36 protein-coding genes (2 of these 36 only partly in view) are annotated in these 57,671 nt (G+C 75.1%); 17 read left to right on the top strand and 19 right to left on the bottom strand.

Annotated elements, in window-relative coordinates; translation table 11 throughout:
- Positions 1-282 carry the final stretch of a helix-turn-helix domain-containing protein gene (locus H1D33_RS14910; RefSeq protein WP_181567494.1) on the top strand. 429 nt of this gene lie to the left of the window's left edge, so only the last 282 of its 711 coding nucleotides appear in the window; its start codon lies off the left edge, out of view; its stop codon occupies positions 280-282.
- Here the strand turns inward: H1D33_RS14910 and H1D33_RS14905 are convergent.
- Positions 264-842 (bottom strand): dihydrofolate reductase family protein, encoded by a 579-nt coding sequence (locus H1D33_RS14905; RefSeq protein ID WP_181567495.1) that lies wholly within the window; start codon positions 840-842, stop codon positions 264-266. The two genes, H1D33_RS14910 and H1D33_RS14905, sit on opposite strands and share 19 nt — an antisense overlap.
- Before the next feature lie 72 nt (positions 843-914).
- Between H1D33_RS14905 and H1D33_RS14900 the strand changes: the two genes are divergently transcribed.
- Positions 915-1,277: a hypothetical protein gene (locus tag H1D33_RS14900; RefSeq protein WP_181567496.1), complete on the top strand. Its 363-nt coding sequence runs from the start codon at positions 915-917 to the stop codon at positions 1,275-1,277.
- 12 nt (positions 1,278-1,289) lie between these two features.
- Here the strand turns inward: H1D33_RS14900 and H1D33_RS14895 are convergent, their stop codons facing one another.
- The 3 genes from H1D33_RS14895 to H1D33_RS14885 are packed head-to-tail and all read right to left on the bottom strand — an operon-like array spanning position 1,290 to position 2,414.
- The gene (locus tag H1D33_RS14895; protein WP_181567497.1) at positions 1,290-1,646 is read right to left on the bottom strand and encodes a nuclear transport factor 2 family protein; all 357 of its coding nucleotides are present in this window, start codon (positions 1,644-1,646) and stop codon (positions 1,290-1,292) included.
- Positions 1,624-2,094, bottom strand: coding sequence for an SRPBCC family protein (locus H1D33_RS14890; RefSeq protein WP_181567498.1), 471 nt, complete (start codon positions 2,092-2,094; stop codon positions 1,624-1,626). Before H1D33_RS14890 ends, H1D33_RS14895 begins: the two co-directional genes overlap by 23 nt.
- The gene (locus H1D33_RS14885) at positions 2,091-2,414 is read right to left on the bottom strand and encodes an ArsR/SmtB family transcription factor (protein ID WP_181567499.1); all 324 of its coding nucleotides are present in this window, start codon (positions 2,412-2,414) and stop codon (positions 2,091-2,093) included. Before H1D33_RS14885 ends, H1D33_RS14890 begins: the two co-directional genes overlap by 4 nt.
- 74 nt (positions 2,415-2,488) lie before the next feature.
- Here H1D33_RS14885 and H1D33_RS14880 point away from each other — a divergent pair, with 74 nt between their 5' ends.
- Positions 2,489-3,229: a hypothetical protein gene (locus tag H1D33_RS14880; protein WP_246411341.1), complete on the top strand. Its 741-nt coding sequence runs from the start codon at positions 2,489-2,491 to the stop codon at positions 3,227-3,229.
- A 15-nt stretch (positions 3,230-3,244) separates the two neighbouring features.
- Here the strand turns inward: H1D33_RS14880 and H1D33_RS14875 are convergent, their stop codons facing one another.
- Positions 3,245-3,670, bottom strand: a complete 426-nt coding sequence (locus H1D33_RS14875) for an iron chaperone (RefSeq protein WP_181567500.1) — start codon at positions 3,668-3,670, stop codon at positions 3,245-3,247.
- A 197-nt stretch (positions 3,671-3,867) separates the two neighbouring features.
- On the opposite strand from H1D33_RS14875, the gene H1D33_RS14870 reads away from it, so the two are divergent.
- Together H1D33_RS14870 and H1D33_RS14865 are read left to right on the top strand one after the other, a co-directional pair.
- Positions 3,868-4,482, top strand: coding sequence for a dihydrofolate reductase family protein (locus H1D33_RS14870; protein ID WP_181567501.1), 615 nt, complete (start codon positions 3,868-3,870; stop codon positions 4,480-4,482).
- A gap of 43 nt (positions 4,483-4,525) precedes the next feature.
- On the top strand, positions 4,526-5,386 hold the full coding sequence (locus tag H1D33_RS14865) for a hypothetical protein (protein WP_181567502.1): 861 nt from the start codon (positions 4,526-4,528) through the stop codon (positions 5,384-5,386).
- Positions 5,387-5,389: 3 nt separating this feature from the next.
- On the opposite strand, the gene H1D33_RS14860 is transcribed toward H1D33_RS14865, so the two are convergent.
- Positions 5,390-6,286: a LysR family transcriptional regulator gene (locus H1D33_RS14860; RefSeq protein WP_246411346.1), complete on the bottom strand. Its 897-nt coding sequence runs from the start codon at positions 6,284-6,286 to the stop codon at positions 5,390-5,392.
- On the opposite strand from H1D33_RS14860, the gene H1D33_RS14855 reads away from it, so the two are divergent.
- The 3 genes from H1D33_RS14855 to H1D33_RS14845 all read left to right on the top strand — a co-directional run bounded on the left by H1D33_RS14855 (position 6,274) and on the right by H1D33_RS14845 (position 8,535).
- A complete protein-coding gene (locus tag H1D33_RS14855) occupies positions 6,274-7,344 on the top strand; it encodes an FAD-dependent oxidoreductase (RefSeq protein WP_349255132.1) in 1,071 nt (356 codons plus the stop codon). The genes H1D33_RS14860 and H1D33_RS14855 overlap by 13 nt on opposite strands.
- A 160-nt stretch (positions 7,345-7,504) precedes the next feature.
- The gene (gene coaD / locus H1D33_RS14850) at positions 7,505-7,927 is read left to right on the top strand and encodes a pantetheine-phosphate adenylyltransferase (protein ID WP_181567504.1); all 423 of its coding nucleotides are present in this window, start codon (positions 7,505-7,507) and stop codon (positions 7,925-7,927) included.
- Positions 7,928-7,992: 65 nt separating this feature from the next.
- Complete coding sequence (locus H1D33_RS14845; protein WP_181567505.1) at positions 7,993-8,535, top strand: 2'-5' RNA ligase family protein; 543 nt, start codon at positions 7,993-7,995, stop codon at positions 8,533-8,535.
- 8 nt (positions 8,536-8,543) lie between these two features.
- Here the strand turns inward: H1D33_RS14845 and H1D33_RS14840 are convergent, their stop codons facing one another.
- The 6 genes from H1D33_RS14840 to H1D33_RS14815 form a co-directional block, all read right to left on the bottom strand.
- The gene (locus H1D33_RS14840) at positions 8,544-9,200 is read right to left on the bottom strand and encodes an HAD family hydrolase (protein ID WP_181567506.1); all 657 of its coding nucleotides are present in this window, start codon (positions 9,198-9,200) and stop codon (positions 8,544-8,546) included.
- Positions 9,201-9,215: 15 nt separating this feature from the next.
- Positions 9,216-9,758 (bottom strand): DUF5565 family protein, encoded by a 543-nt coding sequence (locus H1D33_RS14835; RefSeq protein WP_181567507.1) that lies wholly within the window; start codon positions 9,756-9,758, stop codon positions 9,216-9,218.
- Positions 9,759-9,862: 104 nt separating this feature from the next.
- Positions 9,863-10,090, bottom strand: a complete 228-nt coding sequence (locus H1D33_RS14830; RefSeq protein ID WP_181567508.1) for a hypothetical protein — start codon at positions 10,088-10,090, stop codon at positions 9,863-9,865.
- Positions 10,087-13,200: a hypothetical protein gene (locus H1D33_RS14825; protein WP_307755191.1), complete on the bottom strand. Its 3,114-nt coding sequence runs from the start codon at positions 13,198-13,200 to the stop codon at positions 10,087-10,089. Before H1D33_RS14825 ends, H1D33_RS14830 begins: the two co-directional genes overlap by 4 nt.
- Before the next feature lie 603 nt (positions 13,201-13,803).
- Complete coding sequence (locus tag H1D33_RS14820) at positions 13,804-14,688, bottom strand: aminoglycoside phosphotransferase family protein (RefSeq protein WP_181567509.1); 885 nt, start codon at positions 14,686-14,688, stop codon at positions 13,804-13,806.
- 42 nt (positions 14,689-14,730) lie between these two features.
- Positions 14,731-15,549, bottom strand: a complete 819-nt coding sequence (locus tag H1D33_RS14815; RefSeq protein ID WP_181567510.1) for an alpha/beta fold hydrolase — start codon at positions 15,547-15,549, stop codon at positions 14,731-14,733.
- 127 nt (positions 15,550-15,676) lie between these two features.
- On the opposite strand from H1D33_RS14815, the gene H1D33_RS14810 reads away from it, so the two are divergent.
- From H1D33_RS14810 to H1D33_RS14800, 3 genes are all read left to right on the top strand, one after another.
- Complete coding sequence (locus H1D33_RS14810; protein WP_181567511.1) at positions 15,677-16,687, top strand: sigma-70 family RNA polymerase sigma factor; 1,011 nt, start codon at positions 15,677-15,679, stop codon at positions 16,685-16,687.
- A gap of 286 nt (positions 16,688-16,973) precedes the next feature.
- The gene (locus H1D33_RS14805; RefSeq protein ID WP_181567512.1) at positions 16,974-17,915 is read left to right on the top strand and encodes a hypothetical protein; all 942 of its coding nucleotides are present in this window, start codon (positions 16,974-16,976) and stop codon (positions 17,913-17,915) included.
- 255 nt (positions 17,916-18,170) lie between these two features.
- The gene (locus tag H1D33_RS14800) at positions 18,171-18,710 is read left to right on the top strand and encodes a winged helix-turn-helix domain-containing protein (RefSeq protein ID WP_307755190.1); all 540 of its coding nucleotides are present in this window, start codon (positions 18,171-18,173) and stop codon (positions 18,708-18,710) included.
- Between the two features lie 763 nt (positions 18,711-19,473).
- On the opposite strand, the gene H1D33_RS14795 is transcribed toward H1D33_RS14800, so the two are convergent.
- Positions 19,474-23,865, bottom strand: coding sequence for a S8 family serine peptidase (locus H1D33_RS14795; protein ID WP_307755189.1), 4,392 nt, complete (start codon positions 23,863-23,865; stop codon positions 19,474-19,476).
- A 257-nt stretch (positions 23,866-24,122) separates the two neighbouring features.
- On the opposite strand from H1D33_RS14795, the gene H1D33_RS14790 reads away from it, so the two are divergent.
- On the top strand, positions 24,123-24,695 hold the full coding sequence (locus H1D33_RS14790) for a winged helix-turn-helix domain-containing protein (RefSeq protein WP_181567513.1): 573 nt from the start codon (positions 24,123-24,125) through the stop codon (positions 24,693-24,695).
- A 28-nt stretch (positions 24,696-24,723) separates the two neighbouring features.
- Positions 24,724-25,998 carry a cryptochrome/photolyase family protein gene (locus tag H1D33_RS14785; protein WP_246411355.1) on the top strand — a complete coding sequence of 425 codons (1,275 nt, stop codon included), beginning with the start codon at positions 24,724-24,726 and terminating at the stop codon, positions 25,996-25,998.
- Between the two features lie 122 nt (positions 25,999-26,120).
- Here H1D33_RS14785 and H1D33_RS14780 read toward each other — a convergent pair whose 3' ends face one another.
- The 6 genes from H1D33_RS14780 to H1D33_RS14755 are packed head-to-tail and all read right to left on the bottom strand — an operon-like array spanning position 26,121 to position 49,797.
- Positions 26,121-27,293: a trans-sulfuration enzyme family protein gene (locus tag H1D33_RS14780; RefSeq protein ID WP_181567514.1), complete on the bottom strand. Its 1,173-nt coding sequence runs from the start codon at positions 27,291-27,293 to the stop codon at positions 26,121-26,123.
- Positions 27,290-32,623 (bottom strand): non-ribosomal peptide synthetase, encoded by a 5,334-nt coding sequence (locus H1D33_RS14775; protein WP_181567515.1) that lies wholly within the window; start codon positions 32,621-32,623, stop codon positions 27,290-27,292. The genes H1D33_RS14780 and H1D33_RS14775 overlap by 4 nt, the downstream gene beginning before the upstream one ends.
- A complete protein-coding gene (locus H1D33_RS14770; protein ID WP_181567516.1) occupies positions 32,620-33,639 on the bottom strand; it encodes a TauD/TfdA family dioxygenase in 1,020 nt (339 codons plus the stop codon). Before H1D33_RS14770 ends, H1D33_RS14775 begins: the two co-directional genes overlap by 4 nt.
- Positions 33,636-34,679 carry a TauD/TfdA family dioxygenase gene (locus tag H1D33_RS14765; protein ID WP_181567517.1) on the bottom strand — a complete coding sequence of 348 codons (1,044 nt, stop codon included), beginning with the start codon at positions 34,677-34,679 and terminating at the stop codon, positions 33,636-33,638. Before H1D33_RS14765 ends, H1D33_RS14770 begins: the two co-directional genes overlap by 4 nt.
- Positions 34,676-37,828 carry a non-ribosomal peptide synthetase gene (locus H1D33_RS14760; protein WP_181567518.1) on the bottom strand — a complete coding sequence of 1,051 codons (3,153 nt, stop codon included), beginning with the start codon at positions 37,826-37,828 and terminating at the stop codon, positions 34,676-34,678. The genes H1D33_RS14765 and H1D33_RS14760 overlap by 4 nt, the downstream gene beginning before the upstream one ends.
- Entirely contained in the window at positions 37,825-49,797 is an 11,973-nt protein-coding gene (locus H1D33_RS14755) for a non-ribosomal peptide synthetase/type I polyketide synthase (protein ID WP_181567519.1), read from the bottom strand. Before H1D33_RS14755 ends, H1D33_RS14760 begins: the two co-directional genes overlap by 4 nt.
- A gap of 908 nt (positions 49,798-50,705) precedes the next feature.
- Between H1D33_RS14755 and H1D33_RS14750 the strand changes: the two genes are divergently transcribed.
- The 4 genes from H1D33_RS14750 to H1D33_RS14735 form a co-directional block, all read left to right on the top strand.
- Entirely contained in the window at positions 50,706-53,921 is a 3,216-nt protein-coding gene (locus tag H1D33_RS14750) for a phage tail protein (protein ID WP_181567520.1), read from the top strand.
- A 315-nt stretch (positions 53,922-54,236) separates the two neighbouring features.
- Positions 54,237-55,493, top strand: a complete 1,257-nt coding sequence (locus H1D33_RS14745) for a cytochrome P450 (RefSeq protein ID WP_181567521.1) — start codon at positions 54,237-54,239, stop codon at positions 55,491-55,493.
- 166 nt (positions 55,494-55,659) lie between these two features.
- Positions 55,660-56,112, top strand: a complete 453-nt coding sequence (locus tag H1D33_RS14740) for a helix-turn-helix transcriptional regulator (RefSeq protein ID WP_181567522.1) — start codon at positions 55,660-55,662, stop codon at positions 56,110-56,112.
- A 256-nt stretch (positions 56,113-56,368) separates the two neighbouring features.
- On the top strand, positions 56,369-57,671 hold the 5' portion of the coding sequence (locus tag H1D33_RS14735) for a nitrate- and nitrite sensing domain-containing protein (protein WP_181567523.1). 1,091 nt of this gene lie beyond the right edge of the window; only the first 1,303 of its 2,394 coding nucleotides appear in the window; the start codon lies at positions 56,369-56,371; its stop codon lies off the right edge, out of view.

The following is a 57,671-nucleotide window of genomic DNA, read 5'->3' as shown; positions in this document are numbered from 1 at the left end:
GGCCACCGCCCGCACGCGGCGGCCCGCACCGTCCAGCGCCGGTTCCGCACCACGACCGGGCTCACCCAGGGCGCCGTGCGGCAGATCGAACGCGTACGCGAGGCCGCCGCGCTGCTGGCCGCCGGTGACCCGGTCGCCGACGTGGTCGCCCGGCTCGCGTACGTCGACGAGCCGCACCTGGCCCGCGCGCTGCGCCGGTACGTCGGACGCACGGCCGGACAACTGCGCGCGGGCGCGCACGGGGCGATCGCCCTGGACCTGGGTCAGCGGACCACGTCGTAGATCACCTTCAGCACCCCGTTGGGATAGGACTCGGACTCGCGCAGCCGCAGCGACTGCTTGTCCCGGTCCGCGGCGCTGAACAGGCTCTTCCCCGCGCCCAGCAGCACCGGGAAGACGAGCAGGTGGTAGCGGTCGATCAGGCCGGCGTCCGACAGCCGCCGGGCGAGTTCCGCGCTGCCGTGCACGAAGATCGCGCCACCCTCGCCCCGCTTGAGCGCGGCCACGTCGTCGGTCGAGCGCAGCACCGTCGTCGGGCCCCAGCCGTCCACGAGGTCGTCCTCGGCCAGGCCGGTCGAGACCACGTACTTCGGCAGCTCCCGATAGGCGGCATGGTCGTCGGAGTCCCGCCAGGCCGGCGCGAACGCCTGGTAGCTGCGCCGGCCGAACAGCAACGCCGACGTCTCCGCCAGTTCCTCGCCCTTGAGCGAGAACGCCTCCGGGAGGAACTCGATGTCCTTGACCACCCAGCCGCCGCTGCGGTGCTCCTCGCCCGGCCCGCCACCGGGGGAGTCGACCACGCCGTCGAGCGACATGAAACCCGTGTACACAAGATCACGCATGAGGGCCATGCTAGGAACTGGCCCGACCGCTGTCTTGTACGGAAACGACACCTCGTGTGCCAGGATCCCGACGTGACGCGTGACGGTCCACCCGCCGGGAGGTCCACCCGGTTCGGCGGATTCTGGGCGCTGGGCGGCGGGGCGGTCGTCATCGTGGTGGCGCTGCTGATCCTGCGCCCGATCGTCGACAGTCGGGAGTGTCCCAACCACGGCGGGAACGGAAACGCGAGTTCCTTCGGCGACGCACGCCTGGACCTCGTGTTCGTGCTGCTGCTTCTCGGCTGGCTGGCCGCGGTCGTGGTGGAGCAGGCCCTGCCGGTGGCCTGGCGTCACCGGCAACCGGTGGAGATCACGCTGCGGGCGGCGGCAGCCGTGCTGCTGGCGCTCACGGCGTCCTGCTGCCTCGCGGTCGAGGTGCTCGTCACCTGTCACTGATCGCCGGCCGGTTCACGGCAGCGGGACCACGTAGGAGTCGACGCGGGCGATCAACCCGTCGCGGAACGTGAACAGGTCGTTGAAGGCGAAGCGGAACGGCCCGTGCGCGACGCTGGTCCCGCCGCCCTCGCCGGTGACCACCACCACCGGGCCGGCCTCGTGCACCCGCTCGACGTCGAGCCGGGGGCTGCCGGAGAAGTCGGGGTTCTCGATCTCGCCGTCGAACTCGGCCCGGCCCCGGGTGGTCCGGTGGCCGTGGATCACCCACTCGACGTCCTCGGTCAGGGTGGCCAGGATGCGCGGGTGGTCGCCGGTCCGGAAGCCGGCGAAGTATTCGTCGACCAGGTCACGCTGGGTCGCTCGGGGCATGGCTGTCTCCTTCGTGGTCGAGGTGGTCGGCCAGGGCGTCGAGGATCGAGGCGAGGCCGCCGGCCGCCCTGGCGGTCCGGAGCGCGGGCGGAAGTCGTCGCTGGTGGACGGTCAGGTCCGTGCCGTCGGCGGTGGGGCGCAGTGTCACGGTCGTGCGCACGCCGGTGACCGGCTCGTCGAACACCAGCTCGCGGGGTGGGTCGACGTGGACGTAGACGAAGCGCAGCCGGCGGGTCGCGCCGTCCGGCGCACGGGTGTCGAGCGCGAACTCGCCGCCGGCGCGCAGGTCGACGGTCACCGACCCGGGCGGCACGGTCGCGTGCGAGCCGCCCCAGAACGCGGCGACCCCCGCCGGTGTGGTGAAGGCGGCCCAGACCCGCGCGGGCGTGGCGGGCAGGTGGCGTCGGGCGACCAGTTCGTCGCCGTGCAGCTCGGCGCGGGCGCTCACCGGGCCGGGTCCTCGTCGGTAAGGTGCTCATCGAGCGCGTCGAGCCGGTCGTGCCAGGCCCGGCGTTGCTCGTCGATCCAGGTGCCGAGCAGCGCGAGCTGGTCGGCCCGGAGCCGGCAGGGTCGGCGGGTGCCCTCGCGGCGCTGCTCGACCAGCCCGCAGCGCCGCAGCACGCCGACGTGATGGGAGATCGCCTGCGGGGTGAGGTCGAACGGCTCGGCCAGCTCGCCGACGGTGGCCTCGCCCCGGGCGAGGCGGGTCACCAGGGCGCGGCGGACCGGGTCGCCGAGCGCGGCGAAGGCGAGGTCGAGATCGGGCATGACGCCATCTTAATGAAAGCGCACCTTTGCACAAGCAGTTGTTTGCAGATGCGGATCACCGGACGGAGATCGACGTGAACGGACCGACCCGACGCCACCGCAGGCTGCTGGGCCTGCCGTTGCTCACCACCGCGCTGCTGGCCGGCGCGTGCACCCACGGCGGGACCGACCAGGGCCAGGGCGCGACCGCCACGCCGGGCGCGGCGTCCACGAGCGCCGGCACGCCGTCGGCGTCACCGTCGACCGGCGGGCCGGTGACCATCCCGAAGTCCGCCTTCGTCGACCTGCCCGCCGAGCTGCGCAAGAGCGCCCCGCAGTCGATGCAGGTCGCCGACGCCCTGCCGAAGCTGTGCGCCGAGGAGTTCGCCACCGGCGGACGGTCCACCGCCGCCGCCGCGATGGCCAGCATCTACAAGACGCCGAAGGACCCGCCGGAGAACGTCCCCTTCGGCACGCTCCACCAGACCGTCTTCGCGTTCGCCGGCGCCGGCGCCGGGGACTACCTGCGCCGGGTCCGCGCCGCGCTGGAGCCCTGCCGCTCCTTCTCCGACGCGGGCAACACGGTCACCGTCCGCTCGCAGCCGCTCGCCGGCACCGGCGACGACGCCCTGCTGGTCACCCTGACCCGACCGGCGACCGGCCTGGACGGCACCCCGGTCGGCGGCAAGGCCACCAGCCAGATCACCGTGGTCAAGGTGGCCGGCGCGGTCACCGTCGTGCACGACCAGGGCTGGGAGGGCACCAGCAACAACCCCGACCTCGCCGACGACTTCGCCCGGGCCGCCGTCCGCGGCCTCGACTCCTGGCAGCGGTGAGCCGGGCACCGGGACTCAGGACACCGCCGCGCGCACCAGCTCCGCGAGCTTCTTCTCCACCTCGGGACTCCACCGCAGCAGCGCGTACGACGCCGCCCACATGTCGCCGTCGTCGAGGTTGGCCGCGTCCTGGAAACCCACAGTCGAGTAGCGGTAGTTGAACTTCCCCGAGTCCTGGAAGAAGACCACGATCTTGCCGGCCGCGTTCGCGTAGGCGGGCATGCCGTACCACGTCTTCGGCGACAGCTCCGGCGCGTTGCCGGTGATCGTGACGTGTACGCGCTCGGCCAGCTCGCGGTCGTCCGGCGCCATCTGCGCGATCCGGTCCAGGACCGCCTGGAGGTCGTCGGCCTTCTTCGCGCCCTTCTTCCCCTCGTTGCGCAGCTCGGCCGCGCGCTCCTTCATCGCGGCGCGTTCCTCGGCGCTGAAGCCCTCGCTCATCTCGGTTCCCCCTCGTCACCGGCGGCCGGCGTGGTGCCGCCCGCTCAGGATGAACGCTATGGCCGGACCAGCGCCGACCGCTTCTCGATTCCTGACCAGGTCGCCGTCGTCGGCGGGTCACCCCCTCGCCGGGCGATGAGTTTGGCATGCTGCGGCGGTCTACCCGCCGACATCACCTGACGTGAAGGAGCACCGCGATGGCGAAGGTCATCTCCACGCTGTTCATCTCGGCCGACGGCGTCGCCGAGATCGACCCGGACTGGCACTTCCCCTACTTCGACGACAACATGGGCCGCGCGGTGACCGAGGACTACGACGCCGCCGACGTGCTGCTGATCGGCCGGGAGACGTACGACAGCTTCGCCGGCGCGTGGCCCGACCGGGAGGCCGCCGGTGGTGAGGACGCGCCGTTCGCCAAGCAGCTCGGCGACATGCGCAAGGTCGTCGCGTCGCGGCGGTCGCCGGAGTTCACCTGGCGCAACTCCGAGCTGATCCAGGGCGACCTCGTCGATGCGGTCGCGGCCCTCAGGGCCGACCCGGGCGTCAAGGGCATCCTCATCCCCGGGTCGATCTCGGTGGTGCAGCAGTTGCTCGCCGCCGGCCTCGTCGACGAGCTGCGGTTGCTGGTGCACCCGGTGGCCGCGCGCAAGGGCCGCAAGCTGTTCGACGAGGGTGACGCGCCGTACCACCTGCGGGTCGCCGCGACGGAGGCGTACCCGACCGGCGTGATCCGGGTGATCTACACGCCGGCCGAGGCACCGGGCGCGGTCGGCTACGACGACGTCAAGGACCAGGTGCCGGCCGGAAACTGACGGGGGCAACCGCGGGCGCGCGTCCCGTGACAGGATGCGCGGCGTGCCTCGTCGCCCGTTGCTCCTGATCGCCGCGACGGTGTGCGCCGCGCTGCACGCCGCCGGGGTCCTGGTGGCCCACCCGGTGTGGCGGGGCGCGGAGGTGCTGAGCCTGGCGTTGCTTCTCGCGTACGCGCTGGCCGGTGGGCTGCCGTGGCCGCGCTGGCCGGTGCCGGCGGCGCTGGCCGTGCTGCTGGTCGACGCGATCCGCACCATGCCGGCGGCCCCGGGCGGCGAGGGCTCCGGCTGGCGGTTCCTCGACGGGACCGAGCCGATCGACGTCACGGCCGGCGTCGAGGCGAGCCTCAGCGCCGGCGGGGCGATGCTGGTCGCGACCGTTCTCCTGCTGGTCGGGTTCCGGGGTCGCGCCCGGCGCCGACCGGCGGTGCTCGCCGCGCTGGCGGCGTTGCCGGTCGTCGGGTACGCCGTCGTCCGGGTCGTCGACATCCGGCGCGACCTGGTCGCCGAGGACCGCCCGTACCCGAGCGGCCCCGACCTGACGGACGTGACGAGCGCGATGGTTCTCGCGGTGCTGCCGGCGCTCGCCCTCGCGGTGGCCGCGCTCGCCCTCGCCGCGCTGCTGGCCGGGCGGGGCCGGCGGCTCGCCGCGGCCGGCGCGGCGGCACTGGCGCTGGTCGCGCTGCGGCTGATCGACGCGGGCATCGAAGCGGTGCCGCTGTCGTGGTCCGTCGGCGACGGGACGGCGCTGTTCGCCTGGTACGCCATCACGCCTACGACGGCGATGCCGCAGCCGGTGCCGGCGCTCACCGTGGCGGTGGAGCTGACCGCGTACCTGCTGCTCTTCGCGGGGCTCACCGGGGCCGACCGCGCCGAGCCGGCGGTGCCCGCCCCGGTGGCCGGATAGCGCTCAGTCGAGTAGGGCCAGCAGCGCGTGCAGCGCCGGGTTGGTGCTGTCGACCGGCCAGGCCAGCCCGACGTCCACGGTGGGCGTCGGCGCGGTGAACCGGCGCAGCCGTACGCCCGGCAGCCGCAACGCCCGGGCCCGACCCGCCGGCACGGCCGCGACCACGTCGCCCTGCGCCACCGCGCGCAGCAACTGCTCGTCGTCCGGCTCCTGCCGGACCAGCCGGAACCCGCCGCGCGGCCACACCTGGGCGATGGTCCGGTCGAACATGCCCGGCCCGTTCTCCCGGGGCCACATCACCGCCGGCAGGTCGACCACCTCGGCCCGGCCGATCCGGCGCCGGCCGGCGGCGAGCGGATGACCCGCCGGCAGTGCCAGCAGCAGCTCCTCGGTGTCGACCGTGCGGCAGGCCAGCGCCGGCTCGTCCACCGGCGGCCGGACGAACGCCGCGTCCAGCCGGCCGGCGAGCAGCCCGGCCACGTTCGGCGCGGTCCAGGCCGTCTCGGAGACCACCTCGACGCCGGGGTGGGCGGCCCGGAACCGGCCGATCAGCGCGTCCACCCGCCCGCCGCGCGCCGAGCGGGTGTACGCCAGCCGCAGCCGGCCGCCCCGCCCCCGCACCAGGTCCCGGATCCGCGCGGTCGCGGCGTCCACCTCGGCGAGCAGCCGCGCCGCCTCCTCGGCGACCCGAGCCCCGACCTCGGTCAGCGTGCAGCCCCGGCTGGTGCGGTGCACGAGCGGCGCGCCGAGCTGGCGTTCCAGCGCCCGGATCTGCTGACTGAGCGCGGGCTGGGCGATGTGCAGGCGGGCGGCCGCGCGGGTGAAGTGCAGCTCCTCGGCGAGCACCGCGAAGGAGCGCAGCCGGCGCAGGTCCGACCAGGCGCCCGGTGCCTCCACCATGCCGCCATCATAAGCGCCGCTTATCGCCGACTCGCCGATCCGTCTTGGACGGCGCCACCGCCGGGCGGTCACCATCGGCAGCACATCGACGGTACGAGTGGCGGGAGCGGGCCATGACGACAGCGGACGTGGTGGTGGTCGGCGGGGGAGTGATCGGCATGACGACGGCGGTCACCCTCCAGCGGCGCGGCGCGCGGGTCACCGTGCTGACCGCCGACGACCCGGCGGACATCGTGTCCACGGTGGCCGCCGCGGTCTGGTACCCGAGCCACACCGACGCCGACCCGCGGGTGCTGCGCTGGGCCCGGGACACGCACGCCGAGCTGCGTCGCCAGGCCGCGGACGGCGTGCCCGGGGTGGTCGACCGGCCCACCCGGATGTGGCTGCGCCGCCCGTACACCGGGCCGCCGTGGTGGGCCGACGCGTGCGGCGACCTGGTGGCCGAGCCGGCCGACGCGCCCCGGTCGGCGCTGCTGCGGTTCACCGCGCCGACCGTGGAGATGAACCGCTACCTGACCTGGCTGCACCGGCAGGTGGAGGCCGGTGGCGGGCAGGTCGTCCGCCGCCGGCTGCGCACGCTCGCCGAGGCGTACGCGATCGCGCCGACCGTGGTCAACGCCACCGGCCTGGCCGCCGGCCACCTGGCCGCGGACCCGGCCGTGTACCCGGCGCGCGGGCACGTCCTGCTGGTGGCGAACCCCGGCCTCACCGTGTCGGTGCGCGACGAGGACGACCCGGCCGGCATCACCTACGTGCACCCGCGCCGCCACGACGTGGTGCTCGGCGGCACCTACCAGCCGGGCGTGGCGCACACCCGCCCCGACCCGCAGACGGCGGCGGCGATCCACCGCCGGTGCGTCGCCCTGGTGCCACGGTTGGCCGGCGCGCCGGTGCTGGGGGAGCGGATCGGGCTGCGGCCGGCCCGGCACGGCGGGCCCCGGGTCGAGAGGGACCCCGGCGGCGGGCGACTGGTGCACGCCTACGGCCACGGCGGGGCAGGGGTGACGCTGTCCTGGGGCTGCGCGGCCGAGGTCGCGAATCTGGCCCTGGCCGGCTAACACCTCGGCGGCGGCTGCCGGGGCGCAGGGCGCGACTCGCGAGCCGTCCAAGCGACGAACCGCTGGAGCGGAGCTGGCCTCCGGCCGACGGGCCTCCGCAGTGCCTTTCGACCTGATGGCACAGACGACTCACCCCGGGGCCGGCGCCTACAGTCGGGCAATGGGCATCGACGATCGCGTGCGGGCCGTCTATCCCGGCAGCTTCGACCCGGTCACGCCCGGGCACCTGGACGTGGTGGACCGGGCACGCGCCCTGTTCGACGAGGTGGTCGTGCTCGTCGCGGTGAACGGCGACAAGCAGCCGGACGCCGACGAGGAGAAGCGGGCGACCGCCGTCCGTGCCGTCCTGCCGGCCGGCTGGACCACCGTCACGGTCACGGCCTGGCGTGGGCTCACCGCCGACTACTGCCGTCGCCATGACGTCGCGGTGATCGTCCGGGGCGTGCGGAACACCACCGACCTCCAGGCCGAACACCGGCTCGCCGCGATGAACCAGTCGCTGGGCGTCGCCACGGTGTTCCTGCCCACGCGGCCCGAACTGGCCGTCGTGTCGTCGACGGTGGCGCGCGCGTCGGGTGGATGACCGCCGGGCCTCTCGCGCTCACGAAACCGGTGGACGGCCGGGCACGATGATCGGATGCTGTGACGATGGAGCCGACGGAGAGCGCGCTGATCGTCGCCGTCCCCGAGACCGAACCGGCCGTGAGGCGCCTCCGGTCCGAGCTGGACACCGCCGCCGGTTGGGGAGTGCCCGCGCACCTGACCGTGCTCTACCCGTTCCTGCCCCCGGAGCGGATCGACGACCGTGTGCTCACCACCCTGGGTGAGATCTTTGCCGCCGCACCGCGGTTCGACGTCACCTTCGCCGAGGTGAAGTGGTTCGGCGACACCGTTCTCTGGCTCTCGCCGCAGCCGGACGACGGGTTCCGCCTCCTCACCGAGGCGGTGTGGCGGCGGTTTCCCGAGGCTCCGCCGTACGCGGGCGCCCATGCCGACGTCGTACCCCACCTGACCGTCGGCCATGACGCGCCGAAGCACGTCCTGGCCCGAGCCGCCGAGGACGTCGCCGGCCATCTGCCGATCCGCGCCGCGGTCGACGCGGTCCGGCTCATCGTCGGTGCGCCGGAGCCCCACTCCTGGCACACCCTGAGCGAGTTTCGCCTCGGAGTCGAAGGCACGCCTGAGCACTGAGCGGGCGCTCAGCGTCCGATCGCGTTGTGCGCCGCGACCAGGGCCGGGAGTTCGTCAAGCGAGCCGATGCGGAACAGGCACCGCTCGGCCACGGCCGGCATGTCGAGGATGTGTCCCCACGGGCCGCGCCGGATCAGGCACGCGGCCATGCCGGCCGTCATGGCCGCATGGGCGTCGTTGTCCGGTCGGTCGCCCACGTAGAGGATCGTGGCCGGATCACCGCCGCCCGCCTGGACGACCCGGTCGAAGAAGCCCGGCGCCGGCTTCGCCACGCCCCACCCGTGCGACGTGCCGATCACGTCGACCGGCAGGTCGAGGGCGCGCAGGCTCGCCTCGGCGTGCGCCGGCTGGTTGCCGGCCAGGCCGACGAGCAGGCCCTGCTCCTTCAGGGCGGCCAGGCACGCCCGCGCGTCGGAATGGAGGTCCTCCTCGCCGAACGCCTCCGGCCGTCCGGCGGCCGCCCTGCGCTCCAGCTCGGTCGCGAGGTCGAAGTCGGGCCGGAACGTCCGGAACGCCTCCTGCCAGTCCTGTCCCCGGGCGATCACCGCGCCGAAGACCGCCGAGAACGTGTGCCGGGGCACGCCCAACCAGTCCGCCCAGTCGGCGAACTCGCGGGACTCGTCGAGGATCGTCCCGCCGACGTCGAAGAAGACCGCCTCGATCATGTGAGTTCCTCCCGATCAGGCGACGTCGCGGCGCTTCAGCTTGGCTCGGCTGCCGTCCGGGTGGTGCCAGACCACCCCTTCGTACGCGGCATGGGCCAGCAGCCACTCGCGCAGGCCGTCGTGGTCGCGGGGCACGTCCAGCCGCTCGGCGTCGGCGTGCGCGACCAGCTCGTGTCCCGGTACCCCCTCGGGGTTGCCGTTGACCTTGGGGTCGATCAGCTCGTAGGTGCCGGGCCGCGGCTCGCCCCGGTGCGCGGCCAGGGCCTCGGCGTGGAACGTCGCGAACGACGACTGGGCGACCGGCTCCCAGCCCACGGTCTTGCCGGTGGCCTCGTCGGTCATCACCGGCCGGTAGCCCGGCGGGTGGGTCCTGCCCGGCTTCACCTCGCGCCGCGCCCACCAGTCGCCGTCCTCGTCGAGCAGCAGGCAGGTGCCGTCGTACTTGCGGGTGGCGACGCCCTCGCCGTCGAGCACCCACCGGCACTCGGGGGTGGCCTCGGGCAGGACGCGGCGGCGGTCGTCGGGGTCACGGCGGAACAACGTCGGGATCTTACGCACGTCGACATGGTGGCATCGCCGGCCCGGCGGGCGCGACGGGATTGCGCCGCGCCCGCCCGCTGGCCACCGAGACCGGGCCGGAGGGGCCTGCCCGGCCCGTCACGTCACGCGTCGGCGGCGCGCTCGCGGTCGGCGTCGGCATCGGCGGCCCCGACCGGGGTGCCGTCGTCGTCGCGGTTGGCGTCGGACAGGTCCACGTCGGCGCCGGCCCGGGCGGCGTCGGCCGCCGCGTCGTCCGCGCCGACGACCTCACCACCGCCGGTCCCGCCGTCGTCGGGGACCAGCCGCCCGGCGGCGGCCAGCCCGATCGGTGCGTACCTGGGGTCGGTCATCTCGTCCTCCTCGCCGGTTCCTGTCCCATCGGTACCCCGGTGACGCGGCGGCCAACCGACAACAACGCCCCGGCGGCGACCAGCGCCACCCCGACGCCGGCCGCGTAGCCGGGCAGCCCCGCCGGGATGCCCAGGTAGACGGTGATGCCGAGGATGCGGGACAACCCCCACGGCAGCAGCGCCATCTGGTCGTTCCACACCGTCAACGCGCGTTCGAGGCCGATCCACGCGACCAGCCCGGCGAGGACCGCCAGCGGCACCCCGGCGGCGGCGAGCACCAGCCCGGCGGCGCGGCGCCGGGTCACGCCGTAGCGGTCCCGCAGCACCAGCGCGGTCGCCACGAACAACCAGCAGAACGCCGCCACCGCCACGGTCAGGTAGACCGCCCGGCGGGCCGGCGCGGTCCAGAACACGAACCAGTAGCCGCCCGGACCGCGCCCGGCCAGCACCGCCAGCAGCAGCACGCTGCGCAGCAGCGCCACCCCGCCGACGACCGCCCACAGCGCGAACGGGTCGCGCCGGCCCACCGCCAGGCGCGCCACCAGCGCGAACAACGCCCACCCGCCGAGCGTGACCAGCAGGTGCGCGGGCGCGGCGAACCAGGTGAACACGAGCCGGCTCGCCACCAGCACCGCCAGCGGCGCCAGCCGGACCAGCATCCGGTCCACCCGCGACGCCGGCTCCGGCAGCCCGGCCAGCCGCCACGGGCGCAGCGCGCCGAGCAGCAGCGCCCGCGCCGCCGCGCCGCCCGGCCCGCGCCCGCGCAGGCCCAGCGCCACCAGCACGCCCACCAGCACCAGCAGCGCCCGCGCCGCCCAGGCCATCGCCGGGTCGCGGTCCGCCCGCAGCGCGCCCAGGTCGGCCGCCGTGAAACGGTACGCCGGCAGGTCGAGGTCCCCGCCGAAGCGCTGCCGGTGCCGGTCGCGCGCCTCCCGGTAGGCCCCGGCGGCCGACCGCCACCCGGCGTACGCGTCGGCGGAACCGGTGTCCAGCCACTGCGCGTGCCGCAGCACCATGCTCCGGTAGGCGGCCAGCGTCTCGAACAGGTCCACCTGGTAGTCGAGCGTGTCGACGAAGCGCTGCCGCAGCTCGGCGTCCCGCCACGTGGCCGGGTCGGTGCCGGCCACCAGCGCCCGCATCCGCCGGGCTGTCCCGACCGCCGCGCCGCCCTCGGCGACCGCCTCGTCGACCCGGTCGCCGGTCACCGCGTAGATGCTGTCCAGCGCCGCCGAGTCACCGGTCGGGATGTCCCACTCGAAGATCCACATCATCGGCGGCGGTTCCAGCCCGAGCGCCCGCACCGACGTGTCCGCGTACGGGCCGACGTAGAGGCCGGTGGTGACCGCCGCCCGGGACAGCGCCATGGCCTGCCCGATCGCCGCCACCGTCGCCGGGTCACCGGAGAACGTCCGGTACGCCCAGTCCGCCGTGATCCGCGCCGGGTCGGCGTCCGGGTCCCAGGCCAGCCGCGCCACCGCGTACGTGTTCAGGTCGTAGAGCTGCCAGAAGCCGGCGCGCAGGTAGAGCGACATCGGGCCGGCGCGCAGCGGCCCGCCGTCCTGGGTCCAGTTCCACACGCCCTCCACCCGCGGGTTCGCGGCGAGGAACGCGCGCAGCGCCGCGGAGTGCAGCGGACCGAGGTCGTTGGGCAGCGCGCCGAACCCCTCGAACTCGCGCCGCGCCTGGAACTCCACGATCCGCCGCTGCGCGCCGCCGAACAGCGTGGTGTTGAACGGCAGGTGGCTGTAGAAGTCACCGAGCGTGTACTTGGTGGACACGATGAGGTGCGGGTCGTCGAACCCGCCGAGCACCCGCCCGTACGCCTCCGGGTTGGTGTGCAGGTCGCCGACCTCGCCCACGCCGACCGTCCAGGACCGGAAGATGACCTCCTTGCCGGCCGGTCCCGCCGTGTCGAGCAGCGCCCGCAGCATGGCGCGCACGCCCTCGGCGGTGGTGACCGCCAGCTTCGAGGTGTAGTCCCAGCCGCTGCCCGCGTACACCTCGCCGCCCTCGCCGACGCGGACCATCAGGCCGGCGACGAACGGCATCCGCGCGAACAGCTCGGCCAGCCCGGCCCGGTAGACCGCCCAGAGCCTCGGGTCGGCCGTGTCGAGGCCGCCGACCGTGCGACGCAGGTGCGCCTCCAGCGGCGGCGACATCGCCAGCATGTCGGTGAGCAGGAAGACCTTCAGGCCCATCTGGTCGGCGTACCGGAAGACCGGCCCGAACGCCGCCACCAGGGCCCGCGCCCGGTCCACGTGCGGGTCGCCGGCCGGATAGACCGCGTGCCCGTCGCCGACACCGTCGAACGTGAGGTACTCCAGGAAGCCGGGCAGCACGACGCCGTTGTAGCCCTGCGCCGCCGCGTGGTCGACGAACTGCCGGAACTGCGCGTCGATGCCGGCCACCGCCGCGGCGTCCACCCAGGGCGCGTCGGGCAGCAGCGCCGGGGTGACCACGTCGGTGTTGAGGCGGTAGTCGTCGCCGAACGTCTTCGGGTCCGCCTCGCGGCCGACCGAGCCCGCGTCGGTCAGCCGCAGCCCCAGCCGGGGCGCGACCGGCCGGCCGACCTCCGCCGCCGGCAGCACCTCGGCGCCCGAGCGGATCCGGTCGGCCAGCCGGTAGAACCCGGCCGCGACACCGGCCAGGTCACCGGTGACGTGCAGCTCCGCCCGGCGCACGTCGATCCGGTACGCGTCCGAGGCCCCGCCCGGCCGCAGTGCGGCCCGCAGCGTGGTCACCGCCGACAGGTTCCCAGCGTCCGCGTTCCGCCCGTTCCCGTTCGGCCCGGTCCCGTTCGGCCCGGTTGTGGCGGTGCCCGGGTTCGGGCCGGTTGTGGCGGTGCCCGGGTTCGGGCCGGTTGTGGCGGTGTCCGGGTTCGCGTTCGGGGTGGCGACCCGGGTGATCGTGGGCCGGGGGCGCCCCCGGGCGGCGAGCGCGTCGGCGACGACCCCGGCGGCCTTGACCGCGCGAAGCTGGTCCGGCACCACGATCGAGGCCAGCGGCGGCACCGGGGCCGGCGCCCGAGGCGGCGCGGCGACGGCCGTCTCGGCCGGCACGTCCGCCGGCGCGTGGCTCAGCCCCAACGCGTCGCCGACCCCCCAGGCCACCCCGCCCCGAGCACCAGCACCACCACAACGGCGGCCACCAGCCGATGCGAGCGCCCAACCCGAGCCACGCTCACATCCTAGTGTCAACCGCCCTGCCCCGCCCCCACCCCGCTTCTCGTCGATCTTGGAGTTGTGGCGCCTCGGATGTCCCCGTGGGCGAGCTTTGCGAGGTGCCACAAGTCCATGATCGACGGAAAGGGCCGGGCGCCGCGTCCGGCAGCACGATCCGGCCGGGCCCGCTGGTGTGCGTCCGCTCCACCGCCGGGGGGCCCGGTTGGTTGGCACGGTGCCTGCGGGTCGATCGTTCCGCGGGTGCGCAGGGCAGGGGTACGCGGCGGTAGTCGCAGTGCGACCGAGGCGGGGTCGATGGCGTCGATGGCCTCCACGGAGCGCCGGCCGGGTCCGCCGACGCCCTGGAAGAGCCCGGCGGGCGCGGGCGGCACGGCGCTGGCGTCGACCGCGCGGTGCGCCCCGCAGATCGGCGACGGCCCGGTCGACGGCACGCCCGACGGCGCGTTGCTCCCGCGGGCTCACCTGACCGGCGGCGGCGAGCTGGTCAAGAACGGCCGTTCCGCGCCCGGCGGCGGGCAGTGGCGCCGCGGGTCAGTCGTGGCGGTGACGCACGATGTGGTCGATGTGGCGGAGCGTGTCGTCGCGGTCGGTCGGAGAGATCGAGTCCCACAGGTCCGCCAACCAGTAGAGCGAGCCCGACAGCATCCAGGCCCACCCGCGTACCCAGGTCGCCTCGTCGAATCCCAGCGCCTCCCGGTACGCGGCCCGCGCGCGGGCATCGAACAGGCTCCAGCCCGGCCGCACCTCGACCGCCGGATCGCCCCGGCCGAGAGCGCCGAAGTCGATCACCCCGGTGAGCCTGCCCCGGTCGACCAGGAGGTTGCCGGCCAGGAGGTCGCCGTGCAGCCAGACCGGCGGTCCGGACCACTCGTCCACCGCCGTCGCCTCGTCCCACGCTGCGGTCACCGCCCGCCGGTCGATCCGGTCACCCAGGGCCGCGATCGACCGGCGGGTCAGCTCGTCCCGCTGCGCCAGAGGTACGCCGCGCTGAATCCCCTCCTTCACCGGACCGCCCATCGGATCGATTCCGATCATCGCGTGGACGAAGCCGGCGAGGTCGACGGCGAGGTCGGCGAGGTCCTGCCCGGTCTCCGGGTTACGCCCGTCCAGCCAGGGCACGACCGTCCAGGGCCACGGATAGTCCCCGCCCGGGCCACCGAGAGCGATCGGTACCGGGATCGGCACCGGAAGGTGCGGCGCCAGTCGCGGCAGCCACGTCGCGTCGGTCGTCACCTGGTCGACCGCCCACGGTGCCCGCGGCAGCCGCGCCGTCAGGGAGTCGCCCAGCCGGAACAGCGCGTTGTCCGTGCCGGTCAAGGGCTGCGGGGTGATCGGCAGGGCCGACCATTCGGGGAACTGCTCGTCGATCAGGGTGCGCACCTGCTGGACCGTGACGACGACTTCTCCCGGACGCATCGCGAAACCGTAGAACCGCACGCGGCGTTCCGGCTACCGAATTCAGCGGCCCTGGTCGAGGAAGGCGAGTGTGGCGGCGGCGAACAGCGGCGAGTCGACGATGTCGTAGTGGCTCAGGCCGGGCAGGATCGCCAGCGCGTGCCCGCCCGTCGGCCGGCCCTCACCGGTCCAGCCGCCGTCGCGCAGCCCGCCGTCGAGCAGCTTGAAGACCTCCACGTAGTGGCTCGGCGGGGCCATGTCGGCGTCGGCGGCCATCACCAGCGTCGGCACCCGCAGGCCGCGGACCTGCTCGGTGAAGTCGAAGTCCACCCGCATCGCCTCGCCGATCTTGTCGAGCAGCCGGGGGAAGTCCTCCGGGCGCGGCGCCACCCGCTGGTACAGCTCGTACATCGGGGTGTCCTTCATGAACTCGGCCGCCGCCGCGTTGACCCCGCCCTGCTGCGCCAGCATCTCCGGGTAGATGGCGTCCCGGCGGATGTTGGCCGACGCGGAGACCAGCCGGCCCACCTTCTCCGGGTGCCGGAACGCCACGTGCATGGCCACCCCGCCGCCCAGGGAGAAGCCGACCAGGTCCGGCCGGTCCAGGCCGAGGTGGTCGATGAGCGCGGCGATGTCGTCGGCCATCAGCGCGAAGTCGATCGGCCGGTCCACGTCGGCGGTGCGGCCGTGCCCCTGCAGGTCGACCAGGATCACCTGGTGCCCGGCGGCCAGGGTGGGCAGGACCGGTGCGAACATCTCACCGGAGCCCAGGCCGCCGTGCAGCAGGATCATCGGCCGGCCGGCGCCGTGGGTCTCGACGTAGAGGCGGACGCCGTTGACGTCGGCGTACTGCCCCGGGGTGTTGGTCTCGACGCTGGTCATCGGGTGCTCCTTCGGTGTTCCGTGGTGACGAACGATGGACCGGGCGGACGCGGCGAACTCATCGGTGCCCGCGACCGGAGGTTGCCGGTGTTCGCGTTCGCGCCGCAGGTGGGCTAGTTTCGGCAGGGTGAGCGAGGTGGCGAGCGTCCCCGTCGAGACGCAACTCGAGGCGTACCGGCCGGAGCTGACCGGCTACTGCTACCGGATGCTGGGCTCGGCCTTCGAGGCCGAGGACGCGGTGCAGGACACCTTCGTCCGGGCCTGGCGCAACTTCGACCGGTTCGAGGGGCGGTCCGCGCTGCGGACCTGGCTCTACCGGATCGCGACGAACGTCTGCCTGAACATGACCGCGAGCGCCCAGCGCCGGGTCCGGCCGATGGACCTCGGCCCGGCCGGCAGCGGCACCGCGACGCATCCGGGTGAGCCGCGCCCGGAGCAGATCTGGCTCGGCCCGGTGCCCGACGACCGGGTGCTGCCCACGGCCGGCGACCCGGCCGAGGTGGTCGCCGGGCGGGAATCCGTCCGGCTGGCGTTCGTCGCCGCGTTGCAGCACCTGCCGCCGAAGCAGCGGGCCGTGCTCATCCTGCGCGAGGTGCTGGCCTGGTCCGCGCAGGAGGTCGCGGACCTGCTCGACACGTCGGTGGCGAGCGTGAACAGCGCGCTGCAACGGGCCCGGGCCACGATCGCCGCCGCCGACACCGGCGCCGAGGTGCGCCGCCCGCTCGACGAGGAGCAGCAGGCGCTGCTGGCCCGCTACGTGCGCGCCTTCGAGGCGTACGACCTCACCGCGCTCACCGCGCTGCTGCACGAGGACGCGACGCTGTCGATGCCGCCGATGCCGCTGTGGCTGCGCGGCCCCGACCACATCGCCGACTGGATGACCGGCACCGGCAACGGCTGCCGCGGCTCCCGCCTGGTGCCGGTGGCGGCCAACGGCATGCCGGCGTTCGGGCAGTACCGGCGCGACCCCGACTCAGGCCACGTGCCCTGGTCGTTGATCGTGGTCGGGCTCTCCGGCGGCCGGATCACGTCGCTCAACCACTTCCTCGACACCGAGCGCCTGTTCCCCCTCTTCGGCCTGCCGGACCGGCTGGAGGAGGGCGCCGGTCAGCCCGAACAGGCCGGCCAGGTCGCATAGGTCAGCGCTCGCGCCGCGCAGCTCCAGCCGCCAGCCGAACCGCCGGGCGGTCAGCCGCAGCCGGGCCAGGGTCTCGATCGTGACCAGGTCGGGCCGGCCGATCGCGGAGACGTCGCAGACCACCACCCCCCGGTCCCGGCCGCGCAACGCCTCGGCCAGATCGGCGCAGCGGACCGCGATGTCCGCGCGGGTCGGCGTCGGACCGGCCAGCCGGAGCACGAGGATCGTCACGCGGATCAGACCGGCGTACGGACCGAATCTCATCGCTGCCGAGAAGGCGAGGCTCATGACGACGTACGCCAGGGTGGGGTTGCCGCGCTGGGAGCCGCAGGGGGATCCGGCGGTCCTGCGGGCGGAGATCTCCGGGTGGGCGACCTCGACCGCCCTGCGTGAGCTGGTGGACTGCTTCGAGGAGAAGTGGCCGACCGGTGACGTGCTCGTCGGGCTGGCGGAGATCTCGGCCCGGCACTGGGACTTCCGGCGCGGCGGCGAACGCGCCACCGCCCGACCCCGGGAGTTCCCGGCCGACGTGGCCGATCGGGTGCGCGCGGCGGCCGGCGCGCTCGGGCTGCGCCACCGCGCCACGCCGAGCCGGGACCGCTACGACCACGTCCTGATCCACGGCGGCCTGGTCCGTAGCTGCCTGCTCCGGGCCGGGTACGCGGCCACCCTGCTCGACCGGCACGTCACCGGCGGGACCGTGTGCGGCCTGGGCAGCATCCGGCCGACCACCGCGCCGGAGCGGGCCGTGGCGGCGGGACACGGCGCCGGCGACTGCCCCACCGAGTTCGCCGCCATGGACGTCGCGGTCCAGGCCGCGTTCCCCGGTCTGCGTCGGCTGGGTGACCTCGACACCGCCGCCCTGATCCACGACTACCAGGCACCGGGCGGACGCCGGCTCACCGTGCTGGCCGCGCCCTCGTCCGACCCGGCGCGGCGCGCCAACACCGCCGACACCTGCGCGTTCTGGGCCGACTCCCGGGTCGGGGCGGGGGCGCTGGCGGGGCAGAGCGTTCTCCTGGTCACCACCGAGCACTTCGTGCCGTTCCAGCAGGCCGACGCGATCCGGACGCTCGGCATCCCGTACGGGTGCGCGGTGGAGACGGTCGGCCTCGACCCGGCGACGGTGCCGGACGCGCGCCTCCGGCACTCGCTGACCACGGCCGAGTACCTCCAGGAGATCCGCTCGGCGATCCGGTCGATGGGGGCGCTGCGAGCGGCCCTGTGAACCGGTCCGGCAATTTCTCCGACGCACGTTGCCGATCGCAGTTACATCGACGTTAACTGCTATACCAATCATCGGTGTGCGGCTATATGATCCGCGGTAGCTCAGCCCGACGCCTCACGAATCCGCAGCTCCAGCTTGCTTCAGGCTGCCCGCCGCGCCACGGCGCACCGCAACGGTGGACGGCCCGAACCGCCACGCCGAAATGGGCGCGGTAATTGCCGGGAGCTGCGCCAGCCTGCCGGAAAGTGGGAACGGATGACAACGATCCCGTCCTTGGTCATCGGCATCGCGTCCTCGGCGACCGAGCGCCGGCAGCTCGCCCAACTGCTCGGCGGCACCGAGACGTTCCTGATCGTCTCCAGCGCCCACCAGGCCCGCCGGTTCCTCGACCTGGTCCGCCGCCCGACGTCCTCCCGGGATGCCGGCGCGGTGCCGTCCGGTGTCGACGCCGAGGGGGCGGCCGGTGACGTCGTCGCCGCTGCGTCCGACGTCGAGACGGTGGACCGGCGGCCGGCGCTGGCCGTCGACTCCGACCGGCGAGTGTTGCGCTGGCGTGAACGGGAGGTCGGTCTGACGCCCCTGGAGCACGACCTGCTGGTCTGCCTCGCCGGCACCCCGGGCCAGGTGTGGACGTATGCCCGGCTGCACCGCGAGGTCTGGGGCAATGACCACCTCGGCCGGGGCTCCGACATGCACTCGGTGGTCCGCCGCATCCGGCACAAGCTGGGCCGCCTCGACGCCGCCGCCACCATCCACGCCGTCCGAGGCGTCGGCTTCCGCCTAACCCCCTCCTGACCCCGCCCCCGCCCTGCCCTGCCCCTCACCCTGCCCCGCCCTCGCCCCTCCCGTCCTGCGTGCCGAACGCAGCGCGATCAAGGAGTTTGTGTCCCCGCCCAGCCCTCACGCGACCCAAACTCCTTGATCACCGCAGTGGAGCGTGGGTGCGGCACGGCATCGGCCGCCTCACCCCGTCGATCATGAAGTTAGCGGTGCGCGTGGTCCGATTTGTCGCCGCTAACTTCATGATCGACGAGGTGTGCCTGCCTGGTGCGCGTCGATCATGGAGTTTGTGCCCATGAGATGAGGCATTTGGTGCTTTCGTCGGGGCAGGAAGTGCAAGATCGACGGGGTATGGCGGGGCGGGGCGGGCATGGCGGGGCGTGGCGGGCAGGACGGGGCGTGGCAGGGCGGGGCGGCGGGGCGGGATGGGGCGGCAGGGCGGGGCGCGCGGGGCGGGGCAGGGCAGGCAGGGCGGGGTGCGCGGGGCGGGACGGGATGAGGGGGTGGGGGCTGGGCATGGCGGGCAGGACGGGGAGGGGCAGGGCGGGGCGCGCGGAGCGGGCGGGGCGGGGTGCGCGGGGCGGGACGGGGTGCGCGGGGTGGGTGGCTGGGCATGGCGGGCAGGACGGGGCGTGGCAGGACGGGGCGTGGCAGGGCGGGGCGGGAGGGGTGGCAGGGCGGGGCGGGGTGCGCGGGGTGGGACGGGGTGAGGGGTGGGGACGGGGCGGCCCGCTCGGTGCGGGAGCACCGGGCGGGCCGCCTGAGGTGGGCCGCTGGGTCAGCAGCGGGTGGGGGAGAGGGTGAAGTCCTCCACGGTGGGTGTGGTGGAGCTGATCTTCGTCTGGCGGGTCTGGGGCTTCCAGCCGTCCTTGGCGACGATCAGGGTGAGCGGGTTGTTGCGCCGGTCCATCCAGTAGGCGTACTTGCCGTCCGCGTCCGTGGTGAACGTGTAGGAGTTCGCCCAGGAGTCGACCTGGACCGTCGCGCCCGGCAGCGGCGCGGTGCCGCCCTGGCAGCTCCGGCCGGTGACCGTGCCGGACAGCTTGCCCCAGGTGGTCGGCGGCTGCGCGATCATGGTGACCGCGACCGGGGCCACCGTGTACGGGGTGTCCTCCTTGATGACGACCGACGCCGAGTAGGTGCCCGGCTGGTCCACGTTGGCCGTCATGCCGACCGTCACGGTGACCTTCTCACCGGGTGCCAGCGTGACCTTCGACTTGTCGACGGTCAGCCAACTGACGTCGGCCGAGCCCTCGGAGCACTCGCCGAAGCCGGGCAGGACCTCGCTGTCCTTGGTGGCGGTGAAGCCGCCCGACGAGCCGCCGACCTTGTAGAACCCGCACGCCGCGCCGCCCCGGTAGCGGGGGGCGTTGGCGTTGGGCAGGTTGGCCCAGGACTCGGTCGCCGGGTCGTACGCGAAGCCGGCGTTGGTGATGGCGCCGCCCTGCGACCCGCCGACGACCAGGAGCTTGCCGTTGGCCACCGCGTACGAGGAGGCCCAGTTGTCGGCCGGCGCGTCCGGGATGGCGGTCCAGGCGTTGGCGCCCGGGTCGAAGGCGTAGCCGGCCTTCTGCGCGTTGGTGCCGTCGTTGCCGCCGGTGCAGTAGACGATGCCGTCGACCCCGCCGCACGACAGGAACGCCACCGACTTCGGGTAGGCCGGCAGGGTCTCCCAGGTGTTCGCGCCCGGGTCGTACCGGACCACCGTGTTGGACATCGGCAGGCAGTTGGCCGTGGTGCAGCCGCCGATCGCGTACAGCTTGCCGCCCGCGACCGCCTGGCCGGCCGCCGCCCGCGGCGCCGGGTTGGCCGCCTTCGGCGTCCAGGTGTTCGCCGCCGGGTCGTACGACCAGGTGCCGCCGTCCGGACCGGAGGCGCCCCAGCCGCCGGTGACGACGATCTTGCCGTCGATCACGCCGGCCGTCACGGCGTTCCGGGCGCCGGGCAGGTCGGCGATGCCGGACCAGGACTGCGCGACCGGGTCGTACCGGTAGTTCTTCGCGCTGGACGTGGTGCCGTCGCCGCCGGCGATGGAGTAGACCTTGCCGTCGACGGTGACGACCCGGTTGTCCATCACGTTCGCCGGGTAGCCCGGGATGGCGGTCCACGGGTCCGCGGCCGGCGCGGCCGCCGCCACCGAGGTGGACGACTTGCCGGACGAGCGGGCCGCGAGCGACGTCGGCGCGGTCAGTCGCTGCGCCGGCGCGCCGGTCGAGCCGAGCAGCGCCTGCTCGGAGAGCTGCGAGCCGTCCGCGCGTTGCAGCACGAAGCCGCCGTCACGCTCGGCGAACTCGACGTTGACCGGGGCCCCACCGGTGTTGGTCACCGTGAACGTCTTGCTGACCTTGCCGCTGGGCATCCGGGCCGTGCCGGTCAGCGACGTCGGCTGCACCGACAGCCGGCCGGCGGCCAGTTGGAAGGTGGCCGTGGTGGCCCAGTCGGTCTGGACGTCCACCTGCTTGGTCTGGCTCACGTAGTTGGCGGCGCTGGCGGTGAACGGGTGCGTGCCGGTCAGCGACGAGAACATCCAGTAGAAGCCGTCGGGCAGCTCGGTGTCGTCCGGGGTGGCGACCGTGGTGGCCTTCTCCGCCGGGCGGTCCTTGCTGGTCACGGTGGCGCCGTTGACGTAGCCGTTGTCGTTCTTGTCGCGCACGTGGCCGAGCACCAGGCCGCCGTCGACCGGCTTGCAGACCAGCTTGCTGCCGATCAGCACGTTGTCGACCTCCCACCACCACTCCCAGCTCGCCTCGTAGTAGTGGAAGCGCACCCGCACCTGCGACTGGTTCGCCGCCTGCGGGATCGGCACCTCGGTCACCTTGTTGCGCACGTCGGCGGCCTGCCGGAGCACGTTGCTCCAGGTGGTGCCGCCGTCGAGGCTCAGGTCGACGTCCGCGCGGTCGCTGTTCAGCCAGTTGTAGTCCTGGTTGAACCGGATCACCGGGGTGCTCACCCCGGTCAGGTCGACCACCGGGCTGACCAGCGACGTGTCCTGCTTACCGCCGCTGCCGTAGTTGTCGCTGTCGATGATGGCGAAGTGGCCGCTGCCGCCGGTCAGGTTGCCGCGCTCGCCCTTGTCGTCGAACTCCCACACCTGGCCGGTGCCGGCGTTGTCCACCACGGACCAGCCGTCCGGCACGCCGGTGCCGTCGAACGTCTCGTAGACGCCGTCGGAGCTGGTGGTGTAGCCGGGCGCCGTGGTGCACGCCTCCGGGTTCGCCGGCACCGCGATGTTCGCGGTGAGGTTGCCGGTGCCGACCGTGACCTCCTTGGTGACGGTCAGGTAGCCGGCGTACTGCGGCTCGACCTTGAGCCGGTAGGTCGCCCCGGCCGGCAGCTTCAGGCTGTAGCGGCCGGTGGCGGGCGTGGTGTAGTCGGAGATCGGCGTGCCCTCGACGCTCACCTTCGCGTACAGCGGCCAGCCGTGGCCGGAGCCGTCGGTGACCTGGCCGCTGACCGTGACGCTCGCGACCGCGGTGAGCGTGACGTCGAGCGTGGTGGTGGTGTTCTTGGTGACGGTCGCGGTCAGCGTCCGGGTCGCGTACCCGAAGGCGGAGACGACGACCTGGTAGTCGCCGGCGGGCAGCAGCGAGGAGTACGTGCCGTCGGCGCCGGTGGTCAGCGTGCGGTCCGCCGCGCCGGTCAGGGTGACGGTCGCGCCGGCGATCGGGGCGCCGGCCGCGTCGGTGACCTTGCCGGCCAGCGTGCCGTTGTCGCCGATCGGGGCGGCGGTGACCAGCGCGAGCGCGTCGAGGCGGCCCTCGCCGTAGACGTTGTTGTCGTCGGTGGTGCCCCCGCACTGGGTGTCGGCCTTGTCGACCGCCGCGTTGTCGAGCAGCGCGCGGGTGGCCGCGACATCGCCGACCAGGGTGGGCGCCGCGGACCAGAGCAGCGCGATCGCGCCGGCCAGGTGCGGCGCCGCCATCGAGGTGCCGCTGATGCTGGCGTACGAGTTGTTCGGCACGCTGGAGCGGACGTTCACGCCGGGCGCCGAGATGTTCGGCTTGATCTCGCCGTTCTGCCCGGTGCCCCGGGAGGAGAAGCTGGCGATGTTGTTGTTGATGTCGTACGCGCCGGCCGAGTAGTTGCTGGCCAGGCTGCCCGGTGAGCCGCTGGTCTGGCAGGACGGGCCGTTGTTGCCGTTGGACCAGACGCCGAAGATGCCGGAGGCGGTCCAGGCGTTGGTGACGTCCTCCATGAACGGCTCGTTGGACGGCGCCGTGGTGCCCCACGAGTTGTTGATGATGTTGGGCCGCTTGCTGGCGTCCGGGTTCTGCCCGTTCAGGTCGGTGGGCTCCAGCATCCACTGCCCGGAGGAGATCAGCGCGGCGTCGGTCGGGCAGCACCCGTTCGCGGCGATCCACTTGACCTCGGGGGCGACACCGATCTGGTTGGCGCCGTCCGAGCCGGCCATGGTGCCCATGGTGTGGGTGCCGTGCCCGTCGGAGTCGCACGGCGCGGTGGCGCACTCGCCGGCCGCGTCGAACCAGTTGTAGTTGTGGTCGAACGTGCCGTCGCCGTTGTTGCCGCGGTAGGAGTTCACCAGCGCCGGGTGGTCGTACTGGACGCCGCTGTCGATGCTGGCCACGGTGATGCCTGCGCCCTTGACGCCGTACTGGGACCAGACGTCGTCGGCGTTGATGTTGGCGATGCCCCACTCCAGGGCGTTCGTCGACTTCTCGTTGGTGCCGGGGACGGTCTTCGGCAGCTCGTAGGCGACCGGCGCGTAGATGCCGTCGACCTCGGCGTGGGCGGCGAAGTTCTGCGCCATGGTCAGCGAACCGCCGGTGACCTTGATGGCGTTGGTGGCCCAGAACGTCTGGTACGTCGTACCCGAGCGGTCCAGCTCGGCGCGGATCTTCGCCTGGCTGTCGGCGGCGGTCTTGCGCAGCGTCGCGGCGACCGCGGCGCCCCGCTCGTTCCAGTCCTTGACCGCCGTGACCTTGCCCAGGTCGGCCCGGTCGGCGAAGTGGATCCAGAAGTCGCCTTCGCTCTTGCCCTGGAGCTGGCGGGTGACCTCGGGACGGATCTTGTCGCCGGCCGACGCGCCGGCGCCGGTGCCGGCCTGCGCCGGCGCGCCGGTGGCGGCCAGCGCGGTCGCGGCGAGCAGCAGGGCGGTGCCCGCGCTCACCAGCCGCCCGGCGGTACCCCTTCGGTGTGGACGTCTCAGCATCGGTGCTGCCTCCTCCAGGATGACCCGCGAAAGGTCGAGCCAGGACAGAAGGGCCAGGAGCTGCGCTCCCGACTGGTCACACCGGTTTGAACGAACCCCCCAGGCCCCCTAGGCGCCGTGCGGGTCTACGCCGGCCACCTGTGTGGACACTATGATCGACACCAATGGGCGATCAATGACCGTACGTGAGCAACTTGTCACCAACAGGTTTACCGATCGAGGGCCCGGTTGACAGTCATTGTCACGGTGGGGGCGCGGTGGCGGACGACGACACGAATACCGCCTCTGCCGGCGGCACCGACCCGGCGGAGCACCCGTTCTCGCTGGTCATCGGCGTGACGTCGTCCCCGGCCGAGCGGCTGCGGCTGACCGAGCTGCTGGACGGCGTGGCGCCACTGCTGCTGGTCGCCGACCTGGACGAGCTGCGCGAACTGATCGCCCCCGGGGAGGGTGTTAGGCGGGGGCCCCCGTTAACGCATTCGGAGGTGGCGGGGCCCCCGCCTAACACCCCGCCGCCCGACGGCGCGCTGGTGATCGACTCGGCGCGGTCCACCGCGCGCTGGGGAGAGCGGGAGGTAGCTCTCACCCGGCTGGAACGCGACCTGCTCACCTGCCTGACCACCGAGCCGGTACGGGTGTGGGGCTACGCCGAGCTGCACCGCGCGGTCTGGCACGACGCGCCGACGCGTCGCCGCGCCGACGTGCAGTCGTTGGTCAAGCGGCTGCGTCGCAAGCTCGACGAGCTGGGCACCGGCGTCACCGTCGTCGCGGTACGCGGCGTCGGCCTGCGGCTGACCGACCACCGTCGACCGAGCGTGCGCGGAAGTTGACGGAATTCCGTCGGGGGGAGGGGGGAAGATGGCCCACATGTCTCGCTGGCGCTGGCTCCTGGCGGACCAGGTGGGTCCGCACTTCCTCGACGACGACGCGCAACGCGTCCTGCTGGTGGAGACCCGCTCGCTGTTCGCCCACCGTCCGGTGCACCGGCAGAAGGCGCACCTGATCCTGTCCGCGTTGCGGCACCGGGCCGCGGAACTCGGCGAGCCGGTCGAGGTGGTGCACCCGACGTCGCGGGCGGCGCTCGCGTTCGCCCGTACCGTCGACGGGCTGGCCGTGCTGCCGCCGCGCGGGTTCGTCACCGACCGCGCCGACTTCGCGGCCTGGGCCGACCGGCGGCGCGGCCAGCTCCGGATGGCCGACTTCTACCGCTACGCGCGGCACCGGCACGGCGTGCTGCGGGACCTGCCGCCGCCCGGACGCCGGACCCGCCAGCGGGCGACGGCCGAGGTCCCGGCGCCGCCGCCGGTCGTGGAGGACGACATCGACGCGCAGGTGCGCCGCGACCTGGACCGCTGGCAGGACGAGGGGATCCGGTTCGTCGGCCGGGACGCGCCGCGCCGCTACCCGGCCACGCACGCCGAGGCGCGGGCCCGGCTGGCCCACTTCCTCGACCACCGGCTGCCCGCGTACGCCGACACCGAGGGCGTGCTGGGCGACGGCGATCCGCGGCTCGCGTACAGCGTGTTGTCGTCCTCGTTCAACCTCGGCCTGCTCGACCCGGAACCGGCGATCCGGGCCGCCGAGCGTGCCGGCCGCGACGGGACCGCGCCCCCGGCGGCGGTGCACCGGTTCGTGCGCGGCCTGTTCGGCTGGCGCGAGTTCCTGTGGCAGCTCTACTGGTACTTCGCGCCGCGCTACCGGGGCGTCGGCTGGCTCGGCGCGACCCGGCCGCTGCCCGAGTGGTTCGACCGGCTCGACGCGGACGCGGTGGAGGCGCGTTGCCTCGCCGACGTGCTGGCCGGCGTGCGGGACACCGGGTGGGCGCACCAGACCGCGCGGCTGACCGTGCTCGGCAACTACGGCCTGCAACGCGGCTGGCGCCCCGCCGACCTGGCGGACTGGTTCCGGCGCAGCTTCGTCGACGGCACCGACTGGGTCATGAACGCCACCGTCATCGGCATGAGCCAGTACGCCGACCTGGCCCGCATCGACACCCACCCGTGGGCGTTCGACGGCGCGCACCTGGACCGGACCGGCGCACCCTGCGACGGCTGCCGGTACGTGCCGAAGGAGACGCTCGGCGACGACGCCTGCCCGTACACCGGGGGGTTCGAGGCGTTCCTGCAACCGTAACCGCGAGCGCCTCGCGGCCGACCCGCGCCTCGCCGCCGAGCTGGCCGAGCGCACCGACCCGCAGCGCCGCGACGCGGTGCTGGCCCAGGAGGAGAAGCGCGGCGACGAGGCGCCCTGAGCGGTCAGGCCGGCGCGCCCTCCAGCGCCGCCCGGAAGTCGGCCACCAGGTCGTCGGTGTCCTCGATGCCGGTGGAGACGCGCACCAGGCCCTCGCCGATCCCGGCCGCGGCGAGCTGCTCGGCGTCCACGATCCCGGCCCACATCGAGCGCGGGTGCACCACGAGCGTGCTGACGCTGCCCAGGCTGGCCGCCCGCTTGGCCAGGCGCAGCCCGCCCAGCAGTGCCGCCGCGCCGGCCCGGCCGGCGGCCAGCTCCACGCCGAGCACCCCGCCGAACCCGGTCATCTGCGCCCGGGCCAGCGCGTGCTGGGGGTGCGAGGCCAGTCCCGGGTAGCGGACCCGGGCCACCGCCGGATGGTCCTCCAGCGCCCGCGCCAGGGCCAGCGCGTTCTCGTTGTGCCGCTCGACCCGCAGCGACAGCGTCCGCAGGCCGCGCAGCAGCAGCCAGGCGTCCACCGGGCCGAGCGTGGCGCCGGTGACGATCGACGTGCGCCACACCCGCTCGACCAGCTCCGCGCCGCCGACCACCACCCCGGCGGACACGTCGGAGTGCCCGCCGAGGAACTTCGTGCCGCTGTGCCAGACCAGGTCCGCCCCGGCGGCCAGTGGACGCTGGTTGACCGGGGTGGCGAACGTGTTGTCCACCACCACCAGCGCGCCCGCCGCGTGCGCCGACGCCACCACCGCCGCCAGGTCGGTCAGCTCCAGCAGCGGGTTGCTCGGCGTCTCCACCAGCACCAGCCGGGTCTCCGGGCGCAGCGCCCGGACGAACGCGTCGGCGTCGGTCTGGTCGACCTGGGTGCAGGCCACCCCGAACCGCGCCAGCAGCCCGGTGGCCAGCGAGGTGGTGCCGCCGTACGTGCTGCGCTGCACCACCACGTGGTCGCCGGCGGCGAGCAGGGCCAGCGCGACCGTGCTGATCGCGCCCATCCCGGACGCGGTGACCAGCCCGGTCTCCGCGCCCTCCAGCTCGGCGACCACGGCGGCCACCTGCGCGTGGTTCGGGTTGCCGTAGCGGGTGTAGAACGCGCTGCCCCGCGCCTCGGTGGCGATCTCGGTGAACCGCTCGTCGGACTCGGCGCTGAACGTGGCGCTCTGCACGATCGGCGGCGCGACCGCCCCGCCGGGCACCAGCCCGTCGTCGCCGTGCACCGCGGCGGTGCCGAACCCGGTCATCCGCGCGCCACCCGGTCCACCAGCGCCCGGTAGCTGCCCAGCGCGGTGAACTCCGGCAGCGTCAGGTCGCTGCCGTGGCGCTGGCGCAGCACGGTGACCAGCCGCAACGCGCGCAGCGAGTCGCCGCCGGCGGCGAGGAACCCGGCCTCCGGGTCGCGCGGCGCGGTGCCCAGCACCTCCTGCCAGGCCGCCGCCACCCGGTCCGCCCACCGCCGGCGCGCGTCGCCGCCGTCCACCGGCGTGGAGTCGGCCACCCGCGGCAGCGGCGCGTCCGGGTCGGCGGCCAGCAACCGACGGAAGCCGTCGGCCAGCGCGTCCACCCGGCCGGCCGGCACGTGCCGGTGGTCGTACTGGATCATCAGCCCGAGCCGCCCGGCGTCCAGCTCCGCGTCGACGGCCAGGCTGAACGCCACGTCCACGGTGACGCCCCGGCTGTCCACGATGCGGCTGCCGTCGCCCGCCGGACGCGCCGGGAAATGGGTCCAGTTGAAGAAGTGGTCGAAGCGCGGGCCCGCGCCGCCGGCCCGGACGATCTCGGCGAGTGGGAAGCGGTGCCGTCCCATCAGCTCCCGCTCGGCCCGCCAGGCCTCGGCGGCCAGCTCGGCCATCGACCGGCCGCCCAGTGCGACCCGCACCGGCAGCGTGTTGAGGAACAGCCCCAGCGTGGCGTCGCTGCCCTCGCCCTCCGGCCGGCCGCCGACCACCAGGCCGCTGACCACGTCGTCCCGGCCGGCCAGCTCGCCGATCAGCCGCAGGTGCGCGGCGAACAGCCAGGACTTCACCGGCACCCCGGCGTCGCGGGCCACCTCGGCCACCCGCTCGGTGGTGCCGGAGCGCAGCGGCACCCGCTGGGTGGTGGTGGTCCTCGGCCGCACGCCGCCGACCAGCAGCGGCGGCGCGGCCCCGGCGCCGTCCAACCAGAACCGGCGGGTCGCCGGGTCGGCCAGGGCCGCGCGTTCCGCCGCCACGTACTCCCGGAACGGCAGGCCGGCGTCGGCGTGCGCGGGCGCGCCGGCCCGCTCCCGGTCGTACCCGGCGAGCAGGTCGGTCAGGAGCAGGTGCAGGCTCCAGCCGTCGAGGACGGCGTGGTGCTCGGCCACCAGCAGCGTGAACCCGTCACCGCCGGTGCGGACCGCGTGCAGCCGCAGCAGCGGCGGCCGGGCCCAGTCGAACGGGCGGCGGCGCTCCTCGGCGACCAGCGCGTCGACCCGGGCCCGGCGGGCCGCCGGGTCGAGACCGGTCAGGTCCGTCACCGGCAGGTCGACCGGCACCCGCGCGTGCACGAGCTGCAACGGCTCGGCGTACGTGCCGAGCACGAAGCCGGTCCGCAGCACCGGGTGCGCGTCCAGCAGGGCGGCGAGCGCGCGCCGCAGCGCCGCCGCGTCCAGCGGCGCGGCCACCTCGTGCGCGGTGACGTTGTGGTAGACGGCCGGGTCGCCGGTCAGCTCACCGTGGTAGACCATGCCGAGCTGGAGCGCGGTCATCGGGTACGCGTCGGTGAGCCCGTCCGGCAGCCGCTCCCGGTCGGCGGCGTCGACCAGGGCGAACCGCCCGTCGAGCGCGGCCGGCTCGGGCGCGACGCCGTCCAGCGTGATCCGGCCGTGCGCCACCAGGTCCCGGATGGTCTGGTGGGTGAAGATGTCGTTGAGCTGGAACGACAGCCCCCGCTTCTGCGCCGCGACCTGCATCTGGATGCTGCGGATGGAGTCGCCGCCGAGCGCGAAGAAGCTGTCCGTCACGCCGAACGTGGCCACGCCGAGCACCTCGCGCCACGCCTCGACCAGGATCTCCTCGGCCCGGTTGGCCGGCGTCACCGCCGGGTCGCCGGCCGGACGCTCCGGTGCGGGCGCGGGCAGCGCCGCCCGGTCGAGCTTGCCGTTGCGGGTCAGCGGCAGCTCGTCCAGGACCACCACCGCGGCCGGCACCAGGTGTGCCGGCAGCCGTTCGGCCAGCCACTCCCGAAGTGTGAGGCGGGGGCCCGCGTTATCGGAATCTGCTGTGGCGGGGCCCCCGCCAATCACCTCACCGGGCGCGGCGGCGTACTCCGGGCGGACCGCGTGCAGGGTGTGCCGGTCGGTGCCGGCCAGCAGGTCGTCCTGGCGGGTGAGCACGGTGAAGCCGCGTGCCTCCAGCAGCGCGACCAGCTCGGCCAGCCGGCCGGCGGTGGCGGTGCCGGGCGCGTCGTGCACCTCCATGGCGACCTGTGCGACCAGCGGCCAGTGCCGGTCGTCCAGCCCGGCCAGCACGTCCGCCTCGGCCCGCTGCACGTCGATCTTCAGCAGGTCGATCCGGGCCGGGGCCAGCTCGTCGAGCACGGCCGACAGCGGCCGGACCGGCACGGTCAGCTCCCGGCCGGCGAACCGCTCGGCGAGCAGTTCGTCGGCGCGGTCGAGCAGCACGTCCCGCTCACCCGCGCCGGCGTCGCGCTCGTTGGCCAGGTACCGCTTGATCACGCCGATCTCGGCGTCCGGGTCGGCGTACGCGGCGTGGCCGGACATCATCGAGTAGCCCGGGTAGTAGGTGAACGAGACCTCGCCCGGCTCCCGCGACAGCCCGTGCGGGTGCACGGTGGCCGGCACGCCGAACTCGGCGACGTTGCGGCGCAGCGCCTCGACCACGGCCGGCACCGGCTCGAACGCGTGGATCGTCGCGTCCGGACAGACCTGGTGCACGAAGAGCGAGAACATGCCGATGTTCGCGCCCACGTCGAGCACCGTCGCGCCGGGACGCAGCACGATCCCGTCGCGCAGGTAGACGCGCTGGGCGAAGATCTCGTCGTACAGGTAGCGGGTCTCGTGCGGGTTGATCCCGGTGACCCGGGTCAGGTCCAGCGCCGCCCCGGCGCGGGACCGGACGTAGGCGACCAGCCGGTCGCCGTACCCGTCGTCGTCGCGGGCGACCACGGCGGCGTCGGCCACCTCCGGGTGCCCGCGCAGCACGGCGGCCACCTCGCCCGGCTCCACCCGGAAACCGTGGATCTTCACCTGGTCGTCGAGCCGGCCCAGGTAGCGCAGCCGCCGCCGCGCGTCGAAGCGGACCCGGTCGCCGGTCCGGTAGACCCGCTCGACACCGCCGTCGGGCAGCGGCAGGTCCACGAACCGGCGGGCGGTCGCCGCCTCGTCGCCCAGGTAGCCGTCGGCGAGCTGCGGGCCGGCCACGCACAGCTCCCCGGCCACGCCCGGCGGCACCGGGCACAGCCGCTCGTCCAGCACCCGCACCGCGACGCCGGGCAGCGGACGGCCGATCGTCGGCGGGTCCTCGGCCCGGATCTCCGCCACGGTGGTGTCCACCGTGCACTCGGTCGGGCCGTACAGGTTGACCGCGCGCACGCCCGGCAGCGCCGCCACCGTGGCCCACAGGTCCTCGGGCACCGCCTCGCCGCCGAGCAGCAGCAGACCGGGCAGCCGGGTGTCGCCCGCGCCGGCGAGCAGGATGCGCACCTGCGACGGGGTCAGATCGAGCACGTCCACCCGGTGCGCGGCCAGCGTGGCGGCGAGCGCGGCGCCGTCGCGGCGCGCGTCCTCCGGCACCAGGAACAGGCTCCGCCCGTGGGCGAGCTGCACGAGCTGCTTCACCGAGGCGTCGAAGGTCAGCGGCGCGTTCACCGCCACCCGCAGGCCGGCCGGGCGGCCCGCGTACACGGTCGCCTCCAGCGCGCCGGCCAGGTGCGCGGCGGCGGCGTGCGACACCCGCACCGGCCGGGGCGTGCCGGTCGAGCCGGAGGTGAAGATGACGTACGCCGGGTCGGTCGGTGCGGGCGGTGCCGGCGGCGGTCCGCCGGCCGCGACCAGCTCGTCCACCGACACGGTCGCCGGCCCGCCGACGCCGACCACGCACTCCGCGCCGACCGCGCCCACCTGCGCGGCCAGGCGCGGCGCCGGGGCGTCCGGGTCCAGCGGCACGAACACCGCGCCGGCCCGCAGCACGCCCAGGAACGCCACCACGGTCTCCCGGGACCGGGCCGCGAGCACGCCCACCGGCGCGCCGGCCAGACCGCGCGCGGCAAGCGCCGCGGCCACCCGGGCGGCCCGCCGGTCCAGTTCCTCGACCGGGTACGCGCCGTCCGCCGCCACCACGGCCGGGGCCTGCGGCTGCATCGCGGCCAGGCCGGCGTCGAGCAGGTCGACGAGGGTACGCGCCGGCGCCGTGGCCGCCGTGCCGCCGGCCTCGGACAGCCACTTCGCCTCCCCGGCGCCGAGCACGGCCAGCGGCGCGTCCCCGGCCAGCGCGGCCGGCAGGCTGCGCAGCACCGCCACCAGCGAGTCGAGCAACCACTGGCCGCCGGTGACCCGGAGCGTGACGTCGGCCTCGCCGATGCCTTCGCCGGTGCCGGCGCTGTCGCCGGTGCCGGTGCCGGAAGCGGGGCCGGTGAGCACGGTGAGTCGGGGGCCGCTCGGCGGCGGCGGGACGGGCACCTCGGCGGTCGTCGCGCCCAGGGCGGCGAGGGCGTCCGGGGCGACCGCCGGCTGCACCGCGAACCCGGCCGCCGCGGCGGTGCTCTCGTCGACCGGGTCGACCAGGTGGAACGTCTCGTCGGCGGTCGCCTCGGCGGCGCGTACCGCGGCCAGCAGCTCGGCCGGTCCGGCCGGCAGCGGCAGGGCCAGCCGCAGCGGGCCGTAGCCGCCCAGCGGGCCGACCACGCCGGCGGTGCCCTCGGCCCGGCGGCCGTCGTGCCAGCGGGCCAGCACCAGGTCCGCCTCCTCGGCCCCGTCCGGCGTCTCGGCCCGGCGGGCGACCGCGAGCGCCCACGCGGCCAGCAGCACCGTGCCGGCGGCGCAGCCGGCGACCTCGGCGACGGCGGCCACCTCGGCGGCGGGCAGCGTGGCGGTGACCACCGCGCCCGGGTCGTCGCCGTGCGGCTCGACCAGCCGCGCGGCCGGCGCGACCGGCGCGGGCACCGGGGCGGCCTCCCGCTCCTCCACCTGCCACTCGGTGACGTCGAGGAACTGCAACGCCTCCTCGTCGGCCGGCGGGAGGTCACCCGTGTACGCCCGGGCCAGGTCGGCCAGGACCAACCGCAGGCTGGCCGGGTCGGCGACCAGCGGGGTGGCGGCCAGCTCCAGCGCCTCGTCGGTGAGCGTCACCGACAGCTCGCCCTGCGCGTCGACGGTGACGGTCCGGTCGTCGTCCACGTCCTGCAACGGCACCCGCAGGCCGGGGTGGTGCACCAGGGTCAGCCGCAGCGCCTCGTGCCGGGCCACCACCGCGTCCACGGCGGCCTGCAGCCGGGCCCGGTCCAGCGGCCGGTCCAGCCGCACCCGGGCCCGGACCAGGTCCTGCTTGCCGGCCCAGGCCAGCCGTTGGACCGGGGACAGACGGTATCCGTTCACCACACACTCCGGTTGACGTAGAGATCGGACATGGCGACCAGGATCTGCCGGTCGCCGGTGAAGGGTTCCCGGCCGTGGGTGGCCAGGAAGTTGTCCACCACCAGCACGTCGCCGCGCCGCCAGGGCACGGAGATCGCGTGCTGCCGGTACAACTCGCGGATGCCGCCGACCACGTCATCGGGGATCGGCTCGCCGTCGCCGTAGTGGGCGTTGCGGGGCAGCCCGTCCGGGCCGTACTCGCGTCTCAGCGCGCCGGCCACCTCGGGCGGCATGTTCGACACGTGGAACAGGTGGGCGTGGTTGAACCACACCGTCTCCCCGGTACGCGGGTGGACGGCCGTCGCCTGCCGCCGCGCCACGGTCCGCAGCCCGTCGTCGCCCCGCCAGGTGAACTCCGTCGCCGACGCGGCGCAGTACGCCTCCACCTCCGCCCGGTCCGTGGTCTGGAACGCCTCCTGCCAGGGCAGGTCCAGGTGCGGGCCGTAGTTGCGCACGTAGCGGACGCCGTCGCGGGTGAACCGCTCCCGCACCTCCGCCGGGATCAGCGGGGTGATCACCCGCTCGGCGGCCAGCGGGGTCGCGCCGCCGTCGCCGGTGGCCGGCTGCGCACAGTGGAAGTAGAGGTGCGTCGGCCAGTTGTGCGAGTACGACATCTCGTGGTGCAGCGGGATCCACTGGGCGGCGTTGAACTCGGTGGAGGTGAACACCTTGTCGGCCACCTCGTGCCGGGGCGCGGCCCGTTCCAGGTAGCCGAGCAGGTCCGGGTCGACCGCGCGGGCCGCCCGGCCGAAGTCGTCGGCGCTGCGCACGTCGAAGCCGCGGAAGAACACCGCGGCGTGCCGGTCCAGGTCGGCCAGCAGCTCCGCCCGCCGCCCGGCGAGCCAGCCGGCCAGGTCGAGGTCCGGCACGGCGGCCTCGACCAGCAGCACGAAGCCGTCCGGGCCGAGCGTACGGCGGGTCACCGGCGCGGTGACCGTGCCACCGGCGGCGCGGCGGCGGGGGCCGGGGGCGCTCATGCGGCACCGTCCCCGGTGTGCAGCTCCGGTGCGGCTACCGGGTCGGACATGGCGGTGAGGATCCGTCGGGGCGGGGTGAACGGCTCCCGGGCGTGCGCGGCGAGCATGTTCTCCACCAGCAGCACGTCGCCCTCCTGCCAGTCGAACGAGCGGGTCTCCGCCGCGTACGCGGCACGCAGCTCGGCCAGCACGTCGTCCCCGATGGGCGTGCCGTCGCCGTACGCGGTCTGGTAGGGCAGGTCCTCCTCGGCCAGCGCCGCCCGCAGCCCGGCGCTGACGTCCGCCGGCAGCGAGGTGACGTGGAAGAACAACGCGTGGTTGAACCAGGTGCGTTCCCCGGTGACCGGGTGCCGCCGCACCGCCGGGCGCACCTGCCGGGTCCGCAACTGCGTCTCGCCCACCCACTCCACGTCGATCAGCGCCCGCGCGCAGTACGCCTCGACGTCGGCGCGGGAGTCGGTCTGGAACGCGGTCTGCCAGGACAGGCTGATGCCGGGCAGGTAGTTGCGCCGGTAGAGCACGCCCCGGCGGGCGAACCCGTCGACCGTCTCCGGGCGCAGCCGGGCCAGCACCCGGCGGCTGTCCGCCAGCGGCGTACGGCCACCGGCGGCCGGCGCGACCTCGCAGTGGAACACGATGCGCAGCGGCCAGTTGACCGTGTACGACTGCTCGTTGTGCAGCACGATCGGCTGGTCGGCGGGATGCTCGGTGGACGTGTAGACGCCCTCGGTGACCCGGCTGCGCGGCGAGGACCGCTCGCCGTAGGCCAGCACGTCACCGGAGAGCGCGCCCATCACGGTGCGGAAGTCGTCCGCGCCGGCCACCGCGAAGCCGCGGAACAGCACCGCCCCGGCGCGCCGGGCCAGCTCGTCCACCTCGTCGCGGTGCCCGGCCAGCCAGCCGGCCAGGTCCACGTCGGGCACGGTGGCGCGCACCAGAGCCGGCAGCGGGCCGCCGGGCCAGTCCGGTCGTACGTCCACCAGGTTCCGTTCCCGGCCGCGGCGGGGGACGGGCCGCGTGACCCGGATCTGATCGGTCATCTCTCACTCCCAGCGGTGTCGGCGCAGTCGGCCGGACTGCGCCGGGGGTCGGCGGCGGCGGTACGCAGCAGCGCGGTGAGGCGGCGGTGCCACGCCGCCACCGTGTCGTGGTCGAACAGGTCGGTGCGGTAGGTCCAGAGCGCCTCCAGCCCGTCCCGGCGGTCGTCCAGCCAGAGCGTCAGGTCGAGGCGGGCCGCGTCCGGGGTCAGCTCGACGCCGGTGAACTCGCCGCCGACGACGCTGCGGTGCCGGGCCGGCGGGGCGTTCTGCACCCCGAACGCGACCTGCACCAGCGGGTTGCGGTCCGGACGGCGCTCCGGGCGCAGCCGCTCGACCAGCAGGTCGAACGGGACGTCCTGGCGGGCGGCGGCGAACAGGGTGACCCGTCGCGCCTCGGCGAGCAGGTCGGCGAACGACCGGTCCGGGGCCGGGCGCAGGCGCAGCGGCAGCGTGTTGACGTGGCAGCCGACGCCGCGTTCGGCGGTCACGCTGGTGCGCCCGGCGAACGCGACGCCGACCAGCAGGTCGTCCCGGCCGGTGGCGGCGCCGAGCAGCGCGGCGAACGCGGCCAGCCCCACCATGTGCAGGCTGGCCCGGCTCGTGCGGGCGAGTTCCCGCACGGCCACCGCGGTCCCCGCGTCCACCGTGGTCCGCAGCGCGGCGCCTCCCCGGGCCGGGCTGTTAAGCGGGGGCCCCTGCTCTACCGCAGGCGTTAAGCGGGGGCCCCGCCTTACCTCCAGGAGGGTGGGGGCGCCGTGCAGCTCGCGCAGCAGCTCGTCGGTGGCGCGGCGGCCGGCGGGGCCGGCCAGCCAGGCGTGCTGCGCGGCGGCGAGGACCGCCGGCCCGGGTGCCGGCTCGGCGGGCGCGTCCGGGTCGTCGTAGGACTCCGCGAGGTCGCGCACCAGCACCCCGAACGACCAGTCGTCGGCGATCGCGTGGTGCACGACCAGCAGCAGCGCCTCCGCCCGGCCCACGCCGTCCGGCAGCAGGTACGCGCGCAGCAGCGGCCCGTCGGCCAGGTCCATCGGGACGGCGGTGGCCTCGGCGGCCAGCCGGTCGAGCCGGGCGTCGAGCGGCGTGTCCGGGTCGGCCGGCGCGACGAGGAGGTCCGGCCGGGCGTCCGGGCGGACCACCTGCGCCGGCCCGTCCGGTCCGGTGGGGAAGACGGTGCGCAGCGCGGGATGCCTGTCGACCACCCGGTGCAGCGCCCGGGTCAGGCGGGCCGCCGTGAGCGGCGCGGCGAAGCGGACCGCGAACGCCAGCAGGTAGGACGTGTCGGCCGGGTCGAGCCGGTGCAGGAACCAGAACCGCCGCTGCGCCGCGGAGAGCGGCGCCGGCCCGTCCCCGGCCGGGGAGCCGGCCGCCGCCGGTTCGTCCCCGGCCGGGGCGAGCGCGTCGAGGTGGGCGGCGAGGGCGGCGACGGTCGGGTGCGCGAACAGGTCGCCGGGGTCGACGCGGTGGCCGGTCACGTCGGTCAGCCGGGTGGCGCACCGGACGGCCAGCAGCGAGTCGCCGCCGAGCGTGAGGAAGTCGTCGTCCGGGCCGGTGACCGGCACCCCGAGCAGGTCCCGCCAGACCCCCGCCACCAGGGCGGCGGTGCCGTCGAGCGAACCGGGGCCGGCGGCGGCGCCGAGGTCCGGCGCGGGCAGGGCGGCGCGGTCCACCTTGCCGTTGGGCAGCGTGGGCAGCCGGTCCAGCCAGACCACGGCGGCCGGCACCAGCGGACCCGGCAGCACCTCGGCCAGCCGGGCCCGGACGTCGTCGCGCGGCTCGCCGACCAGGTAGCCGACCAGCAGCGGGTCGCCGCTCGGGCCGGGCCGGACGGCGGCGGTCGCCTCGCGTACGCCGGGCAATTCGGCGAGCCGGGCGGCCACCTCGCCCAGCTCGATCCGGTAGCCGCGCAGCTTCACCTGGTCGTCGAGCCGGCCCAGGTAGGCCAGTTGCCCGTCCGGGCGCAGCCGGACCCGGTCCCCGGTGCGGTACATCCGCTCACCGGGGCGGAACGGGTCCGGCCGGAACCGCGCCTCGGTCTCCGCCGGCCGGTCCAGGTAGCCGCGGGCCAGCCCGGCGCCGGCCAGGTGCAGCTCGCCCGCCTCGCCCGGCGGCACCGGCCGGCCGTCCGGGTCGAGCACGTACGCCCGGGTGCCCGGCAGCGGCCGGCCGATCGGCGGGTCACCTCCGTCCGGCGGCACCTCGGCCCAGGTCGAGTACGTGGTGTCCTCGGACGGGCCGTACAGGTTGCACAGCCGGCGCACGTGCGGACGGGCCCACACCCGGGCGGCCAGCGCGGCGGTGAGCGGCTCACCGGCCAGGCAGACCGTGCGGACGGTCGCCGGCAGCGCCCCGGCGGTGAGCAGTTCGCCCATCGCGGCCGGCACGGTGTTGACGAGCGTGACCGGAAGCCGGTGCGCGCCCGGCGTGGCGAGCGCCAGCACGTCGTCCACCAGCAGCACCCGGCCGCCCCAGGCCAGCGGCCCGAAGATCTCGAAGACGGACAGGTCGAAGCAGACCGAGGTGGCCGCGAGCATCCCGCCCAGCTCGGTGTCGTCGAACGCCTGCCGGACCCAGTGCAGCAGCGTCGACGCCGAGCGGTGCTCGATCGCCACGCCCTTGGGGCGGCCGGTGGAGCCGGAGGTGTAGATGACGTACGCCAGGTCGTCCGGGGTCACCGGGACCGCCGGGTCGGTGGCGTCGCCGGCCGGGTCGAGCCGGTCGGTGAGCACGGTCGGGCCGGGGAACCGGCCGGCCAGGCCGGCGGTGGTCAGCACCAGCCGCGCCCCCGAGTCGGCGGTCATGAACGCCACCCGGGCCGCCGGGTACGCCGGGTCCAGCGGCACGTACGCGGCGCCGGCCCTGAGCACGCCGAGCAGCGCGACCACCAGCTCGGGCGTACGCGGCAGGCAGACGCCGACCCGGTCGCCGCGCCCGACGCCGCGCGCCAGCAGCACCCGGGCCAGCCGGTTCGCCGCCCGGTCGAGGTCCCGGTAGGAGAGCGCGGTGTCGACGTGCCGGACCGCCTCGGAGTCCGGGGTGCGGGCGGCCTGGGCGGCGACCATCCGGTGCAGGCAGTCCACCGTGGCCGGACCGGCCCCGGCGCGACTGGTGGCGGACCGGCGGGTCGGGCCGGCGGGTCGGGCGGGCGCGCTCACCGGGAACCACCGCCGGCCACGGCGGCGAGGCGGCGGTCCGCCTCCTCCTGGATGCGGTCCTTGTCGGCGAGCACGACCCGGCCCGGGTCGTTGTCCGGCAGCTCGTCCTCCAGCCGCCGGATCCGCCGGTACGCGATGCCGCCGGCGGCCAGCGCCAGCGCGCAGAGCCCGGCCAGGATCGCGGCCAGCGCCATGCCCCGCCCCGGCCCGGTGCCGACCAGCCCGGCGAGCGGGCCGCCGGGGCGGGCCAGCGGGGCGAGCACGTGCTCGGCGAGCGGGCCGGCGCTGAGGAACCCGGCCGGCACCATCAGCCAGGACAGCATCTGCGCCATGGCGAGGACCCGGCCCTGCAACTCCAGACCCACCTTGGCCTGCACGATGGCCAGCCAGTGCGTGTTCACCAGCGCGGTGGCCAGGCCCATGCCGAACAGGCCGAGCGCCGGGAACAGCGGGTCCGGCCGCAGCCCGACGGTGAGCAGCGAGACGCCGAGCAGCACGACGCTGGCCAGGATGCCGGTGGTACGCCGGGCGGTGCCGCCCCAGACGCCCATCAGCACCGACCCGACGACCATGCCGACGCCGCTGGCGGCCAGCACCCGGCCGAGCGCCGCCGGGTCGCCGAAGGAGAGCGTCAGCGGGGTGACCAGCACCTCGACCATGGCGAAGAAGTAGTTCAGCGACGCGACCAGGACGACCAGGGCGACCAGCCCGTGCCGCCGGACGATGAACCGCCAGCCGCCGAGCACCTCGCGCCGGAACGGCTCCTCCCGCCGCACGAAGAGCGTGTCCGGGAAGCGGACCGACAGCGTCACGGTGACCGCCACCGCGAACGTGACCAGGTCGATCACCACGATCCCGCGCAGCCCGACCGCGAGCACCAGCGCGCCGCCGACCAGCGGGGCCAGCACGGTGCTGGTGGCGGTGCCGAGCGAGACGATGCCGTTGGCCCGCCCGTAGTAGCGCTTCGGCACGAGCTGGGTGACCGCCGCCTGGTAGGCGGGTTGCTGGAACGCGGTGGCCACGGCGGTGACGGTGATCGCGGTGAGGATGTGCCAGAGGTGCAGGTGGCCGAGCCAGAGCAGCAGCGCCAGGCTGACCGTGCCGGTGGCGGCCAGGCAGTCGGCGAACACCATGATCCGTCGGCGGTCCCACCGGTCGGCCAGCGCGCCGGCGATCGGCGACAGCACCACGGCCGGCAGCAGCGCCAGCACGGTGGCGGTGGCGAACAGCGACACCGAGCCGGTCCGCTGGTAGACCCACAGGCCCATGCCGAACGCGGTCAGCCCGCTGCCGATCAGCGACACCAGTTGCCCGATCGCGACCAGGTAGAACACCGCCAGGCTGGGCGTCGCCGGGCGCCGCACCGCGACGTCCGCCGCGGTCGCCGCCGCCGGGGCGGTCCGGGCCGCCCGGGCCGGCCGCGCCCTCCCGGGTACGCCGGCGGGCTGGTTCCCGTCCGCCGGTTCGGCCCCGGCGGTGGCGCCGTCCGGCGCGGGTGCGACGGTGGCCGGGTCCGGCGCGGCGGCGCAGTGCGCCAGGATGATCGCGGCCAGCTCGGCCGGCTGGTGCTTGGCGAAGTAGTGCCCGGCGCCCTCGATCACCTCCAGCGACACCCGGTCGGCGAAGAACTCCCACTCCAGGTAGCGCTCCTGGTACAGCTCGGTGGCCCGGTCGCCGCCGCCGACCACGCAGACCAGCGGCGCGGACAGCTTCGCCGGCAGGCCGGCCGCGTAGACGTCGGTGTAGTAGTCCTCGCCCCGGGCCGAGTCGGCCAGGACGACCCGCATCACGAAGTCCTTCTCGGCCGCGTCGAAGACCTCGGTGAAGAAGCCCATCGCGCGCAGCGACTCCAGCGTGCGCCGCTTCGACGCCCAGCGCTCCACCGGGAACCAGCGGCGCAGCCAGCCGAACACCCGGCCGGGCAGCCGGGGCGCGGGGAAGTGCGCGCCGATCACCACGCCGGTCACCTCGACGCCGGCCGCCTCCAGCCGGCGGGCCAGCTCGACCGCCTCGGCGCCGCCGACGCAGTGCCCGTACACCGCCACCGGCCCGGTGATCTGCCCGACCACCTCGGCCACGCAGCGGTCCACCAGCTCGTCCAGGTCGAGCATCGGCTCGTCCGGGCGGTTCAGGTCGTGCCCGGGGCGTTCCAGGGCGTAGAGCGACACCCCGGGCGGCAGAGCGTCCGCGAGCGGCTGGAAGGTGATCGCGGAGCCGCCGCCGAACGGTACGCAGAGCAGCGTCAACGTGGTCGTGGTGCCCGGCCGGGCCGGGGTCAGCTCGTGCAGCAGCCTCCCGGCCGAGCCGCCGGTGGCGTCCAGGTGCTCGGTCAGCCCCCGGATGGTCGGGTGGCGGAACAGGTCGAGCACGCTGATCGCCGGGTCGCTGCCGGCCAGCGCCTTGATCGCCCGGAACGAGTCGCCGCCCAGGTCGAAGAAGTCGTCGTCGATGCCGACCCGGTCGTACCCGAGCACCTCCGCCCAGCGGCGGGCCAGCGCCGCCCGCAGCGGGGTGTCCGGCTCACCCGCGCCGGCGGCGGCCCGGTCCCGGCGGGGCGCGGGCAGGGCGGACCGGTCGACCTTGCCGTTGGCGTTGAGCGGCATCCGGTTCATCGGCACGAACGCCGACGGCACCATGTAGTCCGGCAGCCAGGTGCGCACGAACGCCCGCCACGGCGCCGGGTCGGCCGCGAAGTCGGCGGTCAGCTCGCCCCCGGCGTCGGGCTCGGGGCCACCGGTCAGCGTCAGGTAGGCCACCACGGCCTTCTCGCCCGCGTCCTCGCGGACCACCACGGCGGCGTCGCGGACCGCGTCGTGCCGGCGCAGCACCGCCTCGATCTCACCCAGCTCGATCCGGAACCCGCGCACCTTCACCTGCGAGTCGCCCCGGCCGAGGAACTCGATCCGGCCGTCGGCCAGCCGTCGGCCGAGGTCGCCGGTGCGGTAGAGCCGGCCGCCGCCGTCCGGGTCGGGCACGAAGCGCGCGGCGGTCAGCGCCGGGTCGTCGTGGTAGTCCCGGGCCAGCCCCGGCCCGCCCAGGTGGATCTCGCCGGGCACACCCACCGGGACCGGGTGCGCCGCGGCGTCGAGCAGGTGCACCCGCATGTTGCCGATCGGCCGGCCGATCGTGGGCCGGGTCTCGTCCGGGGTGATCCGGTCCATGGTGACCCAGACCGCGGCCTCGGTCGGGCCGTAGAGGTTCCACAGCGCGTCCACCCGGCCGGCCAGGTCCCGGGCCAGCGGCGCGGGAACCGCCTCGCCGCCGCACACCGCGGTGAGCCCCGGCGTGCCGGTCCATCCCGACTCGATCAGCAGCCGCCAGGTCGTCGGCGTGCCCTGGGCCAGCGTGACCCGCTCGGCGGCGAGCAGCGCGGCCAGCCGGGACGCGTCGTAGGCGACGTCCCGGTCCACCAGCAGCATCCGGGCGCCGACCACCAGCGGCAGGAACAGCTCCGGCACGGACATGTCGAAGGCGAAGCTGGCCATCGCCAGCATGGTGCCGTCGCGGGTCAGGCCGGGGCGCTCGCGCATCGCGGCGAGCGTGTTGACCACCGCGCCGTGGGTGACCCGGACGCCCTTGGGGCGGCCCGTCGAGCCGGAGGTGTAGATCAGGTACGCCAGGTGGTCCGGCCCGGCCGACGGCGGCGGCGCGGTGTCCGGCTCCCCGGCCGCGTCCGGCGTCACCACCGTGCCGGCGAACCCGAACCGGTCGGCCAGGTCCGGCTCGGTGACCAGCACCGGGGCGCCGCTGTGCGCCAGCACGTAGCGCTGCCGCTGGACCGGGTACTCCGGGTCCACCGGCACGTACGCGCCGCCGGCCTTGAGCACGCCGAGCAGCGCGACCGGCAGGTCGGCGGAGCGGGGCAGGCAGACCGCGACCGGCACGTCCGGCCCGACGCCGGCCCGGCGCAGCCGGTGCGCGAGCCGGTTGGCCCGCGCGTCCAGCGTGGCGTAGTCGAGCGTGGTCGCGCCGAACGTCACGGCCGGCCGGTCCGGACCGGCCGTCACCTGGTGCGTGACGAGGTCCACGAGCGTCGGCACCCGGCCGGGCGGGGTGTCCCAGCCGGCCGGCGCGGCGGTGTCGTTCCAGTCGGCGAACCGGGCGCGCTCGGCGGCGGTGAGCAGCGGCAGCGTCGCCAGCCGGGCGCCCGGGTCGGCGAGCGCGGCGGCGAGCAGCGTCTCCAGGTGACCGACCATCCGCTCGGCGGTCGACGCGTCGAACAGCGCGGTGTTGTACTCCAGCCGGAACCGCAGCCCCTCGGCCACCTCGTACGCGTACAGCGCCAGGTCCTGCTGGGCGATGCCCGGCTCCACCGCGAACGGGGTCATCCGCACCCCGGCCGCGTCGGTGTCCCGCTGCTCGGGCACGTTGAGCAGGTTGAACATCACCTGGAACAGCGGATTACGGCTGAGATCCCGGGGCGCGTCGACCAGGTCCACCAGCCGCTCGAACGGCACCTCCTGGTGCTCGTACGCGTCCAGCGCGGTGCGCCGGACCCGGCCGAGCAGCTCGGCGAACGTCCAGTCGCCGTCCAGCACGGTCCGCATCGGCAGCATGTTGACGAAGAAGCCGACCATCGGCTCCAACTCGGCCCGGACCCGGCCGGCGACCGGGGTGCCGACGCAGACGTCGCGCTGGCCGCTCCAGCGCCAGAGCAGCGTCTGCCACGCGGCCAGCAGCGTCATCGCCAGCGTGACGCCGTGCTCCTGGCTGAACCGGCGTACCGCGTCGGCGGCCGGGCGGGGCAGGAGCAGCGTGCGGACCGCGCCGTCGAACGTCTGCACCGGGGGACGCGGCCGGTCGGTGGGCAGTTCCAGGGCGGCCGGCACGCCGGCGAGCTGTCCACGCCAGTACGCCAGGTCCGGGCGGTCCTTCTCGGCCAGCCGGCCGCGCTGCCAGCGCGCGTAGTCGCCGTACTGGACGGCCAGCTCGGGCAGCGGGTCGGCGTCGCCCAGCCGGGCGGCGGCGTAGCGCAAGGCCACCTCGCGGGCCACCACGCCCAGCGACCAGCCGTCGGAGACGGCGTGGTGCATGGTCAGCGACAGCACGTGCCGGTCGTCGGCGACACGCAGCAGCACGGCCCGGAACAGCGGCCCGGCGGCCAGGTCGAACGGGCGTCGCACGTCGGCGGCGAGCGCCGCGTGCACCCACCCGGGCACCGCCTCGGCCACCGCCGGCTCGACGATGCTCGACGGCCCGGCCGGGTGCGGGCCCGCCGGGGCGGTCACCACCGGCAGCTCCACCGGCCCGGCCGGGAGCACCCGCTGCACCGGGTCGCCGTCCGGGCCGAGCGGGAACACGGTGCGCAGCGCCTCGTGCCGGCGCACCAGCCCGGCCAGCGCGGCGCGCAGCGCCGCCACGTCGAGCGCGCCGTCGAGCAGCAGCGTGGTGCCGACGGTGTACGCGTTCTGCGCGTACGCCTGGTCGAGGAACCACAGGCGGTGCTGGCCGGAGGAGAGCGGCGCGGGGCCGGCGTCCGTTGCGGCGCGGGGGATGCGCTCGCCGGCCGGCGGCCCGTCGGCGTCGACCGCCGCGCCGCCGACCCGGTCGGGCTCGGCGCTCGACGTGCCCGCCTCGGCGCCGCCGGCCGCCGGGGCGGACGGGTGCGCGGTCGATGGTGCGACCCGGTCGGCGTCGGGCAGCGCCGCCGCCAGGGCCGCGACGGTGGGCCGGGCGAAGACGGTCTCCAGCGGCACCGCGACGCCGAGGCGGGCGCGCAGCCGCACCACCACCTGGGTGGCGAGCAGCGAGTGGCCGCCCAGCTCGAAGAAGTCGTCGAGCGCGCCGATCGGCCGGATGCCGAGCAGGTCGGCCCAGACCTCGGCCACCGACTCCTGCGCCGGACCGGCCGGCGCCACGTACGCGGTGCTCAGCGCCGGCCGGTTGCCGGCGGGCACCGGCGCGGTGCTCGCGTCCTCGCACGGCTCCGCCACCGGCGCGCCGGCCGGGACCGCGACCCGCACGGGCCCGGATCCCGACCCGACCGCGGCCGGCCGGGGCGCGGGCGCGACCCAGTACCGCTGCCGTTCGAACGGGTAGCCCGGCAGCGGGACCCGGCGGTCGCCGTCGCCGTGGAACCGGTCCACGTCGACCGGGACGCCGGCCAGCCAGAGCCGGCCCACCGCGTCGAGCAGCGTCACCAGGTCGTCGGCGTCGGCGCGGGGATGCCGCATCGCCGCCACCGCGTGGGCCGGGCGCACCCCGGCGAGCCGGGCCAGGCCGCCGAGCGCGTGCCCGGGTCCCAGCTCCACCACGGCCGCCTCCTGCTCGGCGCAGAGCGCGGCCGACTCGGCGAAGCGGACCGGCTCCCGCAGGTGCCGCACCCAGTAGGCCGGGTCGGTGACCAGGCCCGGGGTGACCGGCCCGCCGGTCAGGTTGCTCAGGTAGGGGTGCTCGGGTTCGGTGTACTCAACGGTGGCGGCGTGCCGGGCGAACTCGTCGAGGATCCCGTCGAGCAGCGCGGAGTGGTAACCGCGGGCCACCCGCAGCGGGCGGCAGTCGACGCCGTCGGTGGTCAGTCGGTCCCGCAGCCGGTCCACCGCCGCCGGGTCGCCGGAGACCACGCACAGCTCCGGGGCGTTCACCGCGGCCAGCGACAGCCCGTCGCCGAGCAGCCCGGTCACCGCCGCCTCGGGCAGCCCCACCGCGAGCATCGCCCCGGCCGGCGTCCGTTCCGCCAGCTCGCCGCGCACCCGCACCAGGCGCAGCGCGTCGGCGAGGGAGAAGACGCCGGCCAGGCACGCGGCCACGTACTCGCCGAGGCTGTGGCCGACCATCAGGTCCGGGGTCACGCCCCGGCCCATCATTGTCCGGGCCAGCGCGTACCCGGTGACGAAGAGCGCGGGCTGCACCAGCGCGGGACGGTCGAGCAACCGCTCCGCCGCCGCGTGCCCACCGGGCGCCGGGCGGAGCACGGCGAGCAGGTCCCGCCCCAGGTCGGTGCCGAGCAGGCCGGCGCACTCGTCCACCACGGCCCGGTAGGTCGGCTCGGACCGGTAGAGCCCGGCACCCATCGCCACGTGCTGCGCGCCGTGGCCGGGGAAGGCGAACACCAGCGTCCGCCGGCCGCCCGGGTGGGCCCCGGTGAGCCGGCGCGCCGGGTCGTCCAGCGCGGACACCGCGTCGGCGGGGTCCGCCGCCACCACGTACCGCCGGTGGGTCATCGGCTGCCGACGGCCCAGCGCCGCCGCGACGTCCGCGAGCGCCACCTCCGGGTGGGCGTCGAGGTGGTCGCGGAACTGCCCGGTGGCGCGCTCCAGCGCCGCCGGGGTACGCGCCGACACCACCAGCAGCCGGGGCCCGGCCGGGGCCGGCGCGGTCCTCGGCGCCGTCGGCGGCTCCTCCAGCACCACGTGCGCGTTCGTGCCGCCCATGCCGAACGAGCTGACCCCGGCCCGGCGCGGGCCGTCGGCCGGCCACGGGCCGGCGGCGCGGTCCAGCCGGAACGGGCCGGCCGTGACGTCGATCGCCGGGTGCGGCCGGTCCACGTTGATGGTCGGCGGCAGGGTCCGCGTCCACAGCGCCATCACGGTCTTGATGAGACCGGCCACCCCGGCCGCCGCGTCGGTGTGCCCGATGTTGGCCTTGACCGAGCCGAGCCGGCAGAAGCCCCGCTCGTCGGTGTCGCGGCGGAACACCTCGGTCAGCGCGGCCACCTCGATCGGGTCGCCGAGGCTGGTGCCGGTGCCGTGCGCCTCCAGGTAGCCCACCGTGCGCGGGCTCACCCCGGCGGTGGCCAGCGCCCGGCTGATCACCTCGACCTGCCCGGCGACGCCCGGCGCGGTGTAGCCGGTGCGGCGCGCCCCGTCGTTGTTGATCGCCGAGCCTCGGATCACCGCGTAGACGGTGTCGCCGTCGGCGAGCGCGTCGGCGAGCCGCTTGAGCGCGACCACGCCGACGCCGCTGGACTCGATGCTGCCGCGCGCGTCGGCGCTGAACGGCCGGCAGTGCCCGTCGGGGGAGTAGATGCCGCCGTCGTGCCACAGGTAGCCGCGCCGCTGGGCGGGAAAGACGCTGACGCCGCCGGCCAGCACCACGTCGGACTCGCCGCTGAGCAGGCTCTGCCGGCCCAGGTGCACGGCCACCAGCGAGGTGGAGCAGGCGGTGGACACGGTGACCGCCGGACCGGTCAGGTCGAGCTGGTAGGCGACGCGGCTGAGCAGGAAGTCCTTGTCGTTGCCGAGCGAGATCTGGTGCTCGCTGAGCCCGGCGGTCAGCTCCGGGTGGCCGCTGAGGTGGTCGAGCAGGTAGGAGCTGCGGCCCGAGCCGGCGAACAGGCCGACCCGGCCGGCGTGCCGGGACGGGTCGTGCCCGGCGTGCTCCAGCGCGTGCCAGGCGCACTCCAGCAGCAGCCGGTGCTGCGGGTCCAGCGTCTGCGCCTCGCGCGGGGTGACGCCGAAGAAGGCCGCGTCGAACTCGTCGATGCCGGGCAGCACGGTGCCGGCGCGCACGTACGCCGGGTCGTCGATCCGGGCCGGGTCCGCGCCGTCGGCGAGCATCTCCTCGACGGTGAACTCGCCGACCGACTCCACCCCGTCGCGGATGTTCGCCCAGAACTCGTCCACGGTGCGGGCGCCGGGGAAGCGGCAGGCCATGCCGACCACGGCGACCGCACCGTCGGCCGGGCCGGCGGTCGCGGCCGGGCGCGCGACGGGCGGCGCCGCCGGCTCCGCGCCGCCCGCCGTGACACCGACCAGGTACGCGGCCAGCGACTCGGGCGTCGGGTGGCGGAACAGGTCGGTGGCGGTCAGCACGTCACCGAGCCGGGCGCGCAGCCGGTCGAGCACGGCGAGCAGCCGCATCGAGTGCCCGCCCAGGTCGAAGAAGCTGTCCCGGGGGCCGACCCGGTCGACGCCGAGCACCTCCCGCCAGACCTGCGCGACCAGCCGCTCCAGGCGTACCCGGTCGGCGTCCCAGCGGGCCGGCTCGGCCCCGGGTCGGACGGTCGTCCCGGCTCCGGTGGGACCGGCCGGGCGCAGCCGGTCCGGGGTGGCGGCCTGGCGGACGGCGGCCGGGTCGGGTGCGGGGAGCGCGTCCGGGTCGACCTTGCCGTTGCCGGTCAGCGGCAGCGCGTCGAGCCGCACGAACGCGGCCGGCACCAGCCAGGACGGCAGCTCGGCGGCGAGCGCGGCGGCCAGCCCGGCCGGGTCCGCCCCGTGGCCGGCCAGGTAGGCCACCAGGCGCGGGTCGGTCGGATCGTCGTGGCGCAACTGGACCGTCACGTCGGCCCGCGGCCGGTGCCGCCGGATCGCCGCCTCGATCTCACCGCACTCGATCCGGTAGCCGCGCACCTTGACCTGCCGGTCGGTGCGGCCCAGGTATTCCAGCACCCCGTCCGGGCGGCGGCGCGCCAGGTCGCCGGTGCGGTAGAGGCGCGCGCCGGGCACGCCGGAGAACGGGTCGGGGCGGAACCGCTCGGCGGTGCGCGCCGGCTGCCCCAGGTAGCCGCGTGCCACCCCGGCGCCACCCACGTGCAGCTCGCCGACCACGCCGACCGGCACCGGGTTGCCCCACCGGTCGAGCAGGTACAGCGCGGTGTTGGCGATCGGCCGGCCGATCGGCACCGAACCACCGTCGAGGGTGTCCGGCTCCACCTCGTACGCGGCGCAGCCGACCACGGTCTCGGTCGGGCCGTACTCGTTGACCAGGGCGGTCTCCGGCGCGTGCGTCCGCCACGGCGCGACCTGGTCGGCGCGCAGGTTCTCGCCGCCGATGACGAAGCACCGGGTGCGCCCGGCCAGCTCCTCTGGGCGGAGCTGGTGGGTGACCAGCTCCAACTGGGCCGGGGTGATCTTGACCAGGCCGAACGGGGTGGCGGTGTCGCGCAACGCCTCGCCCAGCGCGGCCGGGCCGAGGTGCTCGCCGATCATCCGCACCGTGGCACCGGCGGCCAGCGGCACCAGCAGGCTGGTCACGGTCAGGTCGAACCCGACCGACGAGTGCAGCGGCACCACGTCCCCGGCGCGCAGCCGGTAGGCCTGGGTGGCCCAGCGCACGTAGTTGGCGACCCCCCGGTGGGTGACCATGACGCCCTTCGGGCGGCCGGTCGAGCCGGAGGTGTGGATGACGTACGCCAGGTCGTCGGCGGTGGGCGCCGGCCGGCGGCGTGGCCGGCGTCGCGGGCCGCCGCCACGTGCCGGCTCCGCCGCCGCGACCGGGGTTTCCGGGCCCGGCACCGGCACCGCCGCGTCGCCCGGCACCAGGTGCGCCAGCTCGCCGCAGGTCAGCACGGTGCGGGCGGCGGTGTCGTCGATCAGGTGCCGCAGCCGGGCCGGCGGGTTCGCCGGGTCCATCGGCACGTACGCCGCGCCGGCCCGCAGCACCGCCAGCACCGCCACGGTGAAGTCGACCGTGCGGGGCAGCAGCACCCCGACCAGGCCGCCGACGCCGACGCCCCGGGCGCGCAGCGTCCCGGCCAGCGCCTCGGCCCGGGCGTGCAGCTCGGCGTAGCTCAGCGCGGCCACGTCGTCGGTCACCGCCACCCCGTCCGGGGTACGCCGGGCCTGTTCCTCGATCAGCGTGTGGACCAGCTCGTCCGGCTCGGCCGGGGTGGCGGTGCGGTTCCACTCGCCGACCAGCCACCGGTGTTCCGCGGCGGTGAGCATCGCGGCCGAGCCCACCGGCGCGTCCGGATCGGCCAGCAGCGACGCCAGCAGCGTCTGGTAGTGCCCGGCGAGCCGGGCCATGGTGTCCGCGTCGAACAGCTCGGTCCGGTACTCCAGCACGGTCCGCAGCCCCCGGTCGTCCTCCCGGACGGCGACCGTGAGGTCGAACTTGGCGGTGTCCGGCGGCACCTCGACGGTGCTCACCTGGAGGCCGTCCAGGCGGGGCGGGGCGGCTTCCCGGCCGTACACGAACATCACCTGGAACAGCGGGCTGAAGCCGGCCCGGCGCGCCGGGCGCAGCGTCTCCAGCACGGTCGAGAAGGGAAGCTCCTCCCGGCTCAGGGCGTCGAGCACCGCGCCGCGCACCCGGTCCAGCAGGGTGGCGAAGGACGGGTCGTCGTCCAGCCGGGCCCGGATCGCGACGGTGTTCAGCAGCAGGCCGACGAGCTGCCGGGTCTCCGGACCGCGTCGCCCGGCCACCGGGGTGCCCACCACCACGTCGCGCTCGCCGGTCCAGCGGGCCAGCAGCACGTGCAGCACCGCCAGCAGCGCCATGTACGGCGACGCGCCGGCCCGCCGGCAGAACGCGGCCAGCGCCTCGGCCGGCACCTCCAGCGGCACCGTGAGGGTGGCGCCCGCGCCGGACGGCACCGCCGGACGCGGCCCCCGGGTGGGCAGGTCGAGTGCCGCGGGGGCGCCCGCGAGCCGGTCCCGCCAGTGGTCGAGCTGGGCCGCCGCCTCCGCCCCGGCGAGCCAGTCCCGTTGCCGGACCGCGAGGTCGCGGCAGTCGCCGAGCACCGGGTCGAGCACCGCCGGCCGCCCCGCGCGGTGGGCCGGGTAGAGCCGTTCCCACTCCTCGTGCAGGATGCCCAGCGACCACTCGTCGATCGCGACGTGGTGGATGGTCAGCAGGAGCACGTGCTCCTCCGGCGCGCACCGCACCAGGTCGGCCCGGAACACCGGCCCACGCGTCAGGTCGAGCGGGTCGCGGGCGGCGGCGCGCAGCCGGGCCCGCACCTCCCGGTCGCGTTGCCAGCTCGGCAGGCCGCTGAGGTCGTGCACCCGCAGCAGCCCCGGGCGCGGCTCGTGGACCACCTGGACCGGGTCGTCGCCGTCCGGTCCGGCCGTGAGCGTGGTGCGCAGCGCGGCGTGCCGGGCCACCAGGTCGTCGAGCGTCGCGGACAGCGCGGGGACGTCGAGCGGGCCGTGCAGCCGGTAGGCCAGTGGCACCAGGTAGCCGGCCGAGCCCGGGTCGAGCCGGTCCAGTTGCCACATCTGGCGCTGGGCCGCGGTGGCCGGCGCGGGGCGGCCGGGATCGGGCCGCGCCGGTGGGGCCGGTCGCCGGGTCCGCAGGACGTCGGTCATCGCCTCCGCCTTCGTCACGTCCCGGCCGCCGGGTGGGCTCCGTCCGGGCGCGCACGCTCGCGCCCGGGTCGGCCGGGTGATGGAAAAGATCAGGATTCCTCGATGGGGAACCTCGCCCATCATGTCACCGGCGATCTTCGTAGGCCGATCCCCGGATCGTGCCGGTGGTCGACGCGTTCGGTGCCCGAGGCAACACGTTCGGCCAATTACCCGGCACCGGTAAGAAATGCGATTGCGGCGGCCCGACGTCGCGACTCGGGCCGGCCCGGCGGTGATGTCGCTCGTTTCGGTCATCGGCGGCTTCGGTGGTCTCGGCAGCACTGTGGAGGGATATGCCCGGATGCGCGCGGCGTCGCCGGTGATGCCGGATCACGGCAGGTATTCGCTGGTCAGAGCGGTGTCGAGTGCCGTCGTTGACAGGGTGATCTTCGATGGATTACCGTCACGATCAATCCCGTGTCCGGCCCCGCCGGTCCGTCCGCCGACCGGCATCCGTCGTCGATTCGACAATTGCGCCGAGGCCGTGGCGTACGGGTCGGAAAATGTGCTCCCCGGTGACGTCGCCGCGCTCTGTCGACATCTCGCCGGGGGATCGTCGCCTAAACGTCAGTTCAGGCCGGTCGGAATGGTGATCCGGGCCCGGCCCTCGGCTCGACGGCGCGACCGGGCACAGCGGCGTGGGGTGCCGGAATGAACGGTCCGAGGGCGGCACCGCCGGCAGGGGAGAGCCACCCGATCGGCGGACGCGACCCGCCGGTGTGGCTGGAATTGATGTCGAGCGGTCGATAACCGGTGTGGCGGCGTATCGCGAGAAGTCCTTGCCTCCCTACGGTGACGTCCGGCACGCGGACGGGAGGAGTCGGGAGCCACCCGAGGGCGCCGTCCGGGCGGACAGGAGAGTTGTCTCGATGCGAGTTTGGAGTCGCGCGGTGGCGGTGCTCGCCGCGGCCGCGGTCGTGGTGGCCGGGGTGCCGGCGCTCGCCGCCACCGTCACGGTCGCGGATGCCGGCGTCACCGGGCGCACCGGGGCACGGACCACGGGTGGCAGCGCCGCGCTCGGCGCCGCCCGGACGGTCGCCACCAAGGCGCTGGTGACCCCGGGGGACACCCGGCTGATGCCGTCCACGCCCCGCGCGGACACGCCGCGGATCACCAACGGCGAGATCGTCGACATCGAGGTGATCGGGAACCGCGTCTTCGTCGCCGGCACCTTCACGTCGATCGCGAACGTGGGCGGCACCGCGATCACGCAGCGGTCGCTGGCCGCGTACAACCTGGACACCGGCAAGGTGGACACCGGCTTCAAGCCCACCATCGACGGCGCGGTGGCGGCCGTCGAGGCCTCGCCGGACGGGTCGTCGCTCTACATCGCGGGCTCGTTCAACACGATCAACGGGGTCACCAAGCGCAAGATCGCCCGGCTCAACCCGACCACCGGCGCGCCGGTCGCCGCGTTCACCGCGACCGCGAGCGCGCGGGCGACCGCGCTGGCCGTCAGCCCCACCGCGGTCTACGTCGGCGGCCAGTTCGCCACCGTCAACGGCGTCGCCCGCAGCGGCCTGGCCGCGCTCAACCCCACCACCGGCGCGGTCGACACCGCGTTCAACCTGCCGCTCACCGGCGGCATCGGCGTCGGCGGCATGCTCACCGTGCAGCAGCTCAAGCTCACCCACGACCGCAGTAAGCTGCTGGTGGTGCACACCGGGCGCCAGATCGCCGGCCAGGACCGCTACGGAGTCGCGCTGATCGGCACCGCCAGCAAGGCGCTGCTGCCGTGGCGGACCCGGCTGTGGGAGGACAACCTCTCCTTCGTCGGCGGCATCCAGCGCGTCTTCGCCGGCGACATCGCGCCGGACGACTCCTACTTCGTGGTCACCAGTGGCTCCGGCGGCGACCGCCCGCCGATCAACGACACCGCCATCGCTTACCCGCTGACCGGTGACGACCACGTCGAACCGCTCTGGGTCTCCCGGCACTTCGACAGCATCTACTCGGTCGCGATCACCGCCACCGCCGTCTACGTCGGCGGCCACTTCAGCTGGCAGGAGTCGCCCACCTCGAACGTGCCCTGGCCCGGCCTGGACAACGTCGGGTACGGCACCGGCCAGGGCCTCAGCGGCTACGGCCTCGGCGACCAGGTGGTCCGCCGTGACCACCTCGGCGCGCTGGACCCGGTCACCGGCACCGCGCTGGAGTGGAACCCCGGCTCCAACTCGTACGAGGGGGACAAGGCGATGCTGGCCACCTCGCGCGGCCTGCTCGTCGGCGGCGACGGCAACGTCAAGGGCGGTAAGACCACCGGCCGGGTCGCCTTCTTCGACCTGTCCAAGGAGCCCGCGCCGTCGGCGCTGGACACCACCGTCACCACGCCCATCGAGGGCGCGGTGAAGCAGGCCGGCGAGTCGTTCGACCTGGGCGGGCAGGCGCTCGCCCCGGCCGGCGTGTCGCGGGTCCAGGTGGAGATCATGGACCGTAACAGCGGCAAGTACCTCCAGGCCGACCTGACGACCTGGGGCGCGTTCAAGGGCGTCAACGCGACGGTCGCCACGCCGAACGCCACCTCGACCACCTGGAAACTGCCGGTGTCGCTGCCGGCCGGCGCCTACCAGATCCAGGCCAAGACGTTCGGCCGCGACGGCGCCGGCGACACCACCAAGGCGACCAAGAAGATCGAGACGTTCCGCTTCGACGACCTGCCGCCCTCGACCCGGATCGGCGCGCCGACCGCCGGCCTGCTCGCCACGAAGAGCTTCGTCGCGACCGGCACCGCGACCGACGACAAGGGCGTCAGCGCGATGGTCTACTCGTTCCGCACGCCGGACAACCGGTACCTGCAGGACGACGGCAGCGTCGCGGCGGTCTACAACACGTTCCGGGGCGAGCCGGACGTGATCGGCGCGACGTCCGCCACCTGGCAGTACGAGGTGACGCTGCCGACCGAGGGCCAGTGGCGGATGACCGCCACCGCGGTCGACAACGTCGGGCAGAGCGACCTGCGCGGCGACACCCGGGACTGGACGATCTCGGCGACCGGCGTGCCGCCGACGGTGGAGATCACCGCACCGGTGGCGATGACCCCGCCGGCCACCGCGCCGCCGCTGACCGTCGCCCCGGGCGCGCCGATCACGTTCGCGGGCACCGCGCGCGACGAGGACGCGCTGAAGTCGGTCGAGATCTACCTGCGCAACACCACCACCCGCGAGGCGTTGGCGGCGGACGGCACGTGGGGGGCCGACTCGGTGGCCGCGTACCACCGGATCTCCCCGACCAACCTCGACGCGGCGACGTTCGACTGGACCTTCACCACGGTGCCGCTCACCGCCGGGGTCTACGACTTCCGGGTCCGCGCGACCGACAGGCTGGGCCTGACCACGTCGAGCGCCAACCTGGGCCGGCTCACCGTCACGGCGCAGACGCCCGGCGACGCCTTCCCGAACGGTCTGCTCAGCTTCACCGGCACCGACCAGAACATCGACCGGTTGCACCTCGACCTGGCCGGCACGGCCACCGACGACAAGGGCGTCCGGGCCGTCCGGGTGGCGCTGCGTGACCTGGACACCGGCCGGTACGTGCAGCCGGGCGGCACGATGGCCGCCGCGTTCGCCACCGTCGACGCGACGTTGGCGAATCCCGGCGGCACGAGCACCGCGTTCACGCTCTCGATCGACCTGCCCACGAAGGGCACGTACAGCGTCGAGGCGTGGGCCGTGGACACGGCCGGCCAGCAGGACGGGTCGACCGCCGGCGCCACCGCCAAGTACCTCGTCTATCCCGGCGACCTCGACCCGACGCTGGAGCCGAGCATCACCCCGGTCGAGGGCGAGGCCTACACCGGGGGACGGATCGTGGTGTCCGGCCGCGCCGTCGACGACGTCGGGATGCAGCGGGTCGAGGTGCAGATCACCAACAGCGCCGGGCAGGGGATGACCGCGGCCGGCACGTTCGGCCGGGCCGGCACCTGGATCGCGACGTTCCTCACCAGCCCGGGCTCGCCGGGGTCGAACTTCGCGTACACGTCACCGGCCGTGCCGGCCGGCACCTACTCGGTGACGATCCGCGGGATGGACAACCACGGGCAGTACCAGCAGCCGCCCCGTACCGTCTCGGTGACCGTCACCGGCTGAGCCGGTCGGCCCGTGGGCCGGTCCGCGTCGGTTTCTCCGGCGCCGGGCCGGCCCACGGCCGTCTGGGGCGGACGAGCCGCATCCCGGCGGTCGCCGGGCGGTCCATGGTGGCCGGGCCGACCCGCCGCGACGACGCCGGCGAACCACCGCCCGCATCCCCGCATCGTCACACACCGACCAGCGTTGTGGAAAAGGCAAGGAGCAGGGCGCAAGTTGCGGGAAAGCGGCAGAAATATATTGATGCCGGCAAATCTTGACGCGTGTTCGTCCGGTAGCGCACGGTAAGGAAAGTGGTCGGTAGTGCAGGAGGCGGTCATGCGGTTGAATCCGTTCGCGGGAGCGTATCTCACCGATCCGGCCGGTGTCTGGGCCCGGCTGCTGGCCGGCGACGGCGGGGTGCACCACGACGAGGAACTCGGGCTGTGGCTGATCAGCCGGCACGCCGACGTCCGGCGCGCGCTCGCCGACGCGCGGTCGTTCGGCAACGCCCTCACCCTCGCCCCGGTCTACGACGTCTGCCCGGAGGCGCTGGCCCTGGTCGCCCAGATCGACGCGCCGCCCACCACCGCCGCGGCCGACCCGCCGGTGCATCCGCGCACCCGGCGGGCGCTGCGGGTCACGTTCGCCAACACCCCGGAACGGGTCGAGCAACGCTACGGCCGGATCGTCCGCCGCCGGGTGGACGAGCTGGTGTCGCGGCTGGCCGCCCGCGGCGGGGAGGAGGTGGACCTGGTCACCGCGTTCACCGCCGAGCTGCCGCTGCTGGTCCTGCTGGACATCCTCGGGGTGCCGGCGGGCGACGTGCCGCGCATCCGGGCCTGGGCGGACGGGCAGATCGCGCTGATCTGGGGCCGGCCCGACCCGGCCGAGCAGGTGCGGCTGGCCGGCGGGCTGCTGGAGTTCTGGCGCTACTGCCAGGACCTCGTGCGGCGTCGGCTCGACGGTGGCGGCGACGACTACGTCGGCGAGCTGCTGGCGTACCGGCACGGCGACGACGAGGTGCTGACCGTGGCCGAGGTGTCCAGCATCGTGTTCAACCTGCTGGTCGCCGGGCACGAGACGACGGCCGGGCTGCTCGCCCACGCGCTGGAGCGGGCGCTGGCCGAACCGGACCGGTGGCGGTCGTTCGCCGAGCGGCCGGAGCGGGTGCCCGCGTTCCTCGCCGAGACGCTGCGCTTCGCGCCCGCCATCGACGGTTGGCTGCGGGTGACCAACCGGCCGGTCACGCTGGGCGGGGTCACCATCCCCGCCGGGGCGCGTTGCCTGCTGCTGATCGGCGCCGCCAACCGGGACCCGGCGGCGTTCCGCCACCCCGACCGGTTCGACCCGGAGCGCCCGGACGCGCACGACCACCTCTCCTTCGGCCACGGGCCGCACTTCTGCATCGGGGCGGCGCTGGCCCGGCTGGAGGCCGGCACCGCGCTCACCCGCCTCGCGGCGGCCCTGCCGGGCCTGCGGCTGGCGCCGGGACACCACCGCGCCTTCCGGCCCAACCTGGCGTTCCGGGCCCACCGGGCGCTGCCGGTCACGGTCGCCGCGACGGTGCCGTCCGGCCACCGCCCGGAGGGATGACGCGTGGTCGTCGGGGCGCCGGACGGCCGGCGCGGGCGGATACGCAGCGCAGTCGCGTCTTCACACCCGCGCGTCGGTGGGTTAAGAATGACCCCCTGCGAACGCCCAGTCATCACCCGCCCTCGATCTGCTGCCGATGCCGGTCCGGCGTCGCGAAGGTGAGCACATGGATCGCACGCCCGCGTCGAACGCCGATCCCTCCGCCGCCAGCCGCCAGTTCCGTGCCGAGCTGCGCCGCTGGCGGACCCGGCGCGGCCTGACCCAGCGGGCGCTGGCCGAACGGGTGCGGTTCAGCCGGGAGACGGTCGCCGCGGTCGAGTCCGGCCGGCGGTTCGGCAGCCAGGAGTTCGCCGCCCGCTGCGACGATGTGCTCGCCACCGGCGGCCGGCTGTGCGACATGTGGCCGCAGGTCGCGGCGGAGCAGTTGGCCGCGGACGGCCGGCGGGGGCCCCGGTTCGGCGAGGCGGACCGGCCGGACGCCGCACCCGCCGTGCGGCGCGACCCGCGCGACCCGCAGGCCGTGGTGGCGGCGATCGACGAGCTTCGGGAGCTGATCGGTCAGGTGCTCGCGCAGCCCGAGCCGGAGGGGCCTCCACCGCCGGCGGTGGACCGCCGCTGACCGGGGTCCGGTCCCCGGGCGCCGGGGTCGGCCACCGGCGTCGCCAACTCTGGGTACAGATGCTGGTACGGCCTGTTTGTACCACGGCCGGGTCTGGCCTCGACGCATGGCTTCCGGCGCAATGAGACGTGCAATCCGCAAATGCAGATAGAACTTTGCCGATCAGTGCGGGGAGTCAGCAGTGGCGTCGAGCACGAGGTCCCACGCGGCCCGACCCTACCCGACCCGCCGCCGTCGGTGGCGCATCGGCGGCCGGATGCGTCTCATCGTGGCGGCCCCGCTCGTCGCCGTGATGGGCTTCGCCGGCCTGGCGCTGACCGAGAGCGCCCGCCAGACCGCCCGCGCCAGCGACCTCGGCCAACTCGCCCAACTCGGCGCCGAGGCGGGCGGCCTGGCACATCGCCTCCAGCACGAGCGGATCGTCGCCGCCGACCTGCTGACCCGGGGTGGCGCCGAGCAGCAGGACGCCTTCGCCGACGCCACCACCGCCACCGACGCCGCAGTGGCCGGCTACCGCCGGCAGCGCGCCCGGGTGCCCTCCGGCGCCGCCGCCGAACGGGCCGTGCTGCCCCGCATCGACGCCGCGCTCGCCGCCCTCGCGCCGCTGCGCGCCCAGGTCCGCACCGCCGAACGCGCCTCGGTGTCGGCGATGACCTTCAGCTACCGCATCGTCATCGCCGACCTGCTCGGGCTGCGGGAGAGCGTCACCCTCGGCGTGGTCGAGCCGCGGATCGCGGACGGCATCCGTGCCTCCGCCGCGCTGTCCAAAGTGGCCGAGGCGGTCGGCCAGCAACAGGTGGCCGTGCTGCGCGCGGTCACCGCCGGCCAGGTGACACCCGCCCTGCAACAGGACATCACCGCCGCCCGGACCGGCATCACCGAGGCGACGCTGGCCTTCCTGGCCCTCGCCCGGCCGGCCTGGCAGGGCTGGTGGGAGCAGGCCGGCAGCGGGGAGAGCGCGCTGCGGCTGCAACGCCTCCTCGACCAGGTGGCGCGCACGGCGGCGGGCGAACGCCTCCAGCTCGACCTGGGCACCTGGCTCAACGCCACCGGGCAGTGGGCGGTCCGCCTGGCCGAGCTGCGCCTGCGGGTCGACGGCGCGGTGCTCGACGACATCCGCGCCGCGCACGCCGAGCAACGCCGACGCACCGTCGTCGAGGCGGCGGCCGCCCTGCTGGCGCTGCTGCTGACCGCACTGGTCACCTGGGCGGTCGCCCGTCAGATCACCCGACGGCTGCGCCGGCTGCGGGACGCGGCGAACGCGGTCGCCTTCGAACGGCTGCCCCAGGTGGTGGCCCGGTTGCAGGAACCGGACAGCGCCTCGGTGGACCCGGACGAACTGGCCCGCCGGCAGGCCGTCGACGCGGTGGAGGTCTCCGGCGACGACGAGATCGGCGAGGTCGGGCAGGCGTTCAGCGCGGTGCACCGGGCCGCCGTACGCACCGCCGCCGAGCAGGCCGTGATGCGGGCCAACACCGCGGAGATCTTCATCCACCTGAGCCGGCGGGAGCAGCGCCTGGTCGACGCCGTCCTGGCCCAGGTCGACAAGGTCGAGCAGG

Source organism: Micromonospora ferruginea, from assembly GCF_013694245.2.
GTDB classification, from domain to species: Bacteria; Actinomycetota; Actinomycetes; order Mycobacteriales; family Micromonosporaceae; genus Micromonospora; species Micromonospora robiginosa.
Note: the sequence above shows the minus strand (reverse complement) of the source record. Positions and strands in the feature narration are given on the sequence as shown.

What these genes read in the sequence shown, in the direction of transcription:
- H1D33_RS14765 (WP_181567517.1), bottom strand. Translation starts at nt 34,679, where the DNA reads ATGACCGATCAGATCCGGGTCACGCGGCCCGTCCCCCGCCGCGGCCGG.
- H1D33_RS14870 (WP_181567501.1), top strand. Translation starts at nt 3,868, where the DNA reads ATGGCGAAGGTCATCTCCACGCTGTTCATCTCGGCCGACGGCGTCGCC.
- H1D33_RS14745 (WP_181567521.1), top strand. Translation starts at nt 54,237, where the DNA reads ATGCGGTTGAATCCGTTCGCGGGAGCGTATCTCACCGATCCGGCCGGT.
- H1D33_RS14905 (WP_181567495.1), bottom strand. Translation starts at nt 842, where the DNA reads ATGCGTGATCTTGTGTACACGGGTTTCATGTCGCTCGACGGCGTGGTC.
- H1D33_RS14740 (WP_181567522.1), top strand. Translation starts at nt 55,660, where the DNA reads ATGGATCGCACGCCCGCGTCGAACGCCGATCCCTCCGCCGCCAGCCGC.
- H1D33_RS14800 (WP_307755190.1), top strand. Translation starts at nt 18,171, where the DNA reads ATGACAACGATCCCGTCCTTGGTCATCGGCATCGCGTCCTCGGCGACC.
- H1D33_RS14875 (WP_181567500.1), bottom strand. Translation starts at nt 3,670, where the DNA reads ATGAGCGAGGGCTTCAGCGCCGAGGAACGCGCCGCGATGAAGGAGCGC.
- H1D33_RS14830 (WP_181567508.1), bottom strand. Translation starts at nt 10,090, where the DNA reads ATGACCGACCCCAGGTACGCACCGATCGGGCTGGCCGCCGCCGGGCGG.
- H1D33_RS14815 (WP_181567510.1), bottom strand. Translation starts at nt 15,549, where the DNA reads ATGACCAGCGTCGAGACCAACACCCCGGGGCAGTACGCCGACGTCAAC.
- H1D33_RS14770 (WP_181567516.1), bottom strand. Translation starts at nt 33,639, where the DNA reads ATGAGCGCCCCCGGCCCCCGCCGCCGCGCCGCCGGTGGCACGGTCACC.
- H1D33_RS14785 (WP_246411355.1), top strand. Translation starts at nt 24,724, where the DNA reads ATGGCCCACATGTCTCGCTGGCGCTGGCTCCTGGCGGACCAGGTGGGT.
- H1D33_RS14795 (WP_307755189.1), bottom strand. Translation starts at nt 23,865, where the DNA reads ATGCTGAGACGTCCACACCGAAGGGGTACCGCCGGGCGGCTGGTGAGC.
- H1D33_RS14750 (WP_181567520.1), top strand. Translation starts at nt 50,706, where the DNA reads ATGCGAGTTTGGAGTCGCGCGGTGGCGGTGCTCGCCGCGGCCGCGGTC.
- H1D33_RS14885 (WP_181567499.1), bottom strand. Translation starts at nt 2,414, where the DNA reads ATGCCCGATCTCGACCTCGCCTTCGCCGCGCTCGGCGACCCGGTCCGC.
- H1D33_RS14895 (WP_181567497.1), bottom strand. Translation starts at nt 1,646, where the DNA reads ATGCCCCGAGCGACCCAGCGTGACCTGGTCGACGAATACTTCGCCGGC.
- H1D33_RS14820 (WP_181567509.1), bottom strand. Translation starts at nt 14,688, where the DNA reads ATGCGTCCGGGAGAAGTCGTCGTCACGGTCCAGCAGGTGCGCACCCTG.
- coaD (WP_181567504.1), top strand. Translation starts at nt 7,505, where the DNA reads ATGGGCATCGACGATCGCGTGCGGGCCGTCTATCCCGGCAGCTTCGAC.
- H1D33_RS14845 (WP_181567505.1), top strand. Translation starts at nt 7,993, where the DNA reads ATGGAGCCGACGGAGAGCGCGCTGATCGTCGCCGTCCCCGAGACCGAA.
- H1D33_RS14755 (WP_181567519.1), bottom strand. Translation starts at nt 49,797, where the DNA reads ATGACCGACGTCCTGCGGACCCGGCGACCGGCCCCACCGGCGCGGCCC.
- H1D33_RS14840 (WP_181567506.1), bottom strand. Translation starts at nt 9,200, where the DNA reads ATGATCGAGGCGGTCTTCTTCGACGTCGGCGGGACGATCCTCGACGAG.
- H1D33_RS14805 (WP_181567512.1), top strand. Translation starts at nt 16,974, where the DNA reads ATGACGACGTACGCCAGGGTGGGGTTGCCGCGCTGGGAGCCGCAGGGG.
- H1D33_RS14780 (WP_181567514.1), bottom strand. Translation starts at nt 27,293, where the DNA reads ATGACCGGGTTCGGCACCGCCGCGGTGCACGGCGACGACGGGCTGGTG.
- H1D33_RS14860 (WP_246411346.1), bottom strand. Translation starts at nt 6,286, where the DNA reads ATGGTGGAGGCACCGGGCGCCTGGTCGGACCTGCGCCGGCTGCGCTCC.